Annotated in this window: 59 protein-coding genes (2 of these 59 running past the window's edge); 21 read left to right on the top strand and 38 right to left on the bottom strand. The window is 46.9% G+C overall.

Annotated features, from left to right (window positions below; all coding sequences use genetic code 11):
* Nucleotides 1-590 carry the start of a DUF2252 domain-containing protein gene (locus WBG78_RS09465; RefSeq protein ID WP_337326162.1) on the bottom strand. The gene continues 811 nt to the left of window position 1, outside the view, so only the first 590 of its 1,401 coding nucleotides appear in the window; its start codon is at nt 588-590; its stop codon lies beyond the left edge, outside the window.
* Nucleotides 591-1,246: 656 nt separating this feature from the next.
* Between WBG78_RS09465 and WBG78_RS09460 the strand changes: the two genes are divergently transcribed.
* Entirely contained in the window at nt 1,247-2,242 is a 996-nt protein-coding gene (locus WBG78_RS09460) for a sterol desaturase family protein (protein ID WP_337326161.1), read from the top strand.
* Between the two features lie 546 nt (nt 2,243-2,788).
* Here the strand turns inward: WBG78_RS09460 and WBG78_RS09455 are convergent.
* The gene (locus WBG78_RS09455) at nt 2,789-3,697 is read right to left on the bottom strand and encodes a sugar phosphate isomerase/epimerase family protein (RefSeq protein ID WP_337326160.1); all 909 of its coding nucleotides are present in this window, start codon (nt 3,695-3,697) and stop codon (nt 2,789-2,791) included.
* A gap of 209 nt (nt 3,698-3,906) precedes the next feature.
* On the opposite strand from WBG78_RS09455, the gene WBG78_RS09450 reads away from it, so the two are divergent.
* Complete coding sequence (locus WBG78_RS09450; protein ID WP_337326159.1) at nt 3,907-5,064, top strand: DUF1624 domain-containing protein; 1,158 nt, start codon at nt 3,907-3,909, stop codon at nt 5,062-5,064.
* Between the two features lie 155 nt (nt 5,065-5,219).
* On the opposite strand, the gene WBG78_RS09445 is transcribed toward WBG78_RS09450, so the two are convergent.
* The 5 genes from WBG78_RS09445 to WBG78_RS09425 form a co-directional block, all read right to left on the bottom strand.
* Nucleotides 5,220-6,839, bottom strand: coding sequence for a PQQ-dependent sugar dehydrogenase (locus tag WBG78_RS09445; protein ID WP_337326158.1), 1,620 nt, complete (start codon nt 6,837-6,839; stop codon nt 5,220-5,222).
* Nucleotides 6,840-6,975: 136 nt separating this feature from the next.
* Nucleotides 6,976-8,025 carry a helix-turn-helix domain-containing protein gene (locus tag WBG78_RS09440; protein WP_337326157.1) on the bottom strand — a complete coding sequence of 350 codons (1,050 nt, stop codon included), beginning with the start codon at nt 8,023-8,025 and terminating at the stop codon, nt 6,976-6,978.
* A gap of 94 nt (nt 8,026-8,119) precedes the next feature.
* Nucleotides 8,120-8,482 (bottom strand): VOC family protein, encoded by a 363-nt coding sequence (locus WBG78_RS09435; RefSeq protein WP_337326156.1) that lies wholly within the window; start codon nt 8,480-8,482, stop codon nt 8,120-8,122.
* A 193-nt stretch (nt 8,483-8,675) separates the two neighbouring features.
* Complete coding sequence (locus WBG78_RS09430) at nt 8,676-9,497, bottom strand: AraC family transcriptional regulator (RefSeq protein WP_337326155.1); 822 nt, start codon at nt 9,495-9,497, stop codon at nt 8,676-8,678.
* A gap of 97 nt (nt 9,498-9,594) precedes the next feature.
* Nucleotides 9,595-10,506, bottom strand: a complete 912-nt coding sequence (locus WBG78_RS09425; protein WP_337326154.1) for an EamA family transporter — start codon at nt 10,504-10,506, stop codon at nt 9,595-9,597.
* 264 nt (nt 10,507-10,770) lie between these two features.
* Between WBG78_RS09425 and WBG78_RS09420 the strand changes: the two genes are divergently transcribed.
* From WBG78_RS09420 to WBG78_RS09405, 4 genes are all read left to right on the top strand, one after another.
* A complete protein-coding gene (locus WBG78_RS09420; RefSeq protein WP_337326153.1) occupies nt 10,771-13,149 on the top strand; it encodes an ABC transporter permease in 2,379 nt (792 codons plus the stop codon).
* A gap of 582 nt (nt 13,150-13,731) precedes the next feature.
* Nucleotides 13,732-13,968: a DUF1059 domain-containing protein gene (locus tag WBG78_RS09415; protein ID WP_337326152.1), complete on the top strand. Its 237-nt coding sequence runs from the start codon at nt 13,732-13,734 to the stop codon at nt 13,966-13,968.
* A 429-nt stretch (nt 13,969-14,397) separates the two neighbouring features.
* Nucleotides 14,398-14,721: a hypothetical protein gene (locus WBG78_RS09410; protein WP_337326151.1), complete on the top strand. Its 324-nt coding sequence runs from the start codon at nt 14,398-14,400 to the stop codon at nt 14,719-14,721.
* Nucleotides 14,722-14,735: 14 nt separating this feature from the next.
* Complete coding sequence (locus WBG78_RS09405) at nt 14,736-15,173, top strand: cold-shock protein (RefSeq protein ID WP_337326150.1); 438 nt, start codon at nt 14,736-14,738, stop codon at nt 15,171-15,173.
* 122 nt (nt 15,174-15,295) lie between these two features.
* Here the strand turns inward: WBG78_RS09405 and WBG78_RS09400 are convergent, their stop codons facing one another.
* On the bottom strand, nt 15,296-16,912 hold the full coding sequence (locus tag WBG78_RS09400) for an FAD-dependent monooxygenase (protein ID WP_337326149.1): 1,617 nt from the start codon (nt 16,910-16,912) through the stop codon (nt 15,296-15,298).
* A gap of 39 nt (nt 16,913-16,951) precedes the next feature.
* Complete coding sequence (locus WBG78_RS09395) at nt 16,952-17,782, bottom strand: helix-turn-helix domain-containing protein (RefSeq protein ID WP_337326148.1); 831 nt, start codon at nt 17,780-17,782, stop codon at nt 16,952-16,954.
* Nucleotides 17,783-17,882: 100 nt separating this feature from the next.
* Here WBG78_RS09395 and crcB point away from each other — a divergent pair, with 100 nt between their 5' ends.
* The gene (gene crcB, locus WBG78_RS09390; protein WP_337326147.1) at nt 17,883-18,254 is read left to right on the top strand and encodes a fluoride efflux transporter CrcB; all 372 of its coding nucleotides are present in this window, start codon (nt 17,883-17,885) and stop codon (nt 18,252-18,254) included.
* Between the two features lie 73 nt (nt 18,255-18,327).
* The gene (locus tag WBG78_RS09385; RefSeq protein WP_337326146.1) at nt 18,328-18,918 is read left to right on the top strand and encodes a cadmium resistance transporter; all 591 of its coding nucleotides are present in this window, start codon (nt 18,328-18,330) and stop codon (nt 18,916-18,918) included.
* Nucleotides 18,919-18,999: 81 nt separating this feature from the next.
* Here the strand turns inward: WBG78_RS09385 and WBG78_RS09380 are convergent, their stop codons facing one another.
* The 9 genes from WBG78_RS09380 to WBG78_RS09340 all read right to left on the bottom strand — a co-directional run bounded on the left by WBG78_RS09380 (nt 19,000) and on the right by WBG78_RS09340 (nt 24,646).
* Nucleotides 19,000-20,217 carry a TAXI family TRAP transporter solute-binding subunit gene (locus tag WBG78_RS09380; protein WP_337326145.1) on the bottom strand — a complete coding sequence of 406 codons (1,218 nt, stop codon included), beginning with the start codon at nt 20,215-20,217 and terminating at the stop codon, nt 19,000-19,002.
* Nucleotides 20,218-20,341: 124 nt separating this feature from the next.
* A complete protein-coding gene (locus WBG78_RS09375) occupies nt 20,342-21,115 on the bottom strand; it encodes a hypothetical protein (protein WP_337326144.1) in 774 nt (257 codons plus the stop codon).
* Nucleotides 21,116-21,279: 164 nt separating this feature from the next.
* On the bottom strand, nt 21,280-21,738 hold the full coding sequence (locus tag WBG78_RS09370; RefSeq protein ID WP_337326143.1) for an SRPBCC family protein: 459 nt from the start codon (nt 21,736-21,738) through the stop codon (nt 21,280-21,282).
* 3 nt (nt 21,739-21,741) lie between these two features.
* Nucleotides 21,742-22,062 (bottom strand): ArsR/SmtB family transcription factor, encoded by a 321-nt coding sequence (locus tag WBG78_RS09365; protein ID WP_337326142.1) that lies wholly within the window; start codon nt 22,060-22,062, stop codon nt 21,742-21,744.
* A gap of 85 nt (nt 22,063-22,147) precedes the next feature.
* Nucleotides 22,148-22,741 carry a YdeI/OmpD-associated family protein gene (locus tag WBG78_RS09360; RefSeq protein WP_337326141.1) on the bottom strand — a complete coding sequence of 198 codons (594 nt, stop codon included), beginning with the start codon at nt 22,739-22,741 and terminating at the stop codon, nt 22,148-22,150.
* A 52-nt stretch (nt 22,742-22,793) separates the two neighbouring features.
* Nucleotides 22,794-23,369 (bottom strand): DUF4256 domain-containing protein, encoded by a 576-nt coding sequence (locus WBG78_RS09355; protein ID WP_337326140.1) that lies wholly within the window; start codon nt 23,367-23,369, stop codon nt 22,794-22,796.
* Between the two features lie 81 nt (nt 23,370-23,450).
* A complete protein-coding gene (locus WBG78_RS09350) occupies nt 23,451-23,843 on the bottom strand; it encodes a DoxX family protein (RefSeq protein WP_337326139.1) in 393 nt (130 codons plus the stop codon).
* Nucleotides 23,827-24,318: an SRPBCC domain-containing protein gene (locus WBG78_RS09345; protein ID WP_337326138.1), complete on the bottom strand. Its 492-nt coding sequence runs from the start codon at nt 24,316-24,318 to the stop codon at nt 23,827-23,829. Before WBG78_RS09345 ends, WBG78_RS09350 begins: the two co-directional genes overlap by 17 nt.
* 4 nt (nt 24,319-24,322) lie before the next feature.
* Entirely contained in the window at nt 24,323-24,646 is a 324-nt protein-coding gene (locus tag WBG78_RS09340; RefSeq protein ID WP_337326137.1) for an ArsR/SmtB family transcription factor, read from the bottom strand.
* Between the two features lie 143 nt (nt 24,647-24,789).
* Here WBG78_RS09340 and WBG78_RS09335 point away from each other — a divergent pair, with 143 nt between their 5' ends.
* The 9 genes from WBG78_RS09335 (at nt 24,790) to WBG78_RS09295 (ending at nt 30,981) form a co-directional block, all read left to right on the top strand.
* Nucleotides 24,790-25,551: an SDR family NAD(P)-dependent oxidoreductase gene (locus WBG78_RS09335; protein ID WP_337326136.1), complete on the top strand. Its 762-nt coding sequence runs from the start codon at nt 24,790-24,792 to the stop codon at nt 25,549-25,551.
* An 82-nt stretch (nt 25,552-25,633) separates the two neighbouring features.
* Nucleotides 25,634-26,929 carry an acetyl-CoA hydrolase/transferase family protein gene (locus WBG78_RS09330; RefSeq protein ID WP_337326135.1) on the top strand — a complete coding sequence of 432 codons (1,296 nt, stop codon included), beginning with the start codon at nt 25,634-25,636 and terminating at the stop codon, nt 26,927-26,929.
* A 283-nt stretch (nt 26,930-27,212) separates the two neighbouring features.
* On the top strand, nt 27,213-27,812 hold the full coding sequence (locus tag WBG78_RS09325; RefSeq protein WP_337326134.1) for a hypothetical protein: 600 nt from the start codon (nt 27,213-27,215) through the stop codon (nt 27,810-27,812).
* Between the two features lie 50 nt (nt 27,813-27,862).
* A complete protein-coding gene (locus tag WBG78_RS09320; protein WP_337326133.1) occupies nt 27,863-28,144 on the top strand; it encodes a hypothetical protein in 282 nt (93 codons plus the stop codon).
* 203 nt (nt 28,145-28,347) lie between these two features.
* Nucleotides 28,348-28,956: a YdeI/OmpD-associated family protein gene (locus tag WBG78_RS09315; RefSeq protein ID WP_337326132.1), complete on the top strand. Its 609-nt coding sequence runs from the start codon at nt 28,348-28,350 to the stop codon at nt 28,954-28,956.
* A gap of 78 nt (nt 28,957-29,034) precedes the next feature.
* Nucleotides 29,035-29,871, top strand: coding sequence for a chromate resistance protein ChrB domain-containing protein (locus WBG78_RS09310; protein WP_337326131.1), 837 nt, complete (start codon nt 29,035-29,037; stop codon nt 29,869-29,871).
* A gap of 307 nt (nt 29,872-30,178) precedes the next feature.
* Nucleotides 30,179-30,493, top strand: coding sequence for a hypothetical protein (locus tag WBG78_RS09305; protein WP_337326130.1), 315 nt, complete (start codon nt 30,179-30,181; stop codon nt 30,491-30,493).
* Between the two features lie 110 nt (nt 30,494-30,603).
* Nucleotides 30,604-30,768: a hypothetical protein gene (locus tag WBG78_RS09300; protein WP_337326129.1), complete on the top strand. Its 165-nt coding sequence runs from the start codon at nt 30,604-30,606 to the stop codon at nt 30,766-30,768.
* Nucleotides 30,769-30,981, top strand: coding sequence for a putative quinol monooxygenase (locus WBG78_RS09295; protein WP_337326256.1), 213 nt, complete (start codon nt 30,769-30,771; stop codon nt 30,979-30,981).
* A 1-nt stretch (nt 30,982) separates the two neighbouring features.
* Here the strand turns inward: WBG78_RS09295 and WBG78_RS09290 are convergent, their stop codons facing one another.
* Nucleotides 30,983-31,606: a TetR/AcrR family transcriptional regulator gene (locus tag WBG78_RS09290; protein ID WP_337326128.1), complete on the bottom strand. Its 624-nt coding sequence runs from the start codon at nt 31,604-31,606 to the stop codon at nt 30,983-30,985.
* A gap of 89 nt (nt 31,607-31,695) precedes the next feature.
* On the opposite strand from WBG78_RS09290, the gene WBG78_RS09285 reads away from it, so the two are divergent.
* Complete coding sequence (locus WBG78_RS09285; RefSeq protein WP_337326127.1) at nt 31,696-32,163, top strand: hypothetical protein; 468 nt, start codon at nt 31,696-31,698, stop codon at nt 32,161-32,163.
* Nucleotides 32,160-32,717 carry a cupin domain-containing protein gene (locus WBG78_RS09280; protein WP_337326126.1) on the top strand — a complete coding sequence of 186 codons (558 nt, stop codon included), beginning with the start codon at nt 32,160-32,162 and terminating at the stop codon, nt 32,715-32,717. The genes WBG78_RS09285 and WBG78_RS09280 overlap by 4 nt, the downstream gene beginning before the upstream one ends.
* A gap of 12 nt (nt 32,718-32,729) precedes the next feature.
* Here WBG78_RS09280 and WBG78_RS09275 read toward each other — a convergent pair whose 3' ends face one another.
* Nucleotides 32,730-33,374, bottom strand: a complete 645-nt coding sequence (locus WBG78_RS09275) for a hypothetical protein (RefSeq protein WP_337326125.1) — start codon at nt 33,372-33,374, stop codon at nt 32,730-32,732.
* An 89-nt stretch (nt 33,375-33,463) separates the two neighbouring features.
* Here WBG78_RS09275 and pdxR point away from each other — a divergent pair, with 89 nt between their 5' ends.
* Nucleotides 33,464-34,840, top strand: a complete 1,377-nt coding sequence (gene pdxR / locus WBG78_RS09270) for a MocR-like pyridoxine biosynthesis transcription factor PdxR (protein WP_337326124.1) — start codon at nt 33,464-33,466, stop codon at nt 34,838-34,840.
* Nucleotides 34,841-34,884: 44 nt separating this feature from the next.
* On the opposite strand, the gene WBG78_RS09265 is transcribed toward pdxR, so the two are convergent.
* From WBG78_RS09265 to WBG78_RS09180, 18 genes are all read right to left on the bottom strand, one after another.
* Nucleotides 34,885-35,721 carry a 5'-3' exonuclease gene (locus tag WBG78_RS09265; protein ID WP_337326123.1) on the bottom strand — a complete coding sequence of 279 codons (837 nt, stop codon included), beginning with the start codon at nt 35,719-35,721 and terminating at the stop codon, nt 34,885-34,887.
* A 9-nt stretch (nt 35,722-35,730) separates the two neighbouring features.
* Nucleotides 35,731-37,788: a CehA/McbA family metallohydrolase gene (locus WBG78_RS09260; protein ID WP_337326122.1), complete on the bottom strand. Its 2,058-nt coding sequence runs from the start codon at nt 37,786-37,788 to the stop codon at nt 35,731-35,733.
* Between the two features lie 92 nt (nt 37,789-37,880).
* Nucleotides 37,881-38,786, bottom strand: coding sequence for a hypothetical protein (locus tag WBG78_RS09255; protein ID WP_337326121.1), 906 nt, complete (start codon nt 38,784-38,786; stop codon nt 37,881-37,883).
* 81 nt (nt 38,787-38,867) lie between these two features.
* Entirely contained in the window at nt 38,868-39,737 is an 870-nt protein-coding gene (locus WBG78_RS09250; protein ID WP_337326120.1) for a pirin family protein, read from the bottom strand.
* 116 nt (nt 39,738-39,853) lie between these two features.
* Entirely contained in the window at nt 39,854-41,296 is a 1,443-nt protein-coding gene (locus WBG78_RS09245; RefSeq protein ID WP_337326119.1) for an NADH-quinone oxidoreductase subunit N, read from the bottom strand.
* Complete coding sequence (nuoM, locus tag WBG78_RS09240) at nt 41,283-42,827, bottom strand: NADH-quinone oxidoreductase subunit M (protein ID WP_337326118.1); 1,545 nt, start codon at nt 42,825-42,827, stop codon at nt 41,283-41,285. Before nuoM ends, WBG78_RS09245 begins: the two co-directional genes overlap by 14 nt.
* Before the next feature lie 11 nt (nt 42,828-42,838).
* Complete coding sequence (gene nuoL / locus WBG78_RS09235; protein WP_337326117.1) at nt 42,839-44,722, bottom strand: NADH-quinone oxidoreductase subunit L; 1,884 nt, start codon at nt 44,720-44,722, stop codon at nt 42,839-42,841.
* A 56-nt stretch (nt 44,723-44,778) separates the two neighbouring features.
* Complete coding sequence (gene nuoK, locus WBG78_RS09230; RefSeq protein ID WP_337326116.1) at nt 44,779-45,087, bottom strand: NADH-quinone oxidoreductase subunit NuoK; 309 nt, start codon at nt 45,085-45,087, stop codon at nt 44,779-44,781.
* A gap of 141 nt (nt 45,088-45,228) precedes the next feature.
* Nucleotides 45,229-45,753, bottom strand: coding sequence for an NADH-quinone oxidoreductase subunit J (gene nuoJ, locus WBG78_RS09225; protein ID WP_337326115.1), 525 nt, complete (start codon nt 45,751-45,753; stop codon nt 45,229-45,231).
* A gap of 104 nt (nt 45,754-45,857) precedes the next feature.
* Nucleotides 45,858-46,373 (bottom strand): NADH-quinone oxidoreductase subunit NuoI, encoded by a 516-nt coding sequence (nuoI, locus tag WBG78_RS09220; protein ID WP_337326114.1) that lies wholly within the window; start codon nt 46,371-46,373, stop codon nt 45,858-45,860.
* Nucleotides 46,374-46,384: 11 nt separating this feature from the next.
* The gene (gene nuoH, locus WBG78_RS09215) at nt 46,385-47,368 is read right to left on the bottom strand and encodes an NADH-quinone oxidoreductase subunit NuoH (RefSeq protein ID WP_337326113.1); all 984 of its coding nucleotides are present in this window, start codon (nt 47,366-47,368) and stop codon (nt 46,385-46,387) included.
* Entirely contained in the window at nt 47,349-50,087 is a 2,739-nt protein-coding gene (nuoG, locus tag WBG78_RS09210) for an NADH-quinone oxidoreductase subunit NuoG (protein WP_337326112.1), read from the bottom strand. Before nuoG ends, nuoH begins: the two co-directional genes overlap by 20 nt.
* Before the next feature lies 1 nt (nt 50,088).
* Nucleotides 50,089-51,384: an NADH-quinone oxidoreductase subunit NuoF gene (gene nuoF / locus WBG78_RS09205; RefSeq protein ID WP_337326111.1), complete on the bottom strand. Its 1,296-nt coding sequence runs from the start codon at nt 51,382-51,384 to the stop codon at nt 50,089-50,091.
* 17 nt (nt 51,385-51,401) lie between these two features.
* Complete coding sequence (gene nuoE / locus WBG78_RS09200) at nt 51,402-51,866, bottom strand: NADH-quinone oxidoreductase subunit NuoE (RefSeq protein ID WP_337326110.1); 465 nt, start codon at nt 51,864-51,866, stop codon at nt 51,402-51,404.
* Between the two features lie 84 nt (nt 51,867-51,950).
* On the bottom strand, nt 51,951-53,726 hold the full coding sequence (nuoC, locus tag WBG78_RS09195; RefSeq protein WP_337326255.1) for an NADH-quinone oxidoreductase subunit C/D: 1,776 nt from the start codon (nt 53,724-53,726) through the stop codon (nt 51,951-51,953).
* 96 nt (nt 53,727-53,822) lie between these two features.
* Nucleotides 53,823-54,461: an NADH-quinone oxidoreductase subunit B gene (locus tag WBG78_RS09190; protein WP_337326109.1), complete on the bottom strand. Its 639-nt coding sequence runs from the start codon at nt 54,459-54,461 to the stop codon at nt 53,823-53,825.
* Nucleotides 54,462-54,549: 88 nt separating this feature from the next.
* The gene (locus WBG78_RS09185; RefSeq protein ID WP_337326108.1) at nt 54,550-54,984 is read right to left on the bottom strand and encodes an NADH-quinone oxidoreductase subunit A; all 435 of its coding nucleotides are present in this window, start codon (nt 54,982-54,984) and stop codon (nt 54,550-54,552) included.
* 73 nt (nt 54,985-55,057) lie between these two features.
* Nucleotides 55,058-55,504, bottom strand: coding sequence for a CBS domain-containing protein (locus tag WBG78_RS09180; protein WP_337326107.1), 447 nt, complete (start codon nt 55,502-55,504; stop codon nt 55,058-55,060).
* A 335-nt stretch (nt 55,505-55,839) separates the two neighbouring features.
* Here WBG78_RS09180 and WBG78_RS09175 point away from each other — a divergent pair, with 335 nt between their 5' ends.
* Nucleotides 55,840-57,671: the 5' portion of a PVC-type heme-binding CxxCH protein gene (locus WBG78_RS09175; protein WP_337326106.1), read on the top strand. It continues 1,216 nt past the right edge of the window; 1,832 of the gene's 3,048 nt are visible here — the first part of the coding sequence; it begins with the start codon at nt 55,840-55,842; its stop codon lies off the right edge, out of view.

Raw genomic sequence — 57,671 nt, 5'->3', positions numbered from 1 at the left:
CTGATGTCCTTTTCCGTTATCGTAGAATACCACAATTCGAGGTTACCCATGTAAGCATACTCCTTCATCCGTTTCTGGTAAGAACGAACTGCAGCCTTTACACTTTGTTTGCAAACGCGACTGCCGGCACCAAGAAATCTGCCGCTGGCGACGATGCTGGCCACCAGACGTTTTAAGTCCCATTCCCAGGGACCTGGTAAAGTCTCATCAAAATCATTGATACCGAAGATCAACTTTCGTTCTGCGGATGCAAATACTCCAAAATTGGCAAGGTGCATGTCGCCGCAGGCCTGAACATTAATCCCTGTTGTGGCGCTCTCCGCTAAGTCCCTGGCCATAATTGCGGCACCGCCACGGAGGAAAGCGAACTGAGAAGTCAGCATGCGCGCATATCTGATCGGTACGAGTGCCGCTAGTCTTGTCTTCCCCTGCTCTTCCAAAATAGAGACCGGATCAGCCCGGTCTGCCGGCGGCTTATAATCCCCGAGTTGCGAACGTGATACAATCCTTCGAACTGCCTTTCCATTAGCCATTCTCTCCTGGACAGTCAGGTTCCCTGAGCGAAAATGCTTTAAGAGATTTTTATTCATATGAGACTTTCAAAAGGATGAAACTAGTCGTGGTCAGAAGCTTTGACCGTGCAAAATCAGTTGGCTGACACCTAATTAAATTAAGCCAATTTTGTGAAATTGACTAACATCAACCCAAGATCATTTCACAAACCTTACGCGAACGGCGAAACTTCCTGTATACAACTATGTAAACACCTAACGTTTCCCTATTCATTCAAAACGCCACGTTGACGTGATGACGTTGCACTACTAATAAGAATACCACGCGGTTCCTAACTGCCAAAAACTTAGTCAACCGACAATTCCAAGGGATACATCCTCATACTCGCTCGCCGTGCGCATGAAGCGTCAGCCCGATGTGAATATATATTTTACGCAACGGATTCACTATACGCGTATGTGTATTGTCAAAGCCTTTATCCTCACTCAACCCTTGTCAACAATTGAAATGAAGCGAGCGGAAACCCAATTTTTCGGCCGAACGTCATTCGGCGAGAAAAGGTGCGGCTGTTAGCGGTGTCAAACTTTGGTTCGCAGGCGTTTTACCTCGTCGCCAATTATGGGTTTACAAGCAGATACTGGATAATCTCTCCCGCGATTAAAAGCAAATCAGGAAGTACTTTTCAAATCAACTGGAAATCCCTAAGTTTCGTCTTACAACACACCCTTTGCAATTGGAAATACTGGAAACTTTACGAGACGAGCTTACAGGGTTCTTTTCAATAAACGGACTTGTAGATATCATCCGGTCCGGAGACTATAGTTCGTTACGCACCTGGAAGGGAATTACAACGGCTCTTTCTCCACTCATACCATTTATTGTCATCATCGAAATCCTCCTGGCATTTGCACATAAGAATTTCAACCGGTCTGAGTACAAGATTCCGTTCTTCATTTATGTATTCAATCGCATCATTGGGAAGTTCATAACATTTGGACTCGTGGCATACTGTGTTGGTTTGTTCTCACCATACGCACTGCTGCCTGTTTCTCTCACCTGGTACTGGTTTATATACGGGTACATCGTTTGGGAGTTTGCACATTTCATTTATCATTTTCTTGCGCATAAAGTGAGGCTATTCTGGTGCCTGCACTCTTCACATCATGCACCTGAACAAATGAACCTTTCAGTAACATATGCTCACTTCTTCCTGGAGGGACCTTATGCCGATATCATACGTACGTCCATTTGTATGCTGGCCGGAGTTCCGCCCGTAATGCTTTTTGCCATAATGTTCATTGATGGCACGTGGGGAGGATTCATTCATGTTGGGGAGAACTTTATGAAAGATGCCCGTTTCGGCTTCCTTGGCAAATTCATACTTACGCCATCGCATCATCGTGTGCATCACGCGCGCAATCCGTTGTACATGGATACGAACTTCTGTAATCTCTTAAATATCTGGGATCGCGTCTTCAAGACCTATCAACCTGAAGTTGACAACGTTACCATTCAATACGGTATAACCCGGGAAATCAATCCGGGAAATTTCTTCGACGTATATTTTGGTGAGTTCTATTATCTAGCAAAAGATGTAGTCAACGCACCCGGAATCAAAAACAAGTTCCTGTATCTCTTCATGCCACCCGGATGGCACCACACCGGAAATCATAAGCTGGCGAAAGATATACGGCAGCAGTACATAAAAAGCAAAATGGAAACCAGATGACCGACTCAAGCGATGACGGCGGTCAACGTAGAAGCGCATATTGTTTGGAAGACGCTACGCGTATTTGATAGGCCGTCTGTTTTTTCGCCTTGTTTTAACTCCCTGGCTGCTTTGTCTAGACTTTGTGGCTACTGACTGTATTGTAGGCGGATACTGCTTGGCTGCTGTGCGTAAGCCCGCTGGACGGTTTCTGTAGGGTTTCTTTAGGGTTTGTCTAGGGTTTGTTTAGGGTTTGTTTAGGGTTTCTGTAGGCTTTCTCTAAGGTTTGTCCAGGCGTTCATTTGCCTTTGTCCAGGCTTTAGTTACAGTGCGCTTATCCAGTGCCCGGGCCTGAAGGTTCTTAACTGCAATTAATTATACTTAACTACTTCTAACTGAAATCAAGTAAAAAGTGATATCCATGACTGTTGCATCTTTGTGACATGCAGCAGCGGATGTAGTAGAACACGGCCGTGCCCTACATAAGAGTTGTCGGCTAAAGCGAATAGATAAAACAATTATGCAAGATGACACCTGAAAACTAAAATGTATTCCGTTACGCCTAGATCATGCGTATCGGGATCTTAGTGTTTTTAACATGAATACATTGATTTCGTCCTGGTTAGCAAGGGGCTGACGTGTATATGGCAAAGAGGGCATATAATCCAATGGCCCGAATTCGGTAAGAAACGTCATAGTCTCTCCGTTGCTTTTTTTACGCTGCACGACCTTATCCCACCAGGCAAAATGCGCATCTACTGCTGCCTTCCATTCAGGAGCGCGTGGATCATTGACCTGCGGTCCCTCCTGGTGTCCAACTCTTGCATGGATATGGCCTGTTTTTTCTAACGCCAACGACACCGTTGGATCCTGATCCGCCAGCAGCGACTCGTGTACGTTACACCAATGAGAAATATCGAGAGTTAATCTGATGTCGGGATACGACTCAATAAATCGTTTGGCTACCGGCGCCGAATATAGGATGCGACCGCGATGAGTTTCATGATAGACAGGAACATTGCTTTCCTTCGAAGTCTTTATCGTTAACTCTATGAATGATTTATTCTCATCGAACGAAAAGAAGTCTTTCCCTGAGTGACAGTTTATATACACCGGACTGGCCAGAACCGCGGCCGTCAGACTTTGCTTAAATTGCGCAAGATTCTTATCGAACGCACTTTCCCCACTGCCTATCAACAAACCAAATCTAAGGTTATGCTTTTTAAAAGCAGCAAAACACTCGACTCTTGACTTTTCATCGGGAAGCCAGATCTCGGCGCCATCGTAGCCGTCGCGCTTAATCTTAGTGCAAAACGACTCCCAGTTCCCCTGATATCCCCAATTGGTTGCAAAAATCAGTAGCTCAAATCCGGATGATTTCGTTTCATTAATCGGCGTGCCTTTCGCCTGTATAGCCTCCAGCATAACTGCGGATCCTGCTGCTGATCCAATCTGGATAAAGTTTCGTCTGTTCATAAGTAAATCTAACTTCGTCAACCAGTTTTCACAAGGACAAAATAATCGCAAACCAATCTTTCACATTCATTTTGTTCACTCTGAAATATTATTTGCATCTTCCGCACAAGGTTGTTCGAAGAATCAGTGCGTCGTTAATTGTTTCTATCTGCCCTGGCGTACCAACGACAACTGCAGATTAAGTTTCCTTTTCATCAAAATGTGAGCACATGTCAACCGAAACGCAACCGCGCACAGAACGCCTTCGCTCTATCGATATCACCAGAGGACTTGTGATCATCATCATGGCGCTGGATCATGTCCGGGATTTTTTTAGTTACACTGCGTATAGAGCTACGGATGTCACGCAGGCGTCTGTACTGTTGTTCGGTACGCGCTGGATTACGCACATCTGTGCTCCCACTTTTGTGTTCCTATCGGGTATAAGTGTTTATCTCTATTACAGGAAAGTATCCGATCGTAAGCGGACCAGCATCTTCCTTCTGAAACGGGGGCTTTGGCTTATCGTTGTTGATGTAGCTGTGATCAGTTTCGTCCTCACGCAAGGATATCAGTTGACACTGCTCGAAGTCATATGGGCGATCGGATGTTCTATGATATTCCTTGCCGCGCTGATCTGGCTTCCACGTTGGCTACAGGCATTAGTTGCAATCGTGATGATTGCAGGTCACAATGCTCTTGCTCCGATCGGCGAGGTAACTTCTGAAAATATGATTCTTGCTTTACTTCATAATTCTCCCTTCTTCGTAGCTGATCCACCCATTCTTGTTGCATATACAATCATACCATGGGTTGGCGTAATGCTTTTAGGATATGTAACCGGCATTTGGTTTACATATCCGCTTAAACAGAGTGAAAAATACCTGTTGGCTGCTGGCATCTCAGCGATTGCAATCTTTATAATGATGAGAGCCATAAACATGTATGGAGACCCATCACCCTGGGAAGTACAGGAACGAGGTAACATTTTTACATTTCTTTCATTCCTGAACGTTACAAAGTCGCCGCCGTCATTATTGTTCCTTTCTCTCACGCTTGGAATATCATGTCTGATACTTGTTTCAGTGAACCACATTTCATCCCGGCTTCAAAATATTCTGTTAACCTATGGTAAAGTGCCTCTTTTCTTTTTTATAGTTCACCTCGCAATTATCAGCGGTGTGGCCTATCTGTGGACTCGGATAGCGTTTGGCAGAGCAGTGAATCTTTCTTTCACTAAGGCGAGTGACTGGCCAACAGAATATCATCCAAGTTTGATACGTACATACTTGATTTGGATACTGTTAATCATTATCCTCTATTTGCCATGCCACTGGTTCGGAAAATGGAAGTCGAATAGTGATTCCTGGTGGTCTTCATATCTGTGACGCAACAGCTTCTGTCCCTGGTATGGTTGCTGTTACGCTTCCAGATAATATCAGGTGTACTTGCATTGGGAATTAAGTCCTGTGCTATTGATGTCACGGCGGAGTGTTATGAAGGATCTATTAGCGCCGAAGGCATCACTTCTTACCATCTCAAATCATTCCTTACTGTTCTTTATCCGGATGAGCATCCCATTCATCTCATCCGTGAGCACGTACAATTTGCCTTCAGGACTCTGTACTATTTTCCTCAGTCTTTTCCTGTCATTCGTAAACAGTTCTTCTGCGCTAGTTATCTTCTCTCCATCGACCGTCATCCTCCACATGCTACCCACGGACAGGCCTCCAACCAGCAGGTTGTTTTTCCAGGATGGAAATTCATCGCCGTTGTAGAATAGTAAGCCTGTCGGAGCCACTGTGTGCATCCAGTACCATGCCGGATCGGTGAGAACGTCGTTTATCACAGGAGGTTTATACTCACTAAATCTGTACTTCCCGGTTGTCTTAACAGGCCATCCATAGTTTGCATGTGCCGCCAGTACGTTTATCTCGTCGCCCTGGTGGGTACCGTGTTCACTGAACCACATTTTCTTTGTTGACGGATCATAAGTAATTCCCTGAGCTGCCCTGATCCCAATGGCGTAAAGACCGGGAACAGCGTCTGCACCGAAGTCGGGGTTGTCGTTTGGAATGGTGCCATCAGGATTGATGCGATATATCTTGCCGCGCTTGTCCTTAATGTTCTGAGCGATGGGCAACGGTTGCTCGTCCTTTTCATTGAACAACCTCTCGCCTACTGTAAAATAAAGTTTGCCATCGGGACCGAATGTCATTCCGCCACCATAGTGAACCCGCTCGAAAGTATAAGGGGTAGCGACAAAAAGCGTTTGTATTTTAGTCAGGGAATTGTTCTCAAGAACTGCCCGGATGATTTTGGTTGTCTTGCCCTTCTCACTCTTTGCAGCATATGAAATGTAAACGGCCTTGTTCTTTGTAAAATCAGGATCCAGTAACACTTCAAACTTGCCAGTATTATCGCCGGGATGATAGAAGGCTATACTGTCGGCCATATCTGATGGAAATCCATTGATCCTGATGCGTTCTTTGCTAAGCAGGTTCACTTTTATCAGGTCCCCCTCCTTCTCGGATATAAGAACTTCATTCTCCGAAATGAATGCAATGCTCCATGGACGTTTTAATTGATCGAGAACAATTTCCTTTTCAGGTCTTGCCGGCTTCTCAACGATCTTGTGTGCTGTTCTTGTCGATATCTTATCAACAATGTACCATAGCGACCCGTCCTTCATTAGATTAAAGTAGTCAGTGAACCGGTCATTGACAGTAATGATCTCTGCCTTTGCGCTGCCGGTATTGCCGGTGATGTCCAGGGCTACGATCTGTGTAACCAGGTCCTTATTGCGGGCATGCAGCTTCTGAAGACTCAGATACTTTGCGCGATCCATCATGGTGAAAGCACCGTCGCGAAAGTACTTCAGGTGACATGTGGCGTGCATAGCACGACCAAGCCTTGCTGTGTCGCCAGTAGCCCAGCCGTCGAAGTATGCCTGAATCAATTCCCCGACGGCGGACCTGTCGGACGCAGTCAGTGTGGTAGCGGGAACCGTCGATGCTGGCTGCTGTTCCTGAGTCGCGTTGACCGGCGCCTGAGACATCTGTTGAGTGTTTGCCCTGCCTTTGGCAGATGCTTGACCATAAGAAAGGATACTGCAGCCTCCCATCAGAACAACGAGCGCCACTGACATTTTGTAGTATATCATTTGTCGGGTTAGTTAACCCTGCAAATATTGACCACGAGCCATTTCAGGAAGTAGTAAAGCCATGAATCCGGAGTACGGTTCTATAGAATCGTACAAAAAGCATTCAAATCCGCTTTTAAGCAGGCGATGCACAGCGCTAAACTTTTATCGCACCTTGTTGATAGACCGCCGGTGTGACACCCTTAAGTTTCTTAAATGCTGAAAAGAAGGTGGACTTTGAATTGAAGCCGACCTCCTCGCCCACAGCTTCAATTGTCAGATTGTCAGTTGCGGCCAAGATCCGGCACGCCTCGTCAATCCGATATTCATTGATGTAAAGGGTGAAACTCTTACCCAGGCTCTCATTGAGGAGCTGTGAGAGCTGATGCGACGAAGCGTTAATTTCAGCGGCGAGGTCGGTAAGCTTGAGATTGGGGTTCCTGAAGACTTCCTTGTCGGCCATAATCCGCTCCAGCCTGTAGAGCATCAGTTGGGCGTCGCTTTCTTTTATCTTCTTGTTCGCATACTTCTGAGAAGCTGGCACGACGAAGTCCTGCTTCCTTCTGTGCAGCAAATAGAACCCAATCGCATAAAGAACAATCGAAAAGATGATTGCACCGCTTATGTAGATGCCCTTGGAATGACCCAGTAAGGCCCAGAGATAGCAAATGAAAATAACAGTAATGGCAGTCAACGCTGATATCAGCCATATTTCGGTGCGTTTCAAAGACCGCGGCCTAGCAATTTTTATAAAGAGGTCTTTAAGCTCAATTGCCGACAGAAACAGAAAAACACCCCATTGCGCGTAAATTATCTGGACAAAATATCTGTTCCAGATAATGGGATATTGCTGATAGGGAAATACGAGGCCAGTAGCTACTATAATCAATGCCATCGATAGGATGATCCATGCCCAGCTTTTGGGCAACTCTTTGACCTGACGAATTTCAGATCTTACGTAATAGAAAAGGAATGGTCCAATAAACCAACAGGCTGAAAGCCCGATTTGTAAATACACCAACAAAAGGCTGGTATTGAAATAGTAAAGGACCGATTTTCCAATTCTCAGACTTAGAGCTATAAGCAATGCCCCGAGAAACAGGTTAGCTATATTTTCCTTGCGTGACGAAACCAGAAAGTAGACGCCCAGGATCAAACCGTTAAATGCTCCGAGGGCACTGATGAAAAACAACGCTCCGTTAACCATATTGGATTACACTTTCGTGGCCAAACATATCACCAAAGTTAATCCTTTTGCAGGTATCCGATTGGTATTTCCGAACAGCGCAGGGCGCTTTTCGTCAATGCGGCGAATGCAATCCCAGCCTGTTGCCTTCGGTGTCGATGAACATTGCATAGAAGCCCATATCCTGTCCTATTTCAGTTTTAGGAACAACGAGCCTACCGCCATTCCCGTCAATCCTGGCAGCGATTTGTTGCAAATCGTCTCCTCCATTCAAATAGACAATAGTACCTTCCGAAGACGGTGTATATCCATCTGCTTTCAGAAGCTGGACGGAGATCTCACCCGTACCCGGGAAAAGCCCCATCTTAATACCCTCCATTTCCACCACCTCGATATCTATGTTCAATATCTTCCTGTAAAAGGCCATAGCTCTTGAGAAATCCTCAGTTGGAATCTCAACAATAGAAATCATGCTCATATAATCGGTTATTTGATTTGCAGTTTGATAATTGTCAATCGTCACTTCAAATGGCATGAGCTATTGTCGCAAAAGCAATGGCGGGATAGCTACAATGAATGACCTGATCAATGATCAGTTACCACCTTAAAAGCGAATTGACCCTGCAAGTGTACGGGGCTTTGAATGAATACAATTGTAAGAATGCGACAAGTCAATCTTGCTTGTAGAATACAGAGGAAAGGATCATCCCCTCGTCGCCAAGAAATGCCTTTGGTGTTGTTCCTGTGAATTCCCTGAAGTCCTTGATAAAATGTGCCTGATTGTAGTAGTCACTTTCATAGGCAATTTCGGTGAGACTACCTGTATGATTATTGAGGAGCATCTTTAGTGCCGATTGTAGTCTGATCATTTTTCCCAACTGCTTTGGACTTACTCCGACCTCCTTCAGGAACTTACGTTCGAGCTGCCGCCTTTTTGAGGAATCGTCATTGACGATGGTATTGATAGAAACTTTTCCCTTCGTTGAAAATATGGCATCAATTGTTCTCTTCACAATTCCGTCTACAGTGGGTTTGGTAATTAATCTCTCCAAAAGGAAAGCGTCGACGAGTTCGATTCTTTCTAACGTATCTGCCGCGCTCCTGATTTTATCCGCCAGAGCGGTTGCAACTTCGTTACCAAACAGCGACACTAACGGCGTTTCTTTGTTAACCAGATCCCCTATTGATATCGACACAAAATTAGAAAACCCATATGGATAAAATCGGACGGCAAATGACTTGACATCACCAGAAGGCAGAACATAAAACGGCTCCGTGATTTGCCCCAGTACCATGTCGCGCGGCTGTATGATGTACTCGTCTCCCGATGTAAAACGCTTAACATCATCGCCGAGAATGAAGATCATTTCAATGCATCCGTCCGGCACGATAAGCTGCCTCTGTGCGTCGTTTTGATAAGGCACCTCCAGGGTCCAGTAGCATTTCACGATTGAACTTAGATCCGGATGCGGTCGAATTGTGTGATAGTCCATTCGATATTACGCTAGCAATTCGTCACAGATAATTTCAACTTTGATTGTACAATTTCAATTTCAGCATGAGCACATGCTTAGTCAGACTCCAAAAACTTCATTGCTGCCTTGTGCGCGGGCCGGCAATCAAAGACTGGATCTGTTTTTCGAGCAGATTAAAAACAAGTCCTCCCATCACGAATAATGAAGCCACGAGTTTCCACAATGGAAAATCTTCTCCAAGGAAGATAGTAGATCCCAGGAAACCAACGACGGGAATTAAGAGAGTGAAAGGCACAACGGCGGCAGTTGGATATTTATTCAATAAGAATCCCCACGCGCCGTATCCAATGTGAGTAGACATGTACGTGATGTAAGCGACAGCAATCATTGTGGTGAGGGACATATTTTGCACAGAATGCAAAATCAACGTGGGACCTTCCACGATCAACGAAAGGACCACCATAAATGGAAAGGCCACCAGGTTGCCCCAAACAACGAGTGATAAGGCAGAATCAGCCTCGACCTTTTTGGAGAACATGTTTCCGGCTGCCCAGCAGAGAGCCGCAAGAAGCGTCAATATAAGACCAATTGTTGTAGCGCCCTCGCTGCGATGCGCTGCAACTATACCGATTCCGACAAAGGAAATCAAAGAGCCACATATCTTCCATGCACCAGGGCGATCGTTAAAAAATAGTGCTGCCAATCCAATCGAAAAGAAAACCTGAATCTGAAGGACAAGTGACGACAATCCGGGAGACAATCCGAGATAAATACCACTGAACAGAAATCCAAATTGCAGCACGAAAGTAAAGATGCCGTATCCCAGGATGAATTTCAGAGGTGCCTTAGGTTTGGGTAGAAAAAACACCCAGGGAAAGGCCGCAAGACCGAAGCGGAAAGCCGAAAGCAATAACGGAGGAAACCCTTTCAGACCATAGTATATAGCTATGAAGTTCAATCCCCACACGATAATGATAATGAGGGCCATTGCGAGATGCTTTGCTGAGAGGGTGATGGTGTTTTGCATGTTAGATCAGTCCCGCCCAAGCTACTACAGCAGTCCGATTGTCACAAACATTATTCATTGCGTTAAGGGGACACTGAATATCGTTGGTGGTGCCCGCCTTCGAACGTATTTGACCGATACCGCCCGGGGCGTAGTCCATTGAAGTGGCTAAATACCCCTATAAGTGCCAGTCATGTTGGGCCCGATTTTTGGCTTGTGCCGTTCGTGCGGTGAACCGTGAGCGTTGTAAAATCGTGTCCATTCAACCTTTGAAATGCCTGCCTAATGTTAAAAAACTACGTTCTTATTGCGTGGAGGAATTTTGTAAAGCATCGGACCTTCACCCTGATTAATGTCACCGGATTCGCGCTCGCGATGGCGTCATGCTTTCTCATCATCTTTCACATCAACAGCGAGATCAGCTACGAAACTTTCTATCCCGATTACCAAAACATTTATCGGATTCACCCTCCAGAGTGGGCAAAGAGCTCTCCGCCCATGGCCCAGGCGTTGGAAGATTTTTTTCCTGAAATAAAATCGTCGGCGCGGTTTTATCCATTCGGGAGCGGGGCGATTCTTACGTATAACGATTTCAGGACGGTGGTTGGGCCATCCCATATGGCCGATAGTACCGCGTTGACTCTTTTCAATTATCAGTTTATTGAAGGAAGTGAACACAATTCTCTTCGCGTGCCCTTCACCGCAGTCCTCACTGAATCCCTTGCCAGGAAGATCTTTGGCGAGGACAGTGCTGTTGGTAAAACTATTAAGCTCAATGATGATATGGAGTTAAGTATCACCGGCGTTGTGAAGGATCTGCCGGAGAACACGCATCTTCGGTTTGATATGCTGGTAGCATTTTCCACCTTTTACAAGATCATCCCAGATAACTGGACTTCTAACCGCGGGTGGATGGCGCCATTTACCTATCTGTTAATTGAACCTGGGAAGCTCGCGCAAGTAGAAAGTAAAATACCTCAGTTTCAGGTGAAGTTCTATGAAGGCTGGGACACATCGGAGAACCTGGGGAAGAAAGCAATGCTTGAACTTCAACCTATCAGGGATATTCACCTCCACTCCCACCTCGAACAGGAGACGAGTGAAAACAGCAACGTCAGCTACCTGTACATCTTTGCTGCGGTTGCGCTGTTTATCCTGTTTATGGCCACCGTTAACTTTATCAACCTTAATCTGTCTCTTACCTTCAACAGGATGAAAGAGACTGGTCTTCGCAAAGTAATGGGTGCTTTGAGGCCTCAGTTAGTGAAACAATATCTTTCTGAGACCTTTCTCATGAGCAGCTTCGCCTTGGTACTGGCGCTCTGCCTGTTCTTTGCCGTGCTGCCCAATTACAACGCCCTGGCCGGACGCAAAGTCCATATTACAGACGTACTTACTCCCGGAAACATCGCGATCATGGCAGCACTCATCATCTTTGTCAGTGCCTTGTCGGGCGCCTATCCGGCGCTATTCATGTCGCGGTTTAAACCTGTCGACGCTCTGCGAAGCCAGAAAGGTCCGGGCTCATCGACACCGGCAATACGGAGAGGACTGGTCGTGTTTCAATTTGCTGTGTCAGCATTTATGATCGCCAGTACGCTGATTATTATACGACAGATGCACTACTTCCAGGATCAGGACCTGGGTTTCAACAAAGACAAAGTTATTTCGGTTGGCCTCTATGGAGACTTTGCAAAGACTAATGCAAAGAGTCCCGACTATGTGAGGTCGCAGCTCATGAAAGATCCATCGATCATTAGCATCGGCTCTGCGACGAATCTTCCGGGTGGTGAGCTTAGCGTCGAAAATGTAGTGCCTGAAGGTGCGGATCCCAAAGCCGAATTCCCGCAGTTCCGCGTGATGTCCATCGACGACGGTTTTCTTCAAACGCTGGAAATTCCGATAATAGAAGGTCGTGCTTTTTCAAGAGCGTACAACGATTCTGCTGCCTTTATTGTTAACAAGACTGCCCTTAAAGCGCTCAATATCAGTAACGCCATTGGCGCAAGGATCGTGAACCAGACAAGAAACATGCCCGGCATTATTGTCGGGGTGGTTGATGACTATCACTTTTCCTCGCTCCACAACGCCGTCGAGCCGTTGCTGCTCCAGTACAACCCCAAGTACTCTAATCATCTGCTCATCAAAACCAATTCGAACGACCTTCAAAATGCCATTAGTCATGTGGAAAGCACAGTGAAGCAGATCGCTCCGTCAAATCTGTTTTCTTATACCTTCGTAGAGGACCATTGGAACGAGCAATACAAGGAAGAAAACAAAATGAACGTGCTGTTCAACACCTTTTCGGCGTTCATGATCGTGATCTCCTGCGTAGGGTTATTCGGACTTTCGGCTATCACGATGCAAACACGACGTAAAGAGATCGGCATTCGGAAAATCGTTGGCGCGACGGTACCCTCAATCGTGAACATCGTATCAAAGGAGTTTGTAATTCTTGTGGTCGCCGGTTCCCTCATAGGCTTGCCGTTGTCGTGGTATGCAATGAATGCCTGGCTGTCGAAGTTTGTGTACAAGATTGATGTTACGGCCGACGTGTTTGTGATCTCGGCAATGGCATGTGTGGTAATAGCCGTGGGTTCGGTGATCTTCAATGCCCTACACGCGGCCCTCAGGAATCCAATTGAATCGCTTAGGAGTGAATGAAGTTCCGGCTTCATCGCCCGCCGGGACCACCCCGGGAAATTTAACCACTGCATTTTGGCGGGACTGTAAGAAGCTCTTGGGGCCCGTTAGGCGGAGCCCATACGGACTATTAATGGAGACTATACGGAGACTATGTAAACATCTGTATAAGGTCTATATAAAATCAGTATATTGTCTCTATAAAGTCTGTATGTGAATTTTCAAAAAGGACGGAGCAAGTCGCATCCTGTTGTTAATCAATAATTTACGGATCTTTTGAATTCAGAACAGGAGCCCCTAAAAAACGACTCTCTTAAGAATATCTCAGTCATTACCCGTGAACAGCTCGGCTGGCCGGCTCCTATAATATCTTTATAATAGTGGAGTGTATGCCGCCGCAAAATCGACGACTTGGGGGCAAAGCTTGCAAGAAACGGGAACAAGATAAGTTGCTGAAAATTAACTATTTATACACACATAACAATATCAAATCATTTGACAATATCTCCAGTCCCACCAAAGAAAAATGGGCATAGGCTAAACTCCATACCATCAGCATTATCAATTCACTGTACTACATTTATCTGACCAAAATCATACACCATGAAAACAATGACCTGTAGTCAACTGGGTGGCGCCTGCGAGCAAAAATTCAGTGCCAATACCTTCGATGAAATTGCCAAGATGGTGAGTATGCACGCGCGGGAAATGGTTCAAAACGGGGACGCTGCACACATTGAAGCCATGAACGAAATGCGGAAAAGCATGACCTCGCCTGAGGCCATGAATGCCTGGATGGAAGAAAAGAGGAATGCATTCAACAGTACAAAGGCTGACTAGCGTTTAGACTGCCGCTGCTAAATCATTTCGCCCGACGCACCAGCGTTTTTCCAACAGATCAACCCTGGACTGCCTCCATCACTGCCGAAGAAAAAAGCATTTTTTGATGGCAGCAACGAAGGTCGGAAGTGGTTTCCCAGCAATAGGTTATTTTCTGAAAAAGAAGTAGGTTTGAAGTCTTGATTAATCTATTCGGCCACACTCCAGACTCTATTCAAATTTCCCTTCCGATAAGTAAATTGGGGGAATTCTTAGTAAGGCCAAACTCCGCCGCTTTATTAAGTTGTAGAAAGAGAGATCACGTTTTTGAGTGGTATCGTTCGCAACGGTCAGGCTGGCTGAGAGATTGCTAATCTCAGTCTGTCCCGTAGTAATCAGATAATCAGTGTGACAATTGAAACAAAGCGCTAATCAACTAAAAAGAGCCACATGTCATTAAGAACATATACAGGGTTATGGAGCAAATACCGACCGGCGATCCTAAGGTTGATGCTGGATGCGGCAACTGAGCCACAACAATATAAGCTTTCAAATCACGAGTTTCACGCATTAAATAATGGCAAGAAGGGAACTTTCACATTTACGTTAGAATTATCAAACGGGAAAGCGACGAAAGGCTTTAAGGAATCATTGGTAGCGCAGGACCTGGTTGAGATTCTGCAGGGGTCCAAGAAAGCCACGGAGCTGATATCCGCATCAACATTTCAATTTTCACTAGACAAACAATTTGTTTTGCACATACAAAAGCTTTGAAATAAAACGATCGCATGGCAGATACATTCAACAAAAAAGAATTAGAGAAAAGAAAACAGCAGAAGAGAAAAGAAAAGGAAGAGCGGAAGGCTGAACGCAAGGCTAACGCCAAGTCCGGCACGATGGAAGACATGATGGCCTACGTGGATGAAAATGGAAATATCTCATCCAAACCGCCGGATCCCACGAAAAGACGCGATGTCAAAGAGGAGGACATAGTTATTGGTTCCCGAAACATCGGCGGAATCGAATCTATTTCAGCGAGGAAGGGTAAAGTGACCTACTTCAACACCTCTAAAGGTTATGGGTTCATTAAAGATCTCGAAAGTCAAGAGAGTATTTTTGTTCATATGAGTTCTTTGTCAACTCCAGTGAAAGAAAATGATTTTGTTTCCTTTCAGGTTGAGAATGGTGTAAAGGGCCCCACTGCCGTTTCCGTTAGAAAAATCTGATCTTGGGCGCTGGCCGGCATGCCTGAAAAAGAGCTGCCGGCGGGCGTTAATAGGTTTGTCTTTGTTACTGTTAGCTCTAATCTGATTGTATTCAGCCGCCCCCCGGCGTTTACTCCAGTTTTTCAAATTTCAATAGTCCCCCTGGATGAATGCTCTGCCGCGTTTTTAATAAACCAGCGGCCAGTGGCCAAACGAAGCGCCGCATCGTCGATTTCGTTGCTGGCGGCCCAGGCAACCATGCCATCTGGCCTAATAAGGGCGGCAATTATTCCGAAACGGTCTTTAGGATCCTCTAACTCTACATCCTTCCAATTTGCGGAGCCGGAAATGTATTTAATCCGCCCTTCGAATTCATTTGCCAGTGTGCGCAATGATGCATTTGACGTGAAGTCAAGAATTATTCCGCACCCGTCGTGCATGAGTTCGCCGATGGTTGATCCATCCTCAAATTCAAAATTCGGAACGCTGTAGCCCACCAGGGGATGGCTTCCGCCAAGATCATAATGACATTGAATGCCCCACACCCGTCCTGCCATATAAGTAGCGCCGTCGCGCGTGTTAACGAGATCGCGGATTATAGCGTTCAGTGCGCGCGCATGTGGTGTTGGCCTCATGATCGCAACCTGCGCACGCGACCAATCGAGAACCTGTGCTCCTACCGGGGACCGTTCGCTTTCGTAAGTATCCAGCAAACCTTCCGGAGCATAACCATGAATATTTGCTGCCAGCTTCCAGCCAAGATTCATGGCATCGCCGAGACCCAAGTTAAGGCCCTGGCCTCCTAACGGAGAATGTATGTGAGCGGCATCGCCAGCCAGAAACACTCTTCCCTTTCGATAGGACGTTGCCTGTCGCGAGCGATCGGTCCACGTAGTCGCTATGCGCAAGGCGCCAATCGTTACATCTGTATTTGATACCCGACGAAGAACTGCCTGCACATGTTCAAGCGTGATGGGCTTCCCGGAATCGTGAAATGCCCCGCTGTCGAAATCCTGAATATTGAGATAACCAGGTTGTGATTGCAGGTACATACCCTGGGCTGTCAAATTACGACCCGGAAGTAGCTTCTCTGGATCAACAATATCAGCCTGCACGGAATATCCGGTGAATTCTGGTTCCGTGCCAGCAAACCCGAAATCGCCCTGCTTGCGAACAACGCTACGGCTACCATCACAACCTACAAGCCATTTAGCTTTGAACACAAGATCACCTGACTGTACCGTCACGCTTTCCTGAGTTTGAATAAAATCATCAACGGCAACGCCTCGCCTGATCTCTACGCCAAGAGCTATTGCGCGACCGTTCAGAGCCAGTTCAAGCTCATTCATTTCGGTCAGCAGGCTGGCGGGAGTCGAACTTGCTAATCTGCTCGGCCACTGCGACGAGTCAATATTGCCTTCGAGAAATGGAATGCCTGCAAAGTGTCCTACCTGTCGCGCCGGTCCCAGCTGCGTATTCGAAGCGTGAGGATTCTTAAGGCGTTTATGCAGGTCCAGTCCGGTCAATAATCCGCGACGGTGAAGGGCCTCAACGGAAGGCGCCGATAGTCCACGAATACCAAATGGGATCTTCTTAAGCGCAGAGTCAGCATCATTACTCTTTTCCAGAACTAACACCGTGCATTTTGTAAGCGCCAATTCACAGGCGAGAAAAAGTCCTACAGGTCCACCACCGGAGATGATAACATCGTATAGGTATAGATTGTCTTTGTATTGAGGTCTTTCATGCATCTCATTCATATCATTGATTGAGATACAAAATTCAGGGAGGTGACCTCCTTAATCTTGTACAAACGCGACAAAATCGTTTTTGACTATTTGTTTTTGCTGCCGGGCCTTTCTTGCGAATGCCCCAGGCGTTGTGCCACTGTAACGTTTGAATTCCTTACTTAAATGTGATTGGTCGGTATAACCCAGTTCTTCAGCAAGTCCCGCGATACTCGTTTCGGGGCAAAGCCATAGTTGGTTTCGTACCTGCTCGAAGCGCATAACCGCAGAGATGTCTTTCACGGAGTGACCTGAAGACTGTTTGAACTTTCGCTCCAGCGTACGTACCGTTGCGTGGGCAGCTGACGCCACCTCGCTCACCGGGATAGTACCGTTCGCTTTGAGCATTGCCAGACCCGCCTTGAACAGCATGCTGTCCATTGATAAGCGTGACCGCGCCTCCACAAAATAGCTTTTTACCAGACTTATAGCTTCGTCTACTCTGCCCTCTAATATTTGTTTCTCAAGGGCAGGTTGCAGTTTAGCAATAGGATGCTTTATGATACGAATCCCGCCCTTGCTGGACGGGAGCTCAAGCAGATCAAAGACTGACCAGGGAAAACACCTGATGCCTATGATTTGCAATTGACTTTCGGTCTGGAACACAGCGGGTTTATTAAGCAGTCCAATCATGAACGGTGAAGGCAGCGGTTCAAATCCGTCAGATGACTTAAAGCTCAGGATACCGAAATGAAAAATGATTTCCGTGTAGCCATCTGGCAGCACTTCAAAATCTGGCTGCGACTCATCTGCTGCCCTGACATTGTACCAGAAACATTTTATGGCATCTTTCAGTATGTCCGAAGGCTCAAATTCCTGGTGCAGCATGATGAAAGTTAGCACTTTTGGAGTCAATTGGTGACTGCATTCAGAAGTAATGAGGTGCTATTTCAATTCGAATTCTGAATTCAATACTTTTATGACTTCCAATAAAAAACCTCTTATGAAGACTGTAGTACTGGTGGGCATCGGTGGGTTCATTGGCAGCATCGCCAGGTATCTGGCTACGCTGTATTTCAATAAAATTGTTCCTCCCCCATTTCCCTTTGGAACATTCATGGTGAACATCATCGGATGCCTTCTCATTGGAATCTTCTTTGGGGTCTCTGAACGGCTTAACTGGATGAGCAGCGACCTGAGGATTTTTCTCACTACCGGTGTTTGTGGAGGGTTTACAACCTTCTCAGCTTTCGCCTATGAAAATGTGCGGCTGCTTCAAAGTTCGGACTATATGACTTTTGCCTTGTACGCGGCAGCCAGCTTTGTTGTTTGCCTGGTATCTACATTCTCCGGAATAGCCCTTGCGAGAATTTAGAGATTGAGTTGAACACATCCCGCTACAAACAATACCAAACAACATGCATCGACAATAGGAAAAGAAGAATAACATGATTCAGACCATTGTCGCTTCAATTCTCGCTTTTGCTGCAACGAACATTGACGACATATTTATACTAATGCTATTATATGGCAACAGGAGGATCGCTTCGGCAAACATACTGCTTGGTCAGTTGCTGGGTCTCGGTACCCTAGTGTTTGTGTCATACATAGGTTCTTTTATTGGAAGCATCATCGATCAGCGTTTCATCGGACTTCTTGGTTTATTTCCGATCTATCTTGCTGTGACGCATACAATTTCTCTGATACGAAACAATGCCGAGGCTGATGAGGAAAGCGCGGTGCCAATGAAAACTACCAGTCTGATTGCCATTGCCGGAGTAACCATTGCGAACGGCGGAGACAACATTGGTGTATACGTACCGTTGATGGCCACCATGGATCAATTTGAGAAGATTCAGCTCATATTGGTGTTTGGCATCATGACTTACCTATGGTGCGTGATTGCCCGATATTTGTCTAACCGGCCAGTCATTGCACGTCAGCTTGAAAAGTACGGACATATTGCAATGCCCATAGTTTTATTCTTGCTTGGAGTGTTAATTCTCGCAGAGAGCGGCACTCTCTCGCTCATCATTTAATATACAAGAGTTTATTGAAGATGATAGCATCTGTCCGCTTCGCGGTGCCAACGTTGTATTTGTGCAAGCAGGTAGAGCACTTTATCGCAACCGAAGATTCGTAAGCTCTTGCTGAAGAAGACGGGAGAAGATATGAAAGTCATTCTTATCCATTTTCTCATTGGTCATTTGCAGAAGTGCGCGTTGAAAAAGATCATTCAAACGATCTGACTGTTGCTGTACGGTCAGATCGTTCTTTGATCGGATGTCCAGAAACTCCAAAAAATATTGATCGATTCGATCTTTCTTAATCTGCCGCAGCCGGTTATTCACGGCCTGAACTATGCTATACAAAAGAACTGCGATTGAAAGCACAAGTGCAAGCGTATCGGCATATCTTTCCAGAAATGTGGGCGTGTCTCTACGTAAATAGCTGGATGTTCCTTCGTGTAAAGGGAATAGCAAGGTCGAGCGGCTGATGGACTCAGAGATTGAGCGATACATGGGATCTTTACGAACCAAAGCCATTTTTCCCTGCAGAATTGTTTCCGCGAGCTGGAAGATAGCATTCTCGCCAACATCCTTGCGCGTTACGAGTATGGCATCCGTTGCAAAAGTATGGATGGCTGTTGAATGCAGATCTCCGGGCAATGCAGGAAAAGTAAGTGGTTCTAGGGTGGGGTCACCAAGCGTTTGAAAGTCGACCCAGTCCTCAGAGAATGAAATAGCCTGCCATCCCGAATCCAGCATTTGTTGTGATCGATTGCTATAAGGGCTGCCCCAGAACAAGCGCACGTCAAATGAATCTCTGTCGCTCTGAACGATCCTAATATTATTAATATGAGCACGGGAAAAAAGCTGCGTGATATTACCATGCCCTTCCCCGTTCAAGATTTCAACACCAATAGTTTTATTCTCCAGAATCTGCCGGGTATTCTGACCCCTCGTAGGCTGACGGGTGAACCCCAATAACGCGCGTTTCGTCATTGGAAGAACACATCTTAGTTCGGAAGCATCATCGCCCAGGCCTTCAATAATGTGCGAACTAACATTATTCACGAACGCAAGATCAGCCTCGCCTTTTGCCACAAGTTGGTTTGCTTCAATGTTTCTATCCGTGTACACCACGGAAATCTCGTAGCCAGCCCGTTCAAGCAAAGATTTGACATGGGATAGCATCGTGTTGTACAAGACATCAGTTTTGGGAACTGCGATCCGAAAACGCTTCTGTGGATGATAGATGTCGCAGCTGACGACTGTTAATGCAATGAGTCCTAAAATGCTGGCTAAGGTGTAAAGTCTGGAGGGGTACTTCTTCATTCAGGCGGCTATTACTTTTATGCCGATGCGCTTCCGCAAAGATCAGCGCGAAAAATAATCAACGCTATCAAATATGGCAATCTTATGGCAGCCATGACCCCGTTCGGCAAATTAATTCTGTGAATTATCGGGCAAAGTTCCAGGAGAATCCAAACCTAAGCTCCATCATCTGAACAGGGTTGGAATACAAATATCCAACGTGGTGCTCATGTACAATCTGCGTTTGGGTATTGATGAATTGCGCAGTTGCATGATCTATAGCTCTTGGGTTCGAGTTCTGACTGTGATCTGCATCGGCATCCATATATCGAACATGTCCTCCCTGTGTCATGTTCACCGAAGATTCGAAATAGAATGACCCCGGTGTAAGTTTCTTGAAGACAGATACTAAATCGAACTTCGCACCCGCCCCGATGGTGCCGATGAAGGTCCCATCACTGTATAGCTTATCGCTGTCAAGCGGCTCACATTGATCGGCATCATCCGGATCATACACATTCAGGTCGGTGGTGTACATTGCATATCCTACTTTCCCAACAAGATAAGGCCGTATTACACCATGGGTGGTCATGTACCATCTTCCATATCCTGTAATATTGGTATAGTAACTCACCACGCTAATCTCCATGGGTGCGACCAATCCGTCGCCCATGGTATATTCCTGCTTCGATTTTTCATTGTCATACTGGGTGTAACTTATGTCAACGCCAAATGCAAAACGCTGCGATGGCGTAACCGTTCCAATATTAAGGTTAACCCCGTGCCCCCGATCGATCACTTTACCCATGCCACCAAACGGGTTTGCATAAAGGTAGTTTGCACCGAATTCAAAGCCCCATACCTGCGCCTGTGCGGCGAACGAGGTCATTACAAACAGAAGTGTGTACAGATTTTTCATGGGAATAGCGTTTACAATTTTAACGGGTTGCTTCATTCTAAATATCAGTCGTCAGGTTAAGAGAGCATTTAACGCACAACAACCATCGATTCGAAAGCATCTATAAGATACAAAAAAAGCCAGAGCTGCTGTCAGTCTGGCTTCAAACAAATGATCGAATATTTCTACCGCGCTTCTGATTGTAGCTGCATTGCCAGATAGCTTCCTAGCCTGTCCGCATTCTGTTTCTGTCCTTCTTCGGCGCCATGGGCCTTAACAACGATTTCGCGCATTTCCGCAGTTTCAAACTGCATGGACCAGTCAACCAGAGTCTCGTTCCCCTTCGACTCAAACAGTACAGTGGTAATAAAGTATGGATTGAAATGCTCAAAGACAATCTTTTTATGAAGCACAATTTCCTTAAACACGCTGCGGTTAGGATAGTTAGTACCATCCGGCCCGTGCAACGTAAGTCTCCATTCACCACCTTCCTTAACATCCATTTGATGGATGGTTGAAGTGAAACCATTTGGCCCCCACCAGTTTGCAATATGATCCGGATTGGTCCAAACATCCCACATCAGCCCGATCGGTGCTCTAAAGGTCCTGACAATTCTCAGTTCGCGGTTTTGTGTGTTTTCCATAGGTCAGTCTTTTTGAAGTTTGTTGATGTAATTATCAAGATTGTCAAGACGTGATTCCCAGATAACCCTTAACTGATCCATCCAGAGATCGATCTCCTTCAGCTTTTCGAATTTCAATTGATAGTAGATCTCCCTCCCCTGCTGGTTCGATTCGAGCAGTCCGCATTCGATAAGGATTTGAACGTGTTTCGAAACCGTAGATCTGGCTGCGTCAAACTTCTCAGCAATGCCGCCAGCTGTAACTGATTGGGAAGCAAGCAAAATAAGGATCCCCCTTCTGGTGGGATCAGCTACTGCCTGGAAAATGTCGCGTCTTTCAATCATATGTCGTCATTTGACGACAAATATATGTGACGTCAAATGACGACACAAATACGGACACTGATTTTCGAAGAAATTTTTCGTCAGATTAGTCTTCGAGTCCCTTTCCTTTTAGAATATCAGGAATGCTTTTTTCCACGCGGGCATGGCGGGTCTTCGACTGTTTGGCCGCTGAAAAATATAACAGATAACCTCGTTGCCGGCCGGGCGTCAAGCCTTCGAAGGCCTTACGGAGCGCTGCGCTTTCACCGAGACGTTCCTGGAACTCTTCCGCCATCGCGAACTCCTCCGGCTTCTTAAAGCTCACCTTAAGGCCAGCCTTCTCGACTTTGATCGCGTCCTGGACAAATTTCTTCAAAAGAGTCTTGGCGCCAGTCACTTCCCGAACGCCTGTAAAACGGATCTGTCGCGCTGACTGGACGTTCTTGGTTTGCTGAACCAAAACTCCATCGGGATCCTTGAGCAGGGCGCCTTTAAAAAATAATACAGCACAATACTCTTTAAAGGTGTGAATGAGGACGATGTTACTGCCTTCCAGAGTATAGCATGGACAACCCCATTTTAACTCTTCGTTTAAACCACAATCAAGAATGATCGTTCGCAGTTTTTCAATCTCTTCCTTCCAGGTCTTCGCCTTAGTGAAGTAAAAGTCGACCTTTGGATTTGTCTCGCTCTTTGCCATAGTTAACTGTCTTTAGATTCGAAGTAATAACGTGACCCTAATCACAAAAGATTTACACTCTCAATGCGCAGCGAAAGCCCCTCGCTGCATAATATGATTCCGCACCATTGTGATAAATGAAGATGTGATCGTAACGGCGATCGCCGAAGATTGCCCCTCCCCGTTTACGTATTTCAGAAGGCGTAATTATCCAACTCGAGGTCTTAGTATCGAAGTCACCAAGTGTTTGCAATTCACGATATTCATCTTCTGTCAGAAGGGTAACTCCCATTTCTTCGGCCATACCCAAGGCGCTGTTTGCAGGCTTGTGTTCCTTTCTCGACTCTAGCGCCTCATGATCATAACATACGCTTCTTCTCCCCTTTGGACTTTCATCAGCACAGTCGAAAAAAATGTATTCATCCGTTTTCTTATCGTATCCAACTACGTCCGGTTCACCACCAGTGCGCTCCATCTCATTAAGGGACCAAAGTTTTGCTTTATTCTCAGATAACTTCTTTTCCAACTTATTCCAGTCGATTCCTTTGTGTCGTTTTGAATACTTCCCGAAACGCTTCTTCAGTGTTTCCAGAAGTGCTTCTTCCTGTTCTAGGGGAAGTTGTCTTTTGCCAGTGCTGCTTTTCTTCATATCGGTATCTGGTTGCGGTTAATTAACGAGACCAGGTTATATTAGTTAATGTCATAAGAATTCAACAAATTTTCTCACCTGCTATTGAAAGGTGAGCGACAATCTGCGCTCAGCCGGCCTGAAATACCACGAGACAACGGTGAGAACCAAAAGAAGAAAAGGTGGAAACGTTTCTCCAAATGAGTGTCTTAATACCAAGTGAGACCAGACGGCGCCCGACATGATGAAGAAGAATCCGGCGTATGCCCATTCCTTCAACAATAAGAATCTTGGCACGAGTACGGCCACTACACCCAGCAGTTTCCAAACGCCGAGTATAGTAAGAATATAAACAGGATACCCCATGTTAATAATGAAATCTGTGTCTTCTTTCACTCTTAAGAGCTGGACGATACCAGTTGATAACATACCCAATGAAAGCCATAGCGTTGATACCCAATAGATGATCTTATTTACTTTATTTCGATTTAACATAACCAGTGATTTTAAGTTTACTCAATACTTCCTGAAGACGGCCGTGCGCCATATTGATCCCTTGCTTGAAGGGAAGCTTTAACATTTGATCACGAAATTCAACCGACTTATAGACAATCAACATACTGAGCTTGCTGGTATCTTCGGTGAGCTTTTCGAATTCCAGAAACTCAAGCTGAACAGGAAACGGCGTATTTTCCATTTGGAACGTTCTGATGATTCGCTGGTTCGGAGTGAATTCGTGAATAACCCCATTTGCCCTAAAGACAACATTACCATCGGCATCCTTCTTTTCAAACTGCCATCCACCGTGCTGTTTATTCTCGAGCTTCAACACTTTGTTGTCCATCCACTGTTCCACAATTTCTGCTTCAGAATAGGCCATAAACAGCAACTCCAAGGGCAAATCAAATTCGCGCGTGATGAGTATATTCTGCTTGCCTTCTTCGACGTCCAATTTTGTTTTCAGTTCCATAACGTTATTTTTTTGGTTTATACTTTTTCATGATGGATTCTAACTTATTAAATCGGTCATCCCACAGTTTGCGGAATGGCTCAATAAAGTCGGCGATTTCTTTCATCTTTTGGGGGTTCAGGTGATAGTGAATTTCTCTTCCGTTCTGGGTTTGTCCAAGGATTTCACACTCGGTAAGTATTTGAATGTGCTTGGAAATTGTTTGACGGGATGAGTCGAACTTCTCCGCAATCGCGGTTGGCGTCATGGCCTGAAGTGCGACGAGTGCCAAAATGGCTCTACGCGTCGGGTCGGCAATTGCCTGAAATACATCTCTTCTCAGTTCCATTGGATATGCAGCTATTTGACTGCTAAAATATATGCAGTCATTTAACTGCGCAAGAAAAAAGTAAACTTTTTTTATTCTCTATTGGATCTCCCGGGGCACATCTCTATGTTTTGAGCGCAATCAAAGGCATTAAATCTTGGCTTATGTCAAAAATTCTGATTACAGGATCTGCAGACGGACTTGGCATGATGTCAGCAAAACGACTACTCACTGAGGGACATTCGGTTATACTTCATGCGCGAAATGAGAGCCGTTCGATGCAGGCTCTGCAAAGTATTCCCGGTGCGCTTGCTGTTGTTACAGGTGACCTCTCGCGAACCGATCAAACGATTCGACTTGCCGAGCAGGTTAATGAATTGGGTATACTCGACGCGGTTATTCACAACGCCGGTGTATATCAGGTATCGCCAAGGGAAATATTCGCTGTCAATACTATTGCTCCCTACATTCTGACATGCTTGATCAAAATGCCGAAGCGGCTGATCTATCTGAGCTCAGGTATGCATATGCATGGCCATCCAAACTTCGGGAATTTCAAACGTGCACAGGTCAGCTATTCAGATTCAAAGTTGCACGTTGTGATGCTTGCAAAAGCTGTAGCCAGAAAGTTGCAGAACGTCTACTCCAACGCTATTGATCCAGGCTGGGTGCCAACGCGAATGGGCGGCCCCGGTGCGCCTGAAGACCTTCATAAAGGTTTTGAGACCCAGACGTGGCTCGCCGCCAGCAACGATGAACAAGCGAATGTGAGCGGGCGTTATTTCAAGCACAAAACCGAACGACGCTATAATACCCTGGCCGATGATCATTCACTGCAGGAGGAATTACTGGCGCAATGCAAAGGTGTTACGGGTATATCGTTTCCCGCCGGGAAGCCTGATAAAGCTGACAAAAATCAGAATTAAAACTGACGTAGGGGGATTAAAAATATCCTCGTCAAAGTCATTTTTGTAATGACATAATAAAGCGAACAAAATTCTATCCTCTATGAATTACATATCAGGCAAAGAAGCAATTAAATTAGTCAAGCCAGGTCAGCGAATATTTGTTCATGGTGGCGCTGCCACTCCTCATTACCTCTTGAAAAAGCTTGCCGAACGGGCAGATGAACTTTGGAACGTCGAGGTGGTTAGCATTAGTTTGCAGGGCGATGCTGTAATCGCAGAGCGGAAATACAAGGATAGTTTCAGAATAAATTCTCTATTCGTATCTCAGAACATCAGGGAAGCAGTAAATGATGGGCGCGCCGACTATGTGCCTATCTTTCTTAGCGAAATTCCAATTCTATTTAAGAGAAATATTCTTCCTCTTGACGTCGCTCTTGTACAGGTATCCGTGCCTGATAAACATGGCTATTGCTCGCTCGGGGTGTCCGTGGACATCGCAGCGACCGCTGTTAAGACTGCAAAGACGGTTATTGCGCAAGTCAATCCCCGTATGCCCAGAACATTAGGTGATGGAATCGTCCGAATTGACGACTTCGATGCCGTAGTATATGCAGAACAGGAACTCCCGGAGGTCAGCTATGGACACTCTATAAATGAGATATCCATGCGCATTGGAGCATATTGCGCCGAGCTTGTAGAAGACGGGGCAACTCTTCAAATGGGCATTGGCTCCATTCCAGATGCCGTCCTTGCCAGTCTTACAAATCATAAGGAGCTCGGCGTTCATACTGAAATGTTTTCCGATGGAATCATTCCGCTCATTGAGAATGGAACTATCACCAATCAGCACAAGAAGAAACACAGAGGTAAAACGGTTACATCCTTCTTGCTGGGCACGCGTAAATTGTATGATTTCGTTGACGACAATCCTGCAGTGGTAGCACTGAACATAGACTATGTAAACGATACCGCAGTAATCCGCACCAATCCAAAAGTGACCGCTATCAACAGTGCCATAGAGGTCGACATAACGGGCCAGGTATGCGCAGATTCGATTGGCACTTATCACTACTCCGGCGTTGGAGGACAGATGGACTTTGTTCGCGGAGCTTCACTCTCCGAAGGCGGAAAGCCGATCATTGCCTTGCCCTCGACTACTTCTAAAGGTGTCAGCCGAATATCGCCCCTGCTGAAGCAAGGAGCTGGTGTGGTTACAACACGGGCGCATGCCCACTACGTTGTCACGGAATATGGCGTCGCTTACCTATATGGAAAAAATCTCCGGCAAAGAGCCAAAGCATTGATTGACATTGCACACCCCAACCATCGTGAATTCCTCGAGAAAGCTGCTTTTGAAAGGTTCCACACTTACGAATTCGAGAGAACTCTCTATTAAGGCAGACAGACATGGATCAACGATGACGAGCGCCAACGTGTACAAACTGTTTAGAGTACCGTTGGCATTTTTATTAATCGCGTCGTTGCTCGGCCTTTTACTCCGTAGTCAACAGATTGCTCCGCTCAAAGGGATTGTTTATAGCTACCTGTTGCATGCCCATTCGCACGTCATGTTTCTAGGCTGGGTTTTCAACGTGCTTATCCTTGCTCTGACTTCCGAATTCGCCGAAGTAAGGTGGTTCCGATTTATGTTCTGGGTATTGCAATTTTGCGTTCTAGGAATGCTGATATCATTCCCGTTGCAGGGTTATGGGACTTACTCCATTATACTGTCCTCTGTTCACACTTTGTGCTCATTTGCCTTCATCATCTTGTTTTTCCGCGCTACAGCCTGCAGTTCATCAATTGCCCTGATACTGGCAAAGACTGCGTTATTGTTCTGTGCGCTGTCTTCAATCGGCCCATTTGGACTAGGATATTTCAAATCGAATGGGCTTGAACATTCTAACCTTTATCGCTTCGCCATTTATTTCTATTTACATTTTCAATATAACGGCTTCTTCTTTTTCGGAATCCTGAGCCTGTTCATCAAACTAATGGAAGACAGTCCGCAGCCCCACTCTGGAAACCGGGTTCGTCGAGCGTGCTATGTCCTGGTTGGCGCCTGCGTTCCTGCATACTTCCTTAGCATACTGTGGTCCAGACCTTCTGTAGTTTTCAACGTTATTGGTTTTTTAACGGGTGCGGTACAACTGGCTGCATTCTGCATGATTTTGCAACCGATAAAAACATTTATTAACCATGCTCATCTCAGTAGCGCCGCGCGATTGCTTTATTCATTGAGCTTTGTCGCCCTGGCCATGAAATTTATACTTCAATAGTTTCGGCCTTTCCTGCTGCAGCGCAGCTTGCAAACGAATTCCGCCCCATTGTGATTGCATACCTTCACGTGGTGTTGTTAGGATTCACCTCGTTCTTTCTGTTCGGATGGATGATTCAGAAGAAGATAATTCCAGCTGCGGTAAGAACAAGCACTAGGTTGCTTGCCGCAGGATTCATATTGTCGGAGATATTGCTTGCGATATTGCCCTGGAGTGAACGCTTCGTTCACGAAATAACGATACCGCTACTCAAAGTAATTCTTGTATTGTCCGTACTTATGGCCGCATCAATCGCTACGATGACTGTAAAGGCGTATCGCTTGAGAAGTTAAGCATTACGCCTTCACTCTTCCCCATGGGCTGTCAATTCTCGCGAAAATAAACTTCCTTTCTACTTGTGCGAATGCTGCTGAAAGTGCAGAAAACCGGGTAAAGATGTGCGGACCCAGAACTCCGTGCTATATTGTGCGTACATAGCCTTCGATCCGAGGCTGGACAATCTGGACCTAAACGGGTGAAAAGCACAGGTAATGTTATGTCAAGGGAGAAAACAACTGATGGCAATAAGGAAGAAAGCATTGCAACATTTTACCCTACCAGCAATAAACAATGGAGGCAATGGCTGCAAAAGAATCACGACAGCAAAACTGCGGTATGGATAGAATGCTACAAGAAGAATGCAAATATGCCAACCGTTGTATGGAGCGATGCTGTAGATGAAGCACTTTGTTTTGGATGGATTGACAGCACCAGAAAGTCAGTCGGCAATGACAAATTTATCCAATACTTCTGCCGACGCAAGCGAAATAGCGGGTGGTCGAAGATCAACAAGGATAAGGTCCAGCGCCTGATTGAAGAAGGTCGCATGAGCCATGCAGGCTTAAGATGCATTGAGCAAGCAAAACAAGATGGTTCCTGGGCCGCCCTTGACGGAATAGAGAACCTTGAAATCCCGTCGGAATTGAATGCCGTACTCAGGAAGAATGCAAAAGCAAAGGCGTATTTCACAGCTTTGAGCAAGAGCAAGAAAAAGATGATTCTTCACTGGATAACGCTCGCGAAGCGACCTGAAACACGTCAAAAGCGGGCCGATGAATTTGTGGTCCTGGCCCGTGAGAATCAGCTTCCCCCGCAATTCAGATAATGCGCTACATTAATACACCTTCCTGACAGATAATAGATATACATTGAGAAGTTTAATGGACATGCTGAAAAAAGCCTCATGAAATGGATTACGAGAGAGCGACCAAAAATTGATCGGATAGCCTGTCCGTGGCTGATCAAACGATTTGTCGATCCCGATGCTGAATTTATCTATGTTCCGTTTGATCAGGTCGCAAAACAGGCAGAGGCTCTAAACGCCATTCCTTATGATATCCCTGGAGTGGAATATACTCACTATGGAGATGAGTGCACGTTCGATTACATTGTCAAAAAGCACAACATCGGCGACAAAGCCGTTCATACGCTAGCCCTGATTGTCAGAGGAGCCGATACAGATAGGCATGACGTTGCCGCACAGGCATCAGGTCTCTGGGCCATCTCAGCCGGCATCGCCCATAACATACAAAACGACCACGAATTGCTGACGCAAGGCATGGTGATCTACGACGGGCTTTACACGTGGGCCAGGCTGCTTCAAAACGAAAAACATACACAAAATCCCTTTGAAAATCTTCTGCTCGACGTATATAAAAGATTTATTGCTACAAAGGGCAAGAAGGTTCCTGACTGGGCTAAGGAATTAAAGGAAATAATTCAAGACCAGATTGATACTAACCTCACCCTTAATCTGAAAGAAATCTCCCAAAGCCTGAATGTTCATCCAACCTATTTGTCCCGGGAGTTTTCAAAGTACTTCGACAACCTTAGTTTCGGTGACTACATCCGGAAACTTCGTATTGATAAGGCACTGGATCTACTGAAGGATTCCAAGTACTCACTTGCTGAGATTTCATATCTCACAGGATTCTCCGATCAAAGTCACTTTACAAGAACCTTCCGAAAACACACTGGCAAAAGCCCGGCTTCATATCGAAAGGAGTTGAGCAAAAAGTAATAACCCTGGCCGGAAGGGATTGCCCCTCAAGTCTTTAAAATCACCTACCCTCGGTCTCTCTATTTATCCAGATTGAAATATGCAATAAACAATACATTCACTTTGCTATTCAAAGTACTTTTGCATACCTTTGGATCACCGTATAAAGAACGATTATCCAGGTCTGGAAAATGACCTGGCGCACTTTCAATTCTACCGCATAGTGTGAAAAGCGTTGTGTGAGTCAGAACAAAGAAGAGCGTGGGAAAACTATTGGCGTAAACAACGAACACCTCAATACTGATATTAACTCAAACTACTTCAGGATATGAACGAATCACAAACTGCAACCAGTCCCGCCGGCATTATTTTCAATGGCCTGAGCATACTCTTTGGATTACTTGCCTTTGCTATTGGAATCGTAAATACGTTTTGGGGGAATGACCCTGGCTTTGGTATATTCATCATTGTGCTTTCGTCCATCTTCTTCCCTCCTGTCACTGCGCTTATACGCGAAAAGACCGGTCGACGCATTCCAGGCTATTTAAAAATTCTCCTGGCATTATTCATCCTCTGGGCAGCACTCGGTGTGGGTGAATTATTTGACAAGATCAGATTAATGGTGATTGACCTCCGCTCTTAAAGAAAGCGCAGCTACCAAGAGACGCAGCAAATATTTTGCTCGGATTTTCAAGCTACCCTGGCTTCATTGCATAAATTAGTTGGCACAATTGGCCATGCAAAGCCTGGAATATGAAGATGCTATTTCCTCTATTATTATTCACAACAATGCTTATTACAAATGCGGCGGCTCAAACCGACAAGCAAATCGTTCGATTGGCGAACCTTAGTATAGATCCCAATCAGCTCGAACGATACAACTCATTTCTCAAGGAAGAAATAGAAACGTCGTTATAGATCGAACAGGGCGTAATAACAATGTACGCTGTCGCGGAAAAGAAGAATCCATCTGCAATCACCATACTTGAAATCTATGAAAACGAGGAAGCTTATAAAAAGCACATTCAAACGCCTCATTTCCTTAAATACAAGAATGGAACAAAGGATATGGTCCTATCACTCGAACTGGTAGAACAACAACCTCTCGTACCAGGAATGAAACTAAAATAATTCAGATTTGAGCCAAATAGTCTTCGAGGTACCGACGACCTTTTGTCGTGCTGTATGGCAAAATGATCCTTGCAACCATTCTTAAGTAATGCCTAGCTTGTTCATCCTCTGACTCCTTGCGAAACGACACTACCGCTTCCGATATCCAGAATCTGGCGATAAGGCTGATCGTTGATACCAGGCAGGCAATTTCTTCCTTATCCGCATTCAATAACTTTTTCGCTACCAGCGCCTGAACATTCTTACTCCAGGTGTCGCTTCGTTCGGATTGCGTCTTATTGTAGCGTTTTGCAATCAGCGGGTTTCGTTGCATGATATGCACAAAGCTCAACATCAGACAACGATATTTCAGATGATTTTCAAATACCCGGCTTAACATGTCCAGGAAAAGGGGCATAGTCATGTCATCAATAGGCACGATGATTTTCGAGTTCTCTTCCGCAAGGAGGAGCGACAAGCGATTTACAAGATCGTCTTTCGTTGGGAAATAATAGTTGAGGTTGCCTATGCGGATGCCAAGTGCGGCCGCCAACTCCCGCATGCCTACATATTCAATTCCATTCTCGTTAAACATTTTTAGCGCAGTCTGCACGATCTTCTCTTCCAGTGGTTGGTTAGTTTTCATAATAATTTGGGCAATGCCCTAACTTTTCCAAAGAACCTCCGTTAATTAGGGCACTGCCCAAATATCATAAATAAAGATCTAATAAAAACATGCTACGACTAATTCTGTTGGGAGCGTCCGCCGCGACTGCCGCCGGCCTCCTGTTTGTCAATCTTTACAACTCTACTGTGGATGCCCCCAACTGGGGTGCCCATATTCCCGGCTCCATTGAGGCGGCACGTGCCTATTTCTCGGTCGCAAATCCCGGATCATTCTTCAGGATTGCTTCACCTGTCAATCAGGTACTTGCCCTTCTAACGGTAATTCTTTGCTGGAAAAACAATCGCTATATTGCTCTGGGTGCACTTGCTTTCGCCGTACTCGCCGACGTCATGACGTTTAGTTACTTTTATCCCCGTAACGAAATCATGTTTATCGCTTCTATCGATCATCATGCAATTACAAGTGCCTGGAACGAATGGTCTACAATGAATTGGCTACGTAGCGGCCTCTGTCTCGCCAACACTGTTTTTGCATTCGCACTGCTGACCCTTAACTCAAAAAAAACAGCGCAATGAGATACTCGTATCCCCATACTATTGACAATGGTCACGGCGAAGAAATCACCTTCGTTCGATTCATCTCCACTAACGATGGTGGGATTCTTGAAATAGAAAACAAAGTTAAACCCGGTGCCGGCCCTCCTATGCACGTCCATCATCTGCAGGATGAAAGTCTGACAGTAATTCAGGGAAAGATAGCGGGCCAGGTATTGGGCGAAAAAACCACCTACCATGGCCCGGGTGAAACTGTGACATTTAAAAGAGGCGTTGCACATCGATTTTGGAATGCAGGCGACGACTTACTCATTTGCAGAGGTTCGGTGAGTCCTGCATACAACCTGGAATACTTTCTTACTGCCATTTTTGAATCGACCAAAGGAAACAGAACGCCCCGACCACAATTCTTTGATGGAGCCTTTTTGCAAACGCGTTACAAGTCCGAATTCGACCTCGTGGAGATTCCTGGCTTTGTAAAAAGGGTTGTGTTTCCTATTGTCACTCTAATTGGCGGCCTTACTGGCAGTCATCATAAGTTCAAGGATTGTCCTCATCCGGTTCGGCAACAGTAAATCGTCGGTTGTTTAGTTACGTGCTTCTGGTGAACCCGTCGCTGGAATACGATGCGAGACATTCGTCATATTCATTTCCCACGACTTACCATTGTCTTCTGAAAAGGCCTGACTCCAGACTGGATTATCAGGATCGGTCTTGTCCCACTTAAACATTACAAGGATCTTCTTTCCCTGAAAAACATCCTTGCAATAGAAGGTACCAACATCTCCCTCAAAAGAACCAACAACGGGAGGATCCAGCTTTCCGATGTTGCTATCCACCCAATAGAGACTCCACAAATGAGTGTTGGGATCGAACAGTCTTATGGTAAGACCTTCATATGGAGTATTTCCAGACATATTGTACGACGTCTTATAAAGATCTACGTTTCCCTGGCCATTGAGCATTGACCCCCAGTTCTTATCCGACGACTTGTACTCAATCCATTCAGTACATCCGTTCAACCTGCATTTCAGTCTACGATTGTCCATCGTCCATTCGCCTGAAAGAAAGTCGAAGTCATGTTTGGAAGAATTGGCGGAGGCTTTAATAACAAGTTCGCCTTTGATGTCCACACTGGCGTTGACCATTTTAAAGTTCTTTTCGATCTGCGCGGTGGCCACATTAGCTGCCAGAATACAGGCAATAGCAAAAACCATTATATGCGTTTTCATAGGTGTGAGTTATTTATCTGGAAGTGAAATTAGGTTAACTTTGCACCCATCAACAGGTGCATATTTGATCAATTTAATGGGTGCAGATTATGATACCGGCAATTGAGCAAGGCGATGGTCCCCGCTACAGGCAGATCTACGAGTTTTACAAATCAGCGATACTAGGTCAGCAGCTGCTATCAGAAACAAAGCTCCCCTCCTACAGGTGGCTGGCGAAACAGATTGGCGTATCTAACAATACTGTCCTGCAGGCCTATGATCAGCTAACGGCAGAGGGATACTTGAGAAATGAACCGCGGAAAGGGTTATACGTCAACAAGATTGAAATAAAAAAGTGGCAATTACCGCGTCCAGTTACGGCTCAGAAACCGCGGGCAGCAACGCGTAAGATGCCATTCAGCGCTTCAGTTCATTTGGTTGACCAGGTCAACTTTCCCATACGGCAATGGAGAAAGTCTGCCAATATCGCACTCGACAATATCAGCTATCAATACGAAGAACACGAGAGCAATGATACGCTCAAAGAGGAACTGGTGAAGTACCTCTACAAGTTCCGTGGCGTTAATGCCAATCACGAACAACTTGTAATTGGATCAGGCACCAGCACGCTGCTCTTCTGGCTGGCCTTCGTACTGCGTAAACGCTGCTCAAAATTGTTGTTTGAGAATCCGGGATATACCCGTGTCCGAAATCTCTTCGAAGAATTTGGCTATCAAATAAGTCCTCTTTCAGTCACGACCAACGGCGTAGACCTTCAGCGCTTAAAGAAATTAAAGGCGGATTTACTCTATCTGACGCCGTCTCACCAATACCCGACAGGAGTAGCATTGCCTGTGAGTCACAGACTTCAGATACTTGAATGGGCAAAACGGACTTCAGCATTCATAATTGAAGACGATTTTGATTGTGAGTACAGATACAAGACCAAACTGATGCCTTCACTCCAGGCATTAGATGCATCAGGTAATGTCATTTACATAGGTACGTTCTCAAGTGCGCTGATGCCGTCGCTGCGCGTTGCCTATATGGTACTCCCTCAACCGCTGCTGGAATCTACAATGCCATTTCGATATCTTACAAATACGGTATCCTATGTAACAAGAAAGACGCTGGGCCTGTTCATGGAAGGTGGCCATTGGGAAAGCCATCTGAGAAAGATGAATAAAATCTATCGTCTCAAGTACGAGGTTTGCATACAGGCACTTCGAAAGCTTCCAGCAGATAAACTACACTACAACAATAATCCATCCGGGCTGAACATCTTTCTCAGACTGTATACACCACAAACAGAGTCAGAAATTGTAAAACGTGCAGCAGAACAGGGCATACTCGTTACGCCAGCTGGACAGTTTTACATGGATAAGAAGCGACGGAAGCATCCTGAAATTCTTTTTGAGTTTGGCAGCTTACCCCAATCAGAAATTGAGGGAATCATTAATAAGCTTTATAAGGCCTGGTTTTTGTAAGGTGTCGGCTGAACACCATCAACTCTGGTGGTGTCCAGATCACTCTACAAGTCATTCAACTTCTTCCAGGCGGCTTCTGCCCGGGTCAGGAGCCGTGGGTCGCCGATCTTATCAACTGTTCTACTAAAGTTGTCAGAAGGGCCGCGCCAGCTGAGCTCATCGACATCAGAAAACAACGGTGCATCTGTACGCAGCGTAGCAAGTCGTTTGAACAATAACGCGGTGTCGCGCTGCTTGCCCAATACATTCTGAGGAAACTCTTCAATGGAACCATACTCGTTAACTAAACGCGCCGCACCTGTTTTTCCGATGCCGGCGATCCCAGGATAACCATCTGCGCTGTCTCCTACGAGAGCGAGATAATCGGGAATTGATTTTGGGTCGACACCAAACTTCGTGCGCACTGCGCCTGCATCGCGGATTATTTTGGCCCGACGGTCGATCTGAACAACGCGGTCGTCGACTACACATTGAGCGAGGTCCTTGTCCGGCGTCCAGATACAAACCTTGAGTACGCGGGAATCACCGGCCGCAAGGTACGCCGCAGATGCGAGTCCATCATCAGCCTCTAGTTCTTTCATGGGCCACACAACGATGCCCATAGACGTCAATGCATCTTCCAGTGGATGAAACTGCGACCAAAGCACACGATCGATACCGGCTCCTGTCTTATAGTAAGGCCATAGATCGTTTCGGAATGATTCAATTACATGATCAGTTGCTACTCCGATATGAGTCGCGCCATCTTCGATCATTTTCAATACATCATGTAGCACACCGGCAACTGCACCTAATGGCTTGTCTTTTCCCTTATTAAAACTCCGTAATCCGTAGAAATGACGAAAGAGCTCATACGTACCGTCAATTAGATGAATCATCATACTGCTAAACTATTTCCTTATTCTGGCTATCTGCTCCTTCGCCGTATTGAATCCCCGTCTCACATGATCACCCGATCGCGATAACGCCGACTGTATCTTGTCTGAGCTCAGGTCCTGACCTTTCTTCCACAACATCGATGCCACCTGAGAGGCGACGGCCTCATCAAAAAAATCGAGTCTTTTGAACAAACCATCCATATCACTGCTGTATTGAGACAATAATCTGGTCGCGTAATCAAAAGCGCTCTCCTGACCTCCATTGCCGTTAGAGTCAACCCAAACCGCGCCGGTACCCGCATAGAACCTGGGCGTCCAGTCAGGTCCCGAAGGCTGATACGGCCTGGCTATAGGCCAGAAGGGCACGTCGCCTGCCTGTCCCTGTACAATTGCCGCAAAGAAAACATCATTCGAAGGCAAATCTATATCCCAGGAAAAGGCCTGCCGAATAGGTGATCCTTGTTTCATTACAACTTTCTCGTCTCTGATTTTAACACCATTCATATATAGCGTCACTACTTCAGCTTTCGACCATGACGGTCCCGATACATCAATCCGAACATCAACCTTCCCCTTTCCTTTTGCCAGAGTGCCAGGACCATAACTTCCATTCACGATTATGGAAGCCAGCAATCCACAACTTACCATTACCTCACCGTTCCTGATTGCGCGCATGGCCTCAAGGATGTTGATGCTGTCGGGGCGATCGTCTCTGGCTTTCGCATACGTTCTCCCCTGGCCGACTATAAAACGGTTAACATCGTGTGAGTCGCTGCTTCCAATTGGGGTTAGCTTTTTGCCTGCGTTTAACATCCCGAACCAATCCTCAAATAACAGAAGATAGTTTGTTTGCTGGGAACCGGAATTGATAACTTCCATTGCATTACCCGGCATAATCCATCCGTCACGGTCAGATCCTGTAATTGACACGTGGCGCGAAGGATCGAACGGTCTGAATGCGTTGTGTACGTCGCGCGCGTGATTCAGTATCACGACTTTGTCTGGCCCAGCCGTTGAAACAGCCTTTGAAATATCGCGCCAGGTTTTTCCCCGATGTTCAATGACCGGGCTCTGAGGAGAAACATTGAGAACATTAAAGTGACCTACCGATGTTGTCACTTCATCCCCGATTACCGGCGTCATTTGAACATCCGGATTCTTCATCATTACGGAATCCAGTATCGGTTTCAGGTCAACATAAATATTGTGATCTGTCACCACGGGAAGTTCGATGCCCTCACCTGCCAGAGTGAGCACGCGTTCGCGCATAGTCGCATCCCCATGCCCCGAATGGGTGAACGTGTGCACATGCGTATCCACCGAGATCCAACCCTTGGTATCCACCTCTCTGACAAGAACGAAATGGTGTTTCAATTGGTCGCCAGGCGCAACAACCAATAATGTTGAATCCACTCCATACTCAAATCCACGGGTGGCATAGGCGACATATTTACCAGCCGGCACACGGATAGAAACCTCGCCGGCAGTATATAGACATCCAGCCCGCGCTGCAACATTTCTTTGATCGCTGATCAGAAACGTCTGAAGGCTTCTATTCTCGTTGACCAGTGTGATTTTTGCCGGGATAGCAAGGCTATCTGCTCCTGTTACCTGAAATTGCAGAGAAGCGGTCATGAGGTTATCTACCACACCCCTGTGAAGTTTGATCGCACCGACTAAAATGTCATCAGCAATCTTCTCGTTCGAACGAATTGTGAGGATATTGCCTTCATTCTTCAACACGCTGGCGGGAATCGTAAAGTATGTTGTAGTCTTCTTCTCGTCCTGAACCAACTTGCCAATCTCAGCATCATTCACAAGAACGCTCCATAACAACTTCACATCGTACTGTGTCAGTTCGAGCGTCTGGTCTGAAGCGCCTGCTTCGCTTGAGAAATTAACTGTGAGCTCAGAAACAACCCGATTCGGAAATGAGCTCCATTCGCGTTCCTCTGCATTGCGTAAATGAACCATGTCGCGGCGCAACTCAACAGCCTGAGCATATGCCCCCGAACTGGCAATCCAGAACAATACACTTAGCAATTCGGGTTTGGGAAGATCTATTTTCATAAACCGGGAAATAGTCCGCAGCGATTCAAGACGTCGTGCCTGTATATCGTTGCCTCTTATTGTAAAGATAGCCAAGCGTTCTTTATGAACAGCTACCTGCCTGTCCTTTGAATGATCTCGTTCAGTGCCGGCTCAACAGCATACAGGTGAGACATGCCAAACACCACAAAAACCCGATCATGCAGGACGAGCGCTTGCTCGATGCTGGAAAGCAATGCCTCGTCGCGGACAATCTTTGTTTTGCGCCCAACATCTCCCAGCATCCCATCGTCTGTGAGGTAAAACTCGTACACCTTCACAAGACTGTCGAGCGAGAAACTTTTGCCTAGATAACGTCGATAAATCGACTTGAGAGTATCAAACGACTCCTCTTCTTTGGTGAGCTCGAGCCCTGCATCCTGAATGTAAGGAATAAGCTCGTGCTTCCAACCTTCTTCGAGCGACATTCCGGGATAATAGCCGTCCTTGTATCCGTTCAGGAACCGCTCAACGGCCATGTATAGATATATCTGATCTTTGGGAATAGTTTTCTTCAGAGCGCTCATCTCTTCCCGCTCATTCAAATCCCCACTCAGCATAGGTATCCCGGAGCTATCGCACAATACTTTCAGCACGCCGGTTTCGCCGTTAAGCAGAATAGCAGAGTCTACCGATGCATAATGGCGGTCTTCCGGGATCGGCCCACCTTCATGAAAAGCAATATCCGGATGAAATGTATTGAACAGACTTCTAAGCTGCCTGAATTGCGTATGATTTACATCACGCACATGCGTCGCACCAAAGAACAGAACCTGCTTCTTTCCATTACCCAGTAGAATGTAGGGCACTGAATAGGAACCAGTAGAATCATATTCGTCCCGGATCTTTACATTAAGAGTATCCAGGAACAATTTGACGGTCCTGTAATCACGAACGGAATATGGTGATTGAACTTTTTGCCCTGACTTGGTGCACGACAATGTTGCAGCCAGCATGAGGACAAGTATTTTGTTCTTCATCGTAATGGCTAAATGCTAAAAATAGCGAATCAGCACCAGGAACAAAATTCAGTCAGCTCACGCTGGCGATATTAAGTAAAGCTAGTAGGCGAACTTGTGGTCCTCAGCTACCTCGAGTATGTGTTCCATTTTTCCATGCCTGAAATCGGCATACAATTGTTTGATCTCGTCAAGCGAATCGGCAATAAAAGGCCCATGGCTTACGATCTCGTGCTTCTGAGGCAAACCGCCGTAAAGAACAAATTGTGCACCCTGCGGACCCGCTGTTACCTCCAATTGACTGGCTGATTCATCATCGTACAGATCAAGCCAGGCAACTTCATCCGTTTTGACATTGCTTTCATTTCCAACTCTGACGTCACCGTCGAGCACATACAGGAATGAATTAAAGTTTGCCGGAATTGCTTCTGTCAACGTGGCGCCTGGAGCAAGCGTGATAGTCGCGATGATCACTGGCGTGTAGTTTTTAATTGGCGAACTCAGTCCTGCAAATGAACCACTGTACAGCCTGATCGCGGCACCATCAACGGTTCTTGTGGGCGCATGTGAACCCTTCATCCGCTGAACACGAGGCAATGCGTGCCTGTCCTTCTTCGGAAGGTTAAGCCAAAGTTGCAGCAAGCGAAACTTCTCCTTCTTGGTGATGACCTCTGTATGAACGACGCCCTTACCCGCGGTCATCATTTCAAAATCACCGGCAGTCATCGCCTCAGGTCCATCACCCAACGTACCCTCTAACAGTAGGGTTACAGTTTCGAATCCAGCATGGGGATGGGGACCGCCCGCAGGTTCATCGTCCTTCTTGTCCAGCATGTCGTCCATCAGTATGATGAAGGGATCACTATGCTCGTAATCTGATTGTATTACAGGCCGTGCTATATGGCCATTGCCGAGGAAACCGGGATGTGAAGGCGGTGCATAAACCCAGGCAGCCTTTCTCTTTATTGTCATAATCGGAAACGGAATTTAATGTTATGGTAAAAACTTCCTTTCCCATACAACGCAAAAGCCGACAAAATGGCTCACCAAAAGTGCCCCTGGTTTCCTGGAGGAAACCGGCAAAAGGTTCAATAACTTGCTATAAATGTTCTGATCAAAGTGATCATTCCGTGGGGGAAAATGCCCATCCACAACAGGGTAAGTGTAAGTGCCGTCATCGTAACGCCGCTTACAGCATAGAAATACGGATGCAGCTCTGTCGCCTTATCGGTCTCAGTTTCAGCTTGCTTCTCGAACATCACCGCGATCAGTTTAATGTAATAGTAGAGTCCGATCGCACTGTTTAAAACTAACATCACCACGAGCAACCAATGATGTGTATTCACGCCCGCAGCAAGAATGTAGAACTTACCCACGAACCCTGCAGTGAGTGGAATTCCGGCGAGTGATAAGAGCATGGTAGTAAATACGGCTGCCGTCCAAGGGCGCTTCCAGAACAGGCCGCGATAGTCGTCAATTAATTCTGCATCGCGGTCTTTATCGGAAAGCCCGGCCACAATTCCGAAAGCACTCGTTGTCGTAATGAAGTAGGCAACGAGATAAAAACTCACAGCCTCGACACCCAACGATCCACCTGCAAGAAACGCCACAAGCAGGTAGCCGATATGCGATATGGATGAATAGGCAAGAATGCGCTTTACGTTCGTCTGCTGCAGTGCGAGGAAGTTCCCTGTAAACATCGATGCAATTGCCACCACGGTGAATATGGTAATAATGGAATCATGATGACCATTCACCTGGGTAAAAAACCTGACCAGCAACGCCACCATTCCTCCTTTCGATACGGTAGCAATAAAGGCAGTGACCGGTGCAGGCGCTCCTTCATATACGTCGGCGGTCCACATATGAAAAGGCACCACGCCTAATTTAAAACCTATCCCTACGATCATCATTCCGATGCCCAGCAACAACATGAGTGGCATAACGGGGTGGCTGGATAAGAAATTCGCAATAGCGCCGAATTCCATCGATCCAACAACTGTGTATACGAGAGCCATACCGAACAAAAGAAACGCTGACGAGAATGCAGCAAGAATGAGATACTTGATACCTGCTTCGTCTGAACGTTCCCGTTTCCGTAGATAAGCAATCATGGAATAAAGCGAAACGCTCAATATCTCAAGCCCCAGGAACACAGAGACAAAATGTTTGCTGATCACCAATACTACAGAACCCAGCGTGGCGAGTATAAGAAGGATGTAGTACTCTTCCTTTCGTTCCTCGCGCTGTTCAAAATAGGCATAAGACAGCATGGTCACTGCCAGCGCAATGGCAAGAATCAGTGCCACGTTGAACGTACCAAAACCGTCGAAGATGAAAAGCGGTTCGATCCAGTTCGTTGTCTTCGCACTGACGTTAAGTACATAAAACAAGTCGGCCAGCAGCGACACCGTGGTGATCACATAGATCACTTTATGATTGCGCTTTACCGCGATTGAAAACAGGATAAGGATCGAGGCACTGGTTAGAATAAACAGCGGCACTACATGGAGAAAGTCAGCGTAAGTCATGGTCACCTCCTTGCTTTATTGTTGCGGTCGGTACATCTGAGTTTATTACTGGAATGCTCTTAAGAATGTTTGTCATGGCAGCCCGGGATGTATCCAGCACGAATTGTGGCATCAATCCGAGCAAAATGATCAGCACCACCATTGGTACCATAATCAGTTTCTCGCGGCCGGAAAGGTCAGGCAGTTTGTCTTCTGCAATCTCTGACTTCGGCCCATAGAACACTCGTTGCATGATCCTCAGCGAATAGATCGTTGCGCCGACAACACCAATTGCACCCAGCACTGTCAGTGTTCTGTTCGCCTGCCAGGAGCCGATCAGTGTGAGAAACTCCGCGACAAAGTTTCCGAGACCGGGAAGGCCGAGTGAAGCCATTACGAACACGAGCGATATGCCTCCGAGCCGCGGCATGCTTTGCCAGAAGCCACCCATACGGGTAATGTCGCGGGTATGAATTCGCTCCGACAACAAACCAGCGATGAGAAACAATGCCCCGGTGCTTATGCCGTGTGTAATCATCTGCATCACCACGCCCTGAAGTGCAAGCTCGTTGAATGAGAATGCGCCTAGCATAACAAATCCCATGTGACTAACGCTTGTGTAAGCAACGAGCCGTTTGAGATCTGTCTGGGCAAAGGCAAGGATGGCGCCATAAAGTATACCCAACACTCCGAGTGCCATTGCCCACGGAGCAATCTCATGTGATGATTCCGGAAACAAAGGAATAACGAACCGGAGGACTCCGTACGCGCCTGTCTTTAACAGCAGACCTGCCAGTATCACGCTCCCGGCAGTTGGGGCCTGTGAGTGCGCATCGGGCAGCCAGGTGTGAAAAGGCACGACCGGTAACTTAACTGCAAATGCGACCAGAAAGCCAAGCATGATCCACCGTGAGGTATCCGGATCCATCGGTGTATCCAATAGCAGCCTGTAGTCGTAGGTGTACTGACCAGTAGCCGCACCGTGAACAAAGTACAGGGCAAGAATTGACAACAACATTAACAAGCCGCTCGCCTGAGTATAGATGAAGAACTTGAAGGCTGCGTAACGCTTGTTCTCGTGTCCCCAGATCCCAATGAGAAAATACATCGGTATGATCATTACTTCCCAGAAGAAGTAAAGGAGGAACGTGTCCATGGTCAGGAACACTCCGCAGATACCCGCCAATACCCACAATAAGTTAAAATGAAAGAATCCAACCTTGTCCTGAATCTCTGTCCATGAGATTAGCACCGCCGTGACTCCAAGAAAGAAGCTTAGCATGAGCATCAGGAGACTTAATCCATCAAGGGCAAGGCTGAAACTTATTCCAAACTCCGGTATCCACGACACCGAGTAAGTTATTAACCATCCATCTGTACCTGTCGTAAATGCACTGCCGCGATATTGCCACCACAATGCGCACGAAATTATAAGACCTGCCAGCATTGTAAAAAGTGTTACCCATCGTGGAAGATCTTTGCCCGACATCTGCGAAATCCAGGCGAGCAAGCCACCGCCCATCAGTATAGTTATTAACCAAAGGAGTATCATAGGCGAAGAGATTAAGTATTGATCAGCATTGAGATCGTAACCACCATGATCGTTCCTATCACAATACCCATCATGTACCATCGCATGATTCCACTTTGGGTCCAGGCGAACAACCGATGAAAGTAATTCGTGATTGCCACCATTCCGTCTGATAATCGATCGGCGACATCATTCTTGTTGATCGTTGCTATTCCGACGAAAGGACGTACGAACAATGCGTTGTATACCGCGTCGAATCCCCATCCCGCGAGCCAGTACGTGCGCAGTCCGCTGAAATAGGTTTTCACCGGAGGCAGCAGATGCGGCTGTTGAATGTAGAAGAGGTACGCTATATAAATTCCACCAAACGTAAACAGGGCAGCACCGAGCTGAACGATCCACTCGTCATGAATTAGTGCTTCGTTCATTCTCACTTCGGGCAGCACGGGATTGAGATAATCCGAAAACAGCTGGACGTGGCCCAACGTATGGGGCAATTCAATAAAACCGGCTACGGTTGATAATACAGCCAACACAATCAATGGCAAAAGCATAGCTGTTCCGGCATGATGCGCCGGATGCGTCTTCTCTTCTCCCCAGAAGGCGACGAACACCATTCTGAACGTATAAATCGCTGTAACAAATGCGCCCGTTAAAGCAGCAGTGAATAGCCATCCGTTTCCTTTCTCCCCTGCAAGCGCAAGCCAGAGAATCTGGTCTTTACTATAGAATCCGGCCGTAACCAACGGTATGGCTGCCAGTGATGCTGCGCCAATAAGAAAGGTCCAGTAAACTGTTGGCATACTTCGTCGAAGTCCTCCCATCCTGAAAATGTCGTGTTCATGGTGCAGCAATGCAATCACGGTACCCGCGCCAAGGAACAGCAGAGCCTTGAAGAAAGCGTGGATCATGAAGTGGAAGATAGCGGCTGACCACGCTCCTACACCCAATGCAAGGAACATGTATCCGATCTGACTAATCGTTGAGTAGGCAAGTATACGCTTAAGATCGTATTGCATCATCGCACTGCAACCTGCAAGCAGCAATGTGAGTGCCCCTACCGTTGCAACAGCCTGCTGCGCAGACGGCGCAAGCTCAAAGATGACATGCGTTCTGGCAATGATGTACACACCGGCCGTCACCATGGTTGCGGCATGTATAAGCGCACTCACAGGCGATGGCCCGGCCATCGCATCCGGCAACCATGTCTGAAGCGGAAGCTGTGCAGATTTTCCTACAGCGCCTCCTAACAACAGAAACGCGATGATCACCACGGTCTCAGAGCCTACAGTGAATACCTGAGGCGCTCTGGCTGATATTTCTCTGAAGTCAAGTGTGCCCAGATGCTGAAACAACATGAACAAACCAATCGCAAGCGCGGTATCGCCGACGCGGGTCAGGATAAATGCCTTGCGTGCCGCATGACCGTTCTTTTCTTCGCGGTACCAGAATCCGATTAACAGATAACTGCAAAGTCCAACACCTTCCCAGCCCAGGTACATAACAACCAGGTTACCCGCCAGCACCAACATCAGCATGGAGCCTACAAACAGGTTCATAAAAACGAAGAACCTGGCATAACCTTCGTCGTCATGCATAAACTCTGACGAATAAATATGAATAAGAAATCCGACGAAGGTGATCACGAATATGAAGACCAGCGAAAGTACATCGAGCGAAAGCGTGATGCCGATATCCAGCCCGCCAACATTCATCCATCGCCATAATGTTTGCTGAAAATAAGGCTGACCAGAAGACAAAAAGTCTATCCCGACCACAGCCGTAGCCAACGCGGCGAGACCGATGCTTCCTGCCCCTATCAGCGGAACCTGCTTGCGCGAAATCATGGAGCCAACGAGGATAAGCAGAGTGGCGCCGAGATACGGCAAAATGGGTATTAACCAAAGTAATTCCATAGTGTGAGTCATTAATGATCTACAAATCGCATCGGCGAACCCTTCCGGTCCGGTGCCTATCCTCTCATTGTATTCGCGGCATCACTGTCAAGCGTCTTCAATTGGTGGTATATCTGCAATATCAACGCGAGGCCTACCGAAACTTCGGCGGCAGCCATCGTCAGAATAAAGATGAACATCACCTGACCGTCTGCCTGCACCCAGCGCGCACCAGCGGTAATGAATGCGAGTCCCGCTGCGTTGAGCATAATCTCCACCGAGATCAGCATGAAAATAATATTGCGTCTTATTAAGACACTGATCAGTCCAAGCATAAACAAGATGCCGGCCAGTATCAATCCTGCTTCTACGGGTATCGGTTTCATGCATTTAGTATTTGATTGTTAAAAATTGAGATTTCACTTAACTTCGCTTCACTACTTTATGGCGAGGTCATTCATCAGTCATACTTCAGTTAATGAATCTATTTAAACGACCTGACATAAATTCATAGCTCCTGCCACGACTCATGGCTCCTGAACCTCAAGAAATCTGTGCACAACCTTCTTCTTTTGTCTTCCCAGGTGATAAGCTCCTACGATACCTGACATCAATAGAATCCCGCTCAGCTCTACGCCGATTACATAAGGACCATACAGACTGAGCCCCACAGCTTTTGCATCAAGGGCCGGTTGCTCAATAGCTCCGGTGTCTGTCGTTGAAATGATATATATCAATTCAGCAAGGAGGATAACAGATAGAATGGCAGGTCCAATCAGCAACCTTCTCGACATCCATTGACGTTCCTGATCCACAGACTCCTGTTTCAGGTTTAGCATCATAATCACGAAGATGATGAGCACCACGATCGCCCCGGCATACACAATCACTTCAAGTGCCGCCATAAAGGGCGCTCCCAGGACATGAAACACTATGGCTATTGCCAGAAATGATATGACCAGGTACAGAAGTGCGTGAATCATGTTGTAGCGGGTGATCACCATAATGGTGGCCAGCACTGCTACCGATCCTGCTATATAGAATGTTACCATGACTGTATTAACCTTTGATTTGAAATGATGGACCTATTAAGAATACCAATTCAATTATTACTTGCTTTATTCACTCCATTGCATTTGAGGTACGAGCGCAGGCGTTAAGGCAGCAAGCTCTTTACATCCACCGGTTCTGACTCATTGATCGCTTCGCCTTTGTCTTTGCCTTGAATAGACATTCCCGCCACTTTATAATAATTGTATCCAGGATACTTACCAGGACCATCAATCAGCAGCTCATGCTTTTCGTAAACAAGATTTTGCCGCGCGTACTCACCCATTTCAAAATCAGGGATTAACTGAATTGCCAGCGTAGGGCAAGCCTCTTCACAGAAGCCACAGAAGATGCAGCGTGAGAAGTTGATCCGGAAGAAGTCAGGGTAACGTCGTCCATGTTCATCTTGTGTGGCCTGAAGCGAAATGCAATCAACAGGGCATGCGGCAGCACAGAGATAACATCCAACGCAACGTTCTCCCATGTCGGGGTCACGCGTGAGCACGATGCGTCCACGCCATCGCGGAGGAAGCTTTACTTTTTCTTCAGGGTATTGAATTGTCTCGCGTTTATGAAACATATGAAGAAATGTGATCCACATGCTTCGGATGATACTGAACATAATCGCTTAGGTTAAGAGTTCATATAAAGAATGATACCGGCAGTTGCCAACAGATTCACGAGCGTTAGTGGAAAGAGTACTTTCCAACCGTATTCCATCAGCTGATCATATCTGGGGCGTGGCAGCGATGCACGCAGTAATATGAAGAACATGATGAAGGCAAACATCTTAATTAGGAACCATACTACGGGCGGCAGAAATGCAGGACCAATCCATCCACCGAAGTACAGGCAGGTGATCACAGAAGAAATCAGCATGATTCCGAGATATTCTCCGACGAAGAACATACCGAACTTCATACCCGAATACTCAGAGTGAAAACCTGCGATCAGTTCGCTTTCCGCCTCTGGTATATCAAATGGGAGCCGGTGTGTTTCCGCTATGCCGGCAATCAGAAAGATGACGAACCCGACAAACTGCGGAATGATAAACCATAGTCCCCGTTGCGCCTCGACAATAGTATGCAAACTGAAAGAGCCGGCCTGCAACACAACGCCCATGATTGCTAACCCCATGAATACTTCGTAGGAAATCATCTGGGCCGCGCCACGCATTGCGCCGAGAAGTGAATATTTATTGTTTGATGCCCATCCGCCGAGTATAATACTGTAAGCTCCCATCGACGACATCGCGAGGAAGAACAATATGCCGATGTTCAGATCTGCGACGATAACGCCGGGCGCAAATGGTATCACGACAAAGCTTAGCAAGACTGTCACCACAACGATCGCTGGTGCAATCACAAATACGAATTTGTCTGCAAATGGTGGTATCCAGTCTTCTTTGAAGAAAAGTTTGAGCGTATCAGCAAGCACTACGAGCACTCCAAACGGTCCTGCACGATTTGGGCCGTACCTGTCCTGCCAGAGGGCAAGCATTCTTCTTTCAAGCCAAATGAGTCCCGGCGCTATGATCAGCAAACCTGCCAGTACGCCGAAGACTATCCAGATATGTGGTGTGAGTGTCATGTTACCTTCATTGATTTTTCTTCGCATTAACATCTACTGTTACCACCTCTGCCATATGGTGCTCCTTCACAAGGGCCCACGACGGAAGGTCTACGTACGGAATACCATCAATACCCATCGGCATCACAGCAACGCCTTTTGGCAGCGTTGCGCTGAACTTCAGGGGCAACGAATACGTGCGGCCAGCTACCTCGAATGAAAGCTCCTCGCCTTCATGGATACCCATCTCTACTCTCGATGCCTCGGATATAATGAGATAGGCCTTTGGAATGCGCTCCTGCAATACCGCAGAACGCGCGCTTAATTCATCTGAACCAAAGATGTGATGAGAAGGCAGCAGCCACAATCGTCCATCCATCGGCTTGAACTGCTCCGGTATGTCGGTAAAAAACTTCGGAGAATCATTCGTGCAATGAATAAGTCGCAGACCTGGATCACCTCCCGACAACGGTCCCCCTACCTCCTGCTGGTACTTGTTCACCGACTGCACCGAGTTCCAGCCGGGCGACCAGAAAAACGGAATCATACTCGATGGAGGAATGCCGCGATAACCTTCCATCGTATATGACATTCCCGAATCATTATCTTCAGGCGGTTTTGGTTCCGAAACATTGATGTTTGCCTGCATGGCAGTGCGTCCGCTGTAGCGATGGGGCTCACGCGGAATTCGTTGACCCGCCACTCTAAAATCAGCCGGAGGAGAAACTTTATCTACACCAGAAAGTAAGGGTTCTTCCTCTGCCAGTGCCTTAGTAAGCTCTTCGAAATTTTTCCACTTCATCAGCCTCGGATGACTCACCAGATCGCCGATGTTGAGAATAGACCTCCAGCTCTCCTGAATGTCATTGGCCGGTTCGAACACCTGGAAGAACCTTTGTGCGCGGCCCTCGTTGTTGACCATCGTCCCGTCCGACTCGGCAAACGTTCCTGCGGGTACAACAATTGATGCCTTCTGCGTTGTCCCATTCGGAAGACAATCAAACACAATCACATTTTTGCATTGTGAAAGTATCTTATCAGCGAGCTCCTTCCGGCTATGACGATACAGGTCGTTTTCCATGATGATGACCGTGTCGGCGTGGCCGTTCCGAACAGCATCAAATGCCGCATCGAGACGACGACCGCCCATCAAAGCAAGCCCCATGGAATTGCATTCGGAGAATGTAAATGCCAGCCGCGCATGACTGTTCTTCTTGTGAAGTGCCCAGGCGATGTTGGCTGCAGCTTTCATGACCGACTGGTTTGCGAGTGATGTACCGGAGATGATGACCGGCCGGTCGGCGCGCAACAACGCCACAGCTATTCGCTCAACGATATCGCGTGTTTCTGCAGTGAGGCCGGACACTTCCGGAATTGCTTCCTCCATGAGATGTGCAATAGCCTGTCCGAATCTTCCGAGATCATCAGGTGCCCCACGATAAACGTCAGAAGCCGCATCATCGAGTTTGGTAGGTTCCAGAGTTGCAATGAATATTGCCCCTGTCTTATCCTGGATGACCTCACGAACTGCCGCATCGTTCCACGACGGTACCCCTATTTTATTGATTGAAGGAAGGAACGATTGCTTACCTGCCTGCCGAACGGCCAGCGCCATTCTCGGCGCCGTATTCGTCAGGTCTTCGCCCAGGACCAGCACCGCGTCGGCATGTTCGACGTCTTTGATTGTTGCCGCCTCAACTGATCCATCTTTCAGTATGCGGATAGCGAACTCGGTAAGTCTGTGTTCCTCGTCAGAAACACCGTGATAGAAATTATCTTTTCCGACAAGGGTCTTCAATGCAAAGTTCGATTGCAGCGATGCGCGCGGCGAACCAATGCCAATCACTTTATTGCCCGGGCCATACACCCGCGCAATTTCATTCAATGCGTGGTGCCGGTCTGTTTCCTTATCTCCCACCTGTGCCTTTCGAATACGGTCCGGAGCAGTCACATGCTGATAACCATACCGCCCTCTGTCACAAATGAAATAGCCATTTACCTCGCCATGATAACGATTCATGATCACCCTTAACTCTCCATAGCGTTCTCCGGCAATCGTATTACAACCAAGGCTGCAGTGATGACAAACTGAGGGCGCCATGGTCAGGTCCCATTTGCGTGTGTAATGTTCCTTCAGCGTCTTGTCTGTAAAGACACCTGTTGGACAAACCTCCGTCAGGTTGCCACTGAATTCATTCTCCAGAACACCTTCCTCTGAACGACCGAAATAAACATTGCCACGCGACGCAAACACATCGAGGTCTTTGCCGCCGGCTGTATCCTTGTAAAACCGTACGCAACGGTAGCACTGGATGCAACGGTTCATCTCATGGTTGACAAAAGGTCCCAGGTACTGGTTCTGATGAGTACGTTTCTTGTATTGAAATCTTCGGTAATTGTGACCCGTCATCACGGTCATGTCCTGCAGATGGCACGATCCGCCTTCATCACAAACTGCGCAGTCATGAGGGTGGTTAGTCATCAGCCATTCAATCACATGCTCGCGAAACTCTTTTGCTTCAGGATCAACGATCGATATCCGTTGCTTGTCTGTAACGGGCTCCATACACGACATGATCAACCGTCCCTTTTTATCGTCGGCGTCTTTGTAAACTTTTACCGCGCACTGGCGACAGGCACCAACCGATCCCAATGCGGGGTGCCAGCAAAAATACGGCAGATCAAAACCCAGGGTCAGGCAGGTCTCAAGCATGTTGCGGCCCGGGGGAACTTCATAAGCTTTGTTGTCGATGAAAATGATAGCCATGCTAAGCGTGTTCTAAGGTTGCAGGTATAGCGTGATATGGACAGCGATGATCGTGTATATGCTGATCGAAGTCGGACTTGAAATACTTAAGCGCACTCTGAAGCGGCTCCATCGCGCCCGGCGCCAATGCGCAGAACGTGTTGCCTGGCCCCAGATAGCGAGTGTGCATATGAAGAAGGTCAATGTCCTTCTCTCTGCCTTTGCCATCTTCTATGCTTTGCAGGGTCTTCTCCACCCATGGAAGTCCTTCCCGGCACGGTGTGCAGAAGCCGCAGGATTCCTGCGCAAAAAAATGTTCAAGGTTCTTTACAAATCCAACGGGACAAGTGTGGTCATCAAGTACAACCAGTGTTCCCGTCCCGAGACGGCTACCCGCCGCGGCAACTCCCGCATAATCCATGCGGACGTCGAGATGCTCCTCCACCAGGAAGTCAGTTGATGCGCCGCCAGGTAATGCTCCTCTGAAACGCAATCCGTCCTGCATTCCACCAGCATACTCTTCGATGAGTTCGCGCATGGTTACACCCATAGGCAATTCCCATGCGCCCGGGCGTTTAACCTTTCCACTTACACCGTAGATCTTCGTTCCTGAATCCTCCGTTCGGCTTAGTCGCTTGAACCAATCCGAACCTTTGTTCACGATGTGAGGAATGTTACACAGTGTCTCAACGTTGTTCACGATGGTGGGTCTTCCGAACAAGCCGCTGATCTGAGGAAAGGGAGGTTTCGCGCGTGGTGTAGCTCTCTTTCCTTCAAGAGAATTAAGCAACGCAGTTTCTTCACCACACATGTAGCGCCCAACGCCGGTGTGCAGATGCATATCGAGATCAAAGCCCGATTTCAAAATATTATTACCGAGATACCCTGCATCATAAGCTTCATGAATTGCTTTCTCAATAGCATGCGCTGCAACTTTGTATGCCCAACGAAGAAATACGAACGACTCACTTGCCTGAATGGCAAAGGCAGCGAGAATCATTCCTTCGATAAGTTGATGAGGCGTGCTCTCAAGAAGAATGCGGTCCTTGAAGGTGCCGGGCTCCATCTCATCTGCGTTCGCGATGAGATACTTCGGCTTAGGTGCATCAAGTGGAACAAAGCTCCACTTCAGCGCCGTGAGAAATCCGGCACCACCCCTGCCCCGAAGATTCGAGTCCTTCACTACAAGTTGTACATCCTTTGGCGCCATCCCGCCCAGTACTTTTCGCAGCGCCGAATATCCACCAACGGCCTCATACTCCTTCAATGAAAGAGGTTTTCCATCAGGACGAATATGTTCGGTGAGCGGTTTTTCCATGACTGTATCCATTCGTTTTATTCGTAAATACCCAGTATCTCACCAAGCTGGTCTGCGGTGACATTCTTGTACAAATCGTTGTCGATCATCAGAGCAGGTGCACCATCACAGCATCCAAGGCAACAGTTGGGAAGCAACGTGAATCTTGAATCTCTGGTCGTCTCACCGAACTTGATGTTTAACCGCTCCTGCAATGCGTTAACAAGATTTTCATATCCCATCACCCAGCAGCTGATGCTGTCGCAGACAAGAATTACATGCCGGCCTACGGGACGCCTGAACAGAAGGTTATAGAAAGTTGCCACGGAGTCGAGCTCTTCTGCACTCATCTGCATGTGACTTGCTACGTCGCGAAGCGTCTCGTCGGATATCCAGCGCCGCCGTTGCTGAACGATCTTTAGCGCCTCAATTCCCGCTGCCTTTCGGACAGGCACCAGACTGATGGCTTTGTCTATCTCAGTTATTTCATCGGCGGTTAACATAGCAGCTCAGTTTAGTTCAATTTTAAATCAGTAAGCAGTTCAGTTCAGCTTTCACTTGTTCATCAGTTCCATTCAATTCAGTTATTAGCGGTCTATGTCAGCAAGCACATAATCCATCGCACCCAGTATACTCAGCAGATCAGACACCGTATATCCTTTGCTGATATATGGGATCATCTGCATGTGCGCGAATGAAGGCGTCCGAATATGCATGCGATATGGCGACGTGTTCCCATCACTGATCGCGTAATAACTATTCGCTCCCTTTGTCGCTTCTATACAGCTCATCGCTTCTCCCGAAGGAATAACAGGTCCCCAGCTCACATTAAGAAAATGTGTGATGAGAGTTTCAATGTCCTGGAGAGTGAAATCTTTGACGGGGGGAGTGGCGAGTGGGTGGCTGGACTTGTATGGTCCGGAGGGCATATTCTTCAAACACTGGTCGATGATGCGCAGGCTCTGGCGCATCTCCTCGACACGAACCAGCGCACGATCATAACAGTCTCCATTGCTTGCTGTTGGGATTTCAAAGTCAAACTTTTCATAACCAGAGTATGGGCGCTTCTTGCGGAAGTCCCAATCAAATCCACAGGCTCTCAGTCCAGCTCCTGTTACTCCCCATTCAATTGCTTCCTGTAGTGTGAAGATGCCTATTCCAACGGTTCTGGCTTTGAACAAACTGTTTTTCATTACTAGGGCATCGTACTCACGAAGACGTTTCGGGAAGTAGTCGATGAAATTCTGAACGAGCGTCTCCCATCCTTTCGGGAGGTCCTGTGCAACACCGCCGATACGAAACCAGTTTGGATGCATGCGTCCGCCACAAACGGCTTCCACGATGTCGAAGATCTTTTCACGATCGCTGAACATGTAGAACACGGGTGACAACTGACCAACATCCTGAGCAAAGGTTCCATACCACACGAGGTGACTGGCAATGCGGAAGAACTCACACATCATCACGCGAATCACCTGTGCTCTTTCGGGTACCTGAATGCCTGCGAGTTTTTCAACTGCCAGCAGGTATGCAAGGTTATTGTTTACACCACCTAGGTAGTCAACGCGGTCGGTATACGGTATGTATGTATGCCATGATTGACGCTCCGCCATCTTTTCGGCGCCGCGGTGGTGAAATCCTATGTCTGGGATAGCATCAACGATGTCCTCACCGTCGAGCTGAAGCACGATGCGCAATACACCGTGAGTGCCCGGGTGTTGAGGACCAATATTGAGGAACATGAAATCAGAATCATCGCTCTGACGCTGCAGGTTCCATTCCTCCGGTTTGAACTGAAGTAATGATTGCTCGAAGTCGACCTTCTCATCATATAGCCTGAAAGGTCCCATTTCTGTCGCGCGCGCAGGATGTTCCTTTCTCAGAGGATGCCCGTTCCACGACTGTGGCATGAGTAAGCGCCTCAGGTGAGGATGACCCTCGAACTCAATTCCGAACATGTCATACACCTCGCGCTCATACCAGTTGGCATTTGCCCAGAATGAAGTGATGCTGGGCGCAACGGGATGGTCATGCGCAAGCGCTGACTTGATGCGGAGAAAGCTGTTCCGGTCGAACGAGAACAGATGGTAAACAAGTGTGAAATAAGGGGAAGGGTAATCGCGATCTTTTTTGCGGGTCCGCTCGTCGATGGCGGTAAGATCGTACAAAAGGATGAAGGGCTGGGCTATCTCTTTCTTCAGATAGTACAGCACATTTTTCAATCTTTCCAACGGCAGCCACAGGGTGAGCATTTCATCCTGCGTGGGTTGTTCGATGATATCAATATCACCGAATCTCAGCTTCAGCTGTTCCGTTAGACGCATGTCGGTTTCCATACGATGTCTGAACTTTTGTTCAGTTATTCAATCGTTAGTCAGTTCTCGGGCATCAATCGCTCATACTCGCTTTTATGGTTTGTCCTTAACTTCATTTACCTATTCGCAGAGGAATAAGACCGGTTAGATTTCATCGGGCGATCTGAAAGTCGTCATCGCCTTACGTGCTTCATATCGACGCTGCTTAACAGCAATTTTTTCAGTTTTGATAACTCCCTGGTCGCCAATGGTCCAGCTCAGTGGACGTCTCTCCTTCCCTACCGATTCGGCGAGCAATGTGAGACCTTCCATAAATGCATCGGGCCGCGGCGGACATCCAGGAACATAAACATCGACCGGGAGAAACTTGTCGACGCCCTGAACCACGCTGTAGATGTCATACATACCGCCGGAGTTCGCACATGATCCCATTGAAATCACCCAGCGCGGTTCCATCATTTGCTCGTGAAGTCGTTTGATGATGGGAGCCATCTTGATAAATACTGTACCCGCTATGATCATCACATCCGCCTCGCGCGGAGTACCGCGGATTACCTCTGCACCAAAACGAGCTACATCATACTTCGGTGTCATACTGGTTGCCATCTCAACGAAGCAACAGGATAAACCAAAGTGAAATGGCCACATCGAATTCTTTCTTCCCCATGCCAGCAAATCCTGAACAGTGGTGAGCATGATACTTTTTTGCACCGTCTCCTGAAGGGAACTTGTACCTCTTTCAGTTTGGGCCGGCGACTCAGGTTTTGTTAACCACCAATTCATCTCTCTAAGGATTTGTTCAATTACCAGTTATGTTCATTGACCGTACTTCTCCACTGCAGGTTAATAGCTGCCGTATAGTGATGGTCATCTATGATGCAGACTCTTTTTTAATCAACTTTTTATACGCTTTAAGGATCTTTCCGCCGTCGGGGCCAAAGTCCAGTGCACCGTTCCTCCATTCGTAGATAAGCACTACCACGAGCAGGATGACGAATATCAATACACCTGCATATCCATACCATCCAAGTTCCTTAAAAGCAATTGCCCAGGAAACGATGAAAATGGTCTCAACATCAAAGATGACGAAGAGCATGGCGATCATGTAGAATTGAGATGAGAAACGTATGCGCGCCGAACCGTCGCTTAAGATCCCTCCTTCGTATGGTTCTTCGGTCGCTCGTTCCTTATGGCGTTGTCCTAGTATGTAAGACAAACCCAGCATTGCACCGACAAGAGTCAGCACAATTGCTCCGTAGAGCAACAGGGGCCACAGGGGAACCGAATTTTCAATTGATGTATTCAAAACCTATCCGCCTCCAGCAGATAATTTTCAAAGTCACATTGACGACCCGATGAGTACGTTAAGTTCTTTTTTCTTAGATAGACTCGGAATGATGTCCGGTAATGTAGTGCTCGAGGTCTTCGATAATGTATCGCTGTTCCTCGATAATGAATTTCACCACGTCGCCAATGGAAATGATTCCAATAAGATCGCCGTGATCAACGACTGGCAGGTGACGAATAAATCTGTTCGTCATCAACTGCATGCAATCGTCCATGCAATCCTCAGGTGAAATAGTGACTGGATTCTCCGTCATGATCTCTCCGATCATGGTATCCTTTGAGGTTTTTCCTTTCAGAACAACCTTTCGGGCGTAATCGCGCTCTGTAAAGATGCCGACGAACTTCCCATTTTCGCTTACAAGCAATGAACCAATATTCTTTTCTACCATCAGTTCCAATGCTTGATAAACTGTGGTGGCCGGCTGGACAGAAAAGGTACCTGGACCTTTAATCTGTAAGATGTCTCTTACTTTTCCCATGGCCTGTTGTGATGAAGTAGTGAAATGAAGATAATGTGCGAAAAAAGTAAAAACAACTTTTTCATATAATTTAAAACGATTGCATCATCACATCACGTAAGTCACTACTCTATAGTAAAAGGTCTGCACACGTGATCTTTAATATCTTCGGAAGATTTCTTGAGAATCTTCATCAGCATAGTCCGATTCGCCAAAATTGATATCAAAACAAAGGTTTTTGCACAATCACCGGCGATGCACGTTACACCAACTTTGCATGTTGCGATTTTACCGTTCAAAGGTTGCGCTGTTTGAGATGTGACGTCTTTTCATAAACTTAAAATGCATTTCTGATTATGATGAAAGTACACTTCAGGGCCCGTCGCACACCATCTCCGTTAGTTTTCTTCTGCTCATTATACATTCTTATCGCAGCAGTTGCCTGTGATGAGCGGCGTCAATCAGGTGAACATTCTCCACTTGACTCCGCATTGACTTCATTTGAATTACCTGAAGGATTCAAAATTGAGCTTCTTGCGTCTGAGCCGCTCCTCGGAGATCCGGTTGATATGGAAATCGATGAAGACGGAAGACTATATGTCGTTGAAATGCCCGGGTATCCTCTCGACAAAAGTGGAACAGGCACAGTTAAACTACTGCTGGATAAAGACGGCGACGGACGAATGGACAGCAGCGTCGTCTTTGCCGACAACCTCGTTCTGCCCAACAGCGTTATGCGGTGGAAGGAGGGCGTTCTCGTCACGGATGCACCATACGTATTGTATTTCGAAGACACGAATGGTGATGGTAAGGCCGAAGTACGCGACACAGTGCTCACCGGATTTGCACTATCTAATCCACAGCACAACCTCAACTCACCATTGCTTGGCATCGACAACTGGATCTATCTTGCTCACGAAGGTGCTGTCTCTACCGATACTTATCAAAAGGAATTTGGAGATCCGGGCGCGGAGGTATTGTTCCCTCAGCACAAGTCATCTCCCCGCCTGGGCGTCAATGCCAACGGTAGGTCTGTACGCTTCAAGCCGGACGAGATGAAGCTTGAAGAAACTTCGGGGCACACTCAGTTTGGTCACACATTCGACAAATGGGGCCGTCATTTTCTTGTCGGCAATGCAAATCACATCTATTATGAAGCCGTCGCTGCGAGCTATCTGCAAAGGAATAAGAACCTTCTGGTCTCGGATGCTACAGAATCAATCTCCGATCATGGTGAAGCCGCCGAGGTATTCCCCATCACCCAAAACCCGCAGCATCAGCTGCTCACGGATGTTGGAGTTATTACTTCTGCATGCGGGCTAACGACCTATCTCGGTGGTGCGTTCCCTTCACCGTATGATGAATCAGTCACTTTTGTTGCTGAACCGGTAAGCAATCTCGTGCATGTCGACAAGATTGCTTCAAAAGGATCCTCGTTCGTAGCGAGTCGTATCATCGAGCACGGCGAGTTCCTCGCATCGCGTGATGCAAAGTTCCGTCCGGTGAACCTGTACATCGGTCCGGATGGTGCGTTGTATGTCGTCGACTACTACCGACAGATTATAGAACATCCAGAATGGATGGGTGAAGAAGTGATCAAATCGGGTAAACTCTACAATGATTCCAACAGGGGTCGTATTTACCGCATCACCTCTGATGGAATGGAACCACCAGCCTGGACAAAAGGTGTTCACATGAACGACATGACTTCGGACGCGCTGGTTAAAAAGTTATCAGATAAGAATATCTGGTGGCGAATGAATGCTCAACGACTGTTGATTGATCGTCGGGACTCTCTCGTTATTCCAGAATTGCAACGGGGGGCTACCAGCGCATCATCATCCGCCGGAAGAGTTCACGCTTTATGGACGCTTGATGCTTTGAAGTCCCTTTCGCCAGCAACCATTGCCAGCGCATTGAAGGATTCTGAAGCCGGAGTCAGGGAAAACGCCATTCGTCTCGCCGAACTGCGATTGTCAAAAGAAAAGGAGTTGTTAACTCCATTGTTTTCACTGGCAAGTGATCCAGATGCAAGAGTTCGCTATCAATTGCTGTGTGCTGTCGGTTCGGTCAATTCTGAAGAAGCCGAACAGGTGCGACGGCAGATACTTTTTAAGGACCTTAAAGATCCGTGGATTCAGGTGGCTGCGCTTTCTTCCCCTGACGTCACAACGGGTGGGCTGTTTGA

Origin of the sequence: Chryseolinea sp. T2 (genome assembly GCF_037203685.1) — a bacterium.
Classification (GTDB): domain Bacteria; phylum Bacteroidota; class Bacteroidia; order Cytophagales; family Cyclobacteriaceae; genus Chryseolinea.
The sequence above is the reverse complement of the archived record's forward strand: the minus strand, read 5'-3'. Positions and strand labels throughout refer to the sequence as shown.

What these genes read in the sequence shown, in the direction of transcription:
- WBG78_RS09280 (WP_337326126.1), top strand. Translation starts at nt 32,160, where the DNA reads ATGAGATACTCGTATCCCCATACTATTGACAATGGTCACGGCGAAGAA.
- WBG78_RS09180 (WP_337326107.1), bottom strand. Translation starts at nt 55,504, where the DNA reads ATGGGAAAAGTAAGAGACATCTTACAGATTAAAGGTCCAGGTACCTTT.
- nuoF (WP_337326111.1), bottom strand. Translation starts at nt 51,384, where the DNA reads ATGGAAAAACCGCTCACCGAACATATTCGTCCTGATGGAAAACCTCTT.
- WBG78_RS09425 (WP_337326154.1), bottom strand. Translation starts at nt 10,506, where the DNA reads ATGCAAAACACCATCACCCTCTCAGCAAAGCATCTCGCAATGGCCCTC.
- WBG78_RS09315 (WP_337326132.1), top strand. Translation starts at nt 28,348, where the DNA reads ATGTCAAGGGAGAAAACAACTGATGGCAATAAGGAAGAAAGCATTGCA.
- WBG78_RS09265 (WP_337326123.1), bottom strand. Translation starts at nt 35,721, where the DNA reads ATGATGATTCATCTAATTGACGGTACGTATGAGCTCTTTCGTCATTTC.
- WBG78_RS09275 (WP_337326125.1), bottom strand. Translation starts at nt 33,374, where the DNA reads ATGAAAACGCATATAATGGTTTTTGCTATTGCCTGTATTCTGGCAGCT.
- WBG78_RS09410 (WP_337326151.1), top strand. Translation starts at nt 14,398, where the DNA reads ATGTCATTAAGAACATATACAGGGTTATGGAGCAAATACCGACCGGCG.
- WBG78_RS09370 (WP_337326143.1), bottom strand. Translation starts at nt 21,738, where the DNA reads ATGGAAAACACACAAAACCGCGAACTGAGAATTGTCAGGACCTTTAGA.
- WBG78_RS09430 (WP_337326155.1), bottom strand. Translation starts at nt 9,497, where the DNA reads ATGGACTATCACACAATTCGACCGCATCCGGATCTAAGTTCAATCGTG.
- WBG78_RS09335 (WP_337326136.1), top strand. Translation starts at nt 24,790, where the DNA reads ATGTCAAAAATTCTGATTACAGGATCTGCAGACGGACTTGGCATGATG.
- WBG78_RS09440 (WP_337326157.1), bottom strand. Translation starts at nt 8,025, where the DNA reads ATGGTTAACGGAGCGTTGTTTTTCATCAGTGCCCTCGGAGCATTTAAC.
- nuoL (WP_337326117.1), bottom strand. Translation starts at nt 44,722, where the DNA reads ATGGAATTACTTTGGTTAATACCCATTTTGCCGTATCTCGGCGCCACT.
- nuoG (WP_337326112.1), bottom strand. Translation starts at nt 50,087, where the DNA reads ATGGCTATCATTTTCATCGACAACAAAGCTTATGAAGTTCCCCCGGGC.
- WBG78_RS09360 (WP_337326141.1), bottom strand. Translation starts at nt 22,741, where the DNA reads ATGGCAAAGAGCGAGACAAATCCAAAGGTCGACTTTTACTTCACTAAG.
- nuoM (WP_337326118.1), bottom strand. Translation starts at nt 42,827, where the DNA reads ATGATACTCCTTTGGTTAATAACTATACTGATGGGCGGTGGCTTGCTC.
- WBG78_RS09380 (WP_337326145.1), bottom strand. Translation starts at nt 20,217, where the DNA reads ATGAAGAAGTACCCCTCCAGACTTTACACCTTAGCCAGCATTTTAGGA.
- WBG78_RS09300 (WP_337326129.1), top strand. Translation starts at nt 30,604, where the DNA reads ATGAAGATGCTATTTCCTCTATTATTATTCACAACAATGCTTATTACA.
- nuoJ (WP_337326115.1), bottom strand. Translation starts at nt 45,753, where the DNA reads ATGGTAACATTCTATATAGCAGGATCGGTAGCAGTGCTGGCCACCATT.
- WBG78_RS09420 (WP_337326153.1), top strand. Translation starts at nt 10,771, where the DNA reads ATGTTAAAAAACTACGTTCTTATTGCGTGGAGGAATTTTGTAAAGCAT.
- WBG78_RS09340 (WP_337326137.1), bottom strand. Translation starts at nt 24,646, where the DNA reads ATGGAACTGAGAAGAGATGTATTTCAGGCAATTGCCGACCCGACGCGT.
- WBG78_RS09285 (WP_337326127.1), top strand. Translation starts at nt 31,696, where the DNA reads ATGCTACGACTAATTCTGTTGGGAGCGTCCGCCGCGACTGCCGCCGGC.
- WBG78_RS09330 (WP_337326135.1), top strand. Translation starts at nt 25,634, where the DNA reads ATGAATTACATATCAGGCAAAGAAGCAATTAAATTAGTCAAGCCAGGT.
- WBG78_RS09310 (WP_337326131.1), top strand. Translation starts at nt 29,035, where the DNA reads ATGAAATGGATTACGAGAGAGCGACCAAAAATTGATCGGATAGCCTGT.
- WBG78_RS09250 (WP_337326120.1), bottom strand. Translation starts at nt 39,737, where the DNA reads ATGACAATAAAGAGAAAGGCTGCCTGGGTTTATGCACCGCCTTCACAT.
- WBG78_RS09400 (WP_337326149.1), bottom strand. Translation starts at nt 16,912, where the DNA reads ATGAATGAGATGCATGAAAGACCTCAATACAAAGACAATCTATACCTA.
- WBG78_RS09355 (WP_337326140.1), bottom strand. Translation starts at nt 23,369, where the DNA reads ATGAAGAAAAGCAGCACTGGCAAAAGACAACTTCCCCTAGAACAGGAA.
- WBG78_RS09365 (WP_337326142.1), bottom strand. Translation starts at nt 22,062, where the DNA reads ATGATTGAAAGACGCGACATTTTCCAGGCAGTAGCTGATCCCACCAGA.
- WBG78_RS09190 (WP_337326109.1), bottom strand. Translation starts at nt 54,461, where the DNA reads ATGAATTGGTGGTTAACAAAACCTGAGTCGCCGGCCCAAACTGAAAGA.
- crcB (WP_337326147.1), top strand. Translation starts at nt 17,883, where the DNA reads ATGAAGACTGTAGTACTGGTGGGCATCGGTGGGTTCATTGGCAGCATC.
- WBG78_RS09435 (WP_337326156.1), bottom strand. Translation starts at nt 8,482, where the DNA reads ATGAGCATGATTTCTATTGTTGAGATTCCAACTGAGGATTTCTCAAGA.
- WBG78_RS09290 (WP_337326128.1), bottom strand. Translation starts at nt 31,606, where the DNA reads ATGAAAACTAACCAACCACTGGAAGAGAAGATCGTGCAGACTGCGCTA.
- nuoI (WP_337326114.1), bottom strand. Translation starts at nt 46,373, where the DNA reads ATGTTCAGTATCATCCGAAGCATGTGGATCACATTTCTTCATATGTTT.
- WBG78_RS09245 (WP_337326119.1), bottom strand. Translation starts at nt 41,296, where the DNA reads ATGACTTACGCTGACTTTCTCCATGTAGTGCCGCTGTTTATTCTAACC.
- nuoH (WP_337326113.1), bottom strand. Translation starts at nt 47,368, where the DNA reads ATGCGAAGAAAAATCAATGAAGGTAACATGACACTCACACCACATATC.
- nuoE (WP_337326110.1), bottom strand. Translation starts at nt 51,866, where the DNA reads ATGTTAACCGCCGATGAAATAACTGAGATAGACAAAGCCATCAGTCTG.
- WBG78_RS09415 (WP_337326152.1), top strand. Translation starts at nt 13,732, where the DNA reads ATGAAAACAATGACCTGTAGTCAACTGGGTGGCGCCTGCGAGCAAAAA.
- WBG78_RS09450 (WP_337326159.1), top strand. Translation starts at nt 3,907, where the DNA reads ATGTCAACCGAAACGCAACCGCGCACAGAACGCCTTCGCTCTATCGAT.
- WBG78_RS09305 (WP_337326130.1), top strand. Translation starts at nt 30,179, where the DNA reads ATGAACGAATCACAAACTGCAACCAGTCCCGCCGGCATTATTTTCAAT.
- WBG78_RS09325 (WP_337326134.1), top strand. Translation starts at nt 27,213, where the DNA reads ATGCTGATATCATTCCCGTTGCAGGGTTATGGGACTTACTCCATTATA.
- WBG78_RS09445 (WP_337326158.1), bottom strand. Translation starts at nt 6,839, where the DNA reads ATGATATACTACAAAATGTCAGTGGCGCTCGTTGTTCTGATGGGAGGC.
- nuoK (WP_337326116.1), bottom strand. Translation starts at nt 45,087, where the DNA reads ATGAAACCGATACCCGTAGAAGCAGGATTGATACTGGCCGGCATCTTG.
- WBG78_RS09375 (WP_337326144.1), bottom strand. Translation starts at nt 21,115, where the DNA reads ATGAAAAATCTGTACACACTTCTGTTTGTAATGACCTCGTTCGCCGCA.
- WBG78_RS09385 (WP_337326146.1), top strand. Translation starts at nt 18,328, where the DNA reads ATGATTCAGACCATTGTCGCTTCAATTCTCGCTTTTGCTGCAACGAAC.
- WBG78_RS09260 (WP_337326122.1), bottom strand. Translation starts at nt 37,788, where the DNA reads ATGAAAATAGATCTTCCCAAACCCGAATTGCTAAGTGTATTGTTCTGG.
- pdxR (WP_337326124.1), top strand. Translation starts at nt 33,464, where the DNA reads ATGATACCGGCAATTGAGCAAGGCGATGGTCCCCGCTACAGGCAGATC.
- WBG78_RS09455 (WP_337326160.1), bottom strand. Translation starts at nt 3,697, where the DNA reads ATGAACAGACGAAACTTTATCCAGATTGGATCAGCAGCAGGATCCGCA.
- WBG78_RS09255 (WP_337326121.1), bottom strand. Translation starts at nt 38,786, where the DNA reads ATGAAGAACAAAATACTTGTCCTCATGCTGGCTGCAACATTGTCGTGC.
- WBG78_RS09405 (WP_337326150.1), top strand. Translation starts at nt 14,736, where the DNA reads ATGGCAGATACATTCAACAAAAAAGAATTAGAGAAAAGAAAACAGCAG.
- WBG78_RS09345 (WP_337326138.1), bottom strand. Translation starts at nt 24,318, where the DNA reads ATGGAACTGAAAACAAAATTGGACGTCGAAGAAGGCAAGCAGAATATA.
- WBG78_RS09350 (WP_337326139.1), bottom strand. Translation starts at nt 23,843, where the DNA reads ATGTTAAATCGAAATAAAGTAAATAAGATCATCTATTGGGTATCAACG.